General features: G+C 54.8%; 57 protein-coding genes, 1 tRNA gene and 1 pseudogene (2 of these 59 only partly in view). 24 read left to right on the top strand and 35 right to left on the bottom strand.

Annotation, left to right across the window (positions count from 1 at the left end; translation table 11 throughout):
- The 4 genes from F8R23_RS15100 to F8R23_RS15085 all read right to left on the bottom strand — a co-directional run.
- Positions 1-534, bottom strand: partial view of a proteasome-type protease gene (locus F8R23_RS15100; RefSeq protein ID WP_085119528.1) — the 5' portion only. Its footprint begins 195 nt before the window's first position; the window shows 534 of its 729 coding nt (coding positions 1-534); the start codon lies at positions 532-534; its stop codon lies off the left edge, out of view.
- Between the two features lie 75 nt (positions 535-609).
- On the bottom strand, positions 610-1404 hold the full coding sequence (locus F8R23_RS15095; protein ID WP_085119529.1) for a transglutaminase family protein: 795 nt from the start codon (positions 1402-1404) through the stop codon (positions 610-612).
- Positions 1401-2330, bottom strand: coding sequence for an alpha-E domain-containing protein (locus F8R23_RS15090; RefSeq protein ID WP_129934083.1), 930 nt, complete (start codon positions 2328-2330; stop codon positions 1401-1403). Before F8R23_RS15090 ends, F8R23_RS15095 begins: the two co-directional genes overlap by 4 nt.
- The gene (locus tag F8R23_RS15085; protein ID WP_085119621.1) at positions 2324-3760 is read right to left on the bottom strand and encodes a circularly permuted type 2 ATP-grasp protein; all 1437 of its coding nucleotides are present in this window, start codon (positions 3758-3760) and stop codon (positions 2324-2326) included. The genes F8R23_RS15090 and F8R23_RS15085 overlap by 7 nt, the downstream gene beginning before the upstream one ends.
- Positions 3761-4244: 484 nt before the next feature.
- On the opposite strand from F8R23_RS15085, the gene F8R23_RS24225 reads away from it, so the two are divergent.
- Both F8R23_RS24225 and F8R23_RS15075 read left to right on the top strand, forming a co-directional pair.
- On the top strand, positions 4245-4682 hold the full coding sequence (locus F8R23_RS24225) for a hypothetical protein (protein WP_211369077.1): 438 nt from the start codon (positions 4245-4247) through the stop codon (positions 4680-4682).
- 8 nt (positions 4683-4690) lie between these two features.
- Positions 4691-4957 carry a hypothetical protein gene (locus tag F8R23_RS15075; RefSeq protein ID WP_129934084.1) on the top strand — a complete coding sequence of 89 codons (267 nt, stop codon included), beginning with the start codon at positions 4691-4693 and terminating at the stop codon, positions 4955-4957.
- 77 nt (positions 4958-5034) lie between these two features.
- Here the strand turns inward: F8R23_RS15075 and F8R23_RS24420 are convergent.
- From F8R23_RS24420 to argF, 9 genes and pseudogenes are all read right to left on the bottom strand, one after another.
- A pseudogene (locus tag F8R23_RS24420) lies at positions 5035-5319 on the bottom strand (SDR family oxidoreductase); the annotation flags it as partial.
- A 124-nt stretch (positions 5320-5443) separates the two neighbouring features.
- The gene (gene ridA, locus F8R23_RS15065; protein WP_017891419.1) at positions 5444-5830 is read right to left on the bottom strand and encodes a 2-iminobutanoate/2-iminopropanoate deaminase; all 387 of its coding nucleotides are present in this window, start codon (positions 5828-5830) and stop codon (positions 5444-5446) included.
- A gap of 221 nt (positions 5831-6051) precedes the next feature.
- Positions 6052-6516 (bottom strand): aspartate carbamoyltransferase regulatory subunit, encoded by a 465-nt coding sequence (pyrI, locus tag F8R23_RS15060; RefSeq protein ID WP_020825003.1) that lies wholly within the window; start codon positions 6514-6516, stop codon positions 6052-6054.
- A gap of 12 nt (positions 6517-6528) precedes the next feature.
- Positions 6529-7464 carry an aspartate carbamoyltransferase gene (pyrB, locus tag F8R23_RS15055; RefSeq protein WP_112347954.1) on the bottom strand — a complete coding sequence of 312 codons (936 nt, stop codon included), beginning with the start codon at positions 7462-7464 and terminating at the stop codon, positions 6529-6531.
- A gap of 314 nt (positions 7465-7778) precedes the next feature.
- On the bottom strand, positions 7779-8783 hold the full coding sequence (locus F8R23_RS15050) for a FecCD family ABC transporter permease (protein WP_151415776.1): 1005 nt from the start codon (positions 8781-8783) through the stop codon (positions 7779-7781).
- Positions 8783-9739, bottom strand: coding sequence for an ABC transporter substrate-binding protein (locus F8R23_RS15045; RefSeq protein ID WP_151415775.1), 957 nt, complete (start codon positions 9737-9739; stop codon positions 8783-8785). The genes F8R23_RS15050 and F8R23_RS15045 overlap by 1 nt, the downstream gene beginning before the upstream one ends.
- 121 nt (positions 9740-9860) lie before the next feature.
- Positions 9861-10658 (bottom strand): ABC transporter ATP-binding protein, encoded by a 798-nt coding sequence (locus tag F8R23_RS15040; RefSeq protein WP_129937963.1) that lies wholly within the window; start codon positions 10656-10658, stop codon positions 9861-9863.
- 130 nt (positions 10659-10788) lie between these two features.
- Positions 10789-12357: an ABC transporter substrate-binding protein gene (locus tag F8R23_RS15035; protein WP_151415774.1), complete on the bottom strand. Its 1569-nt coding sequence runs from the start codon at positions 12355-12357 to the stop codon at positions 10789-10791.
- Positions 12358-12567: 210 nt separating this feature from the next.
- Positions 12568-13587 (bottom strand): ornithine carbamoyltransferase, encoded by a 1020-nt coding sequence (gene argF, locus F8R23_RS15030; RefSeq protein WP_112347966.1) that lies wholly within the window; start codon positions 13585-13587, stop codon positions 12568-12570.
- A 163-nt stretch (positions 13588-13750) separates the two neighbouring features.
- Between argF and rraB the strand changes: the two genes are divergently transcribed.
- Complete coding sequence (gene rraB, locus F8R23_RS15025) at positions 13751-14179, top strand: ribonuclease E inhibitor RraB (protein WP_099065051.1); 429 nt, start codon at positions 13751-13753, stop codon at positions 14177-14179.
- Positions 14180-14223: 44 nt separating this feature from the next.
- Positions 14224-14988, top strand: a complete 765-nt coding sequence (miaE, locus tag F8R23_RS15020) for a tRNA isopentenyl-2-thiomethyl-A-37 hydroxylase MiaE (RefSeq protein WP_151415773.1) — start codon at positions 14224-14226, stop codon at positions 14986-14988.
- Between the two features lie 26 nt (positions 14989-15014).
- On the opposite strand, the gene F8R23_RS15015 is transcribed toward miaE, so the two are convergent.
- A complete protein-coding gene (locus F8R23_RS15015) occupies positions 15015-16622 on the bottom strand; it encodes a GMC family oxidoreductase (RefSeq protein WP_129934092.1) in 1608 nt (535 codons plus the stop codon).
- Positions 16623-16974: 352 nt separating this feature from the next.
- Between F8R23_RS15015 and F8R23_RS15010 the strand changes: the two genes are divergently transcribed.
- Positions 16975-17979: an acyltransferase family protein gene (locus F8R23_RS15010; RefSeq protein WP_129937959.1), complete on the top strand. Its 1005-nt coding sequence runs from the start codon at positions 16975-16977 to the stop codon at positions 17977-17979.
- Between the two features lie 47 nt (positions 17980-18026).
- Here F8R23_RS15010 and F8R23_RS15005 read toward each other — a convergent pair whose 3' ends face one another.
- From F8R23_RS15005 to pepA, 4 genes are all read right to left on the bottom strand, one after another.
- Complete coding sequence (locus F8R23_RS15005) at positions 18027-18530, bottom strand: GNAT family N-acetyltransferase (protein WP_129934094.1); 504 nt, start codon at positions 18528-18530, stop codon at positions 18027-18029.
- A 191-nt stretch (positions 18531-18721) separates the two neighbouring features.
- Entirely contained in the window at positions 18722-21598 is a 2877-nt protein-coding gene (locus F8R23_RS15000; protein WP_151415772.1) for a valine--tRNA ligase, read from the bottom strand.
- Positions 21599-21611: 13 nt separating this feature from the next.
- Positions 21612-22061 (bottom strand): DNA polymerase III subunit chi, encoded by a 450-nt coding sequence (locus F8R23_RS14995; RefSeq protein ID WP_129934096.1) that lies wholly within the window; start codon positions 22059-22061, stop codon positions 21612-21614.
- A gap of 84 nt (positions 22062-22145) precedes the next feature.
- Positions 22146-23657, bottom strand: coding sequence for a leucyl aminopeptidase (gene pepA, locus F8R23_RS14990; protein WP_012005018.1), 1512 nt, complete (start codon positions 23655-23657; stop codon positions 22146-22148).
- 280 nt (positions 23658-23937) lie between these two features.
- Here pepA and lptF point away from each other — a divergent pair, with 280 nt between their 5' ends.
- The 3 genes from lptF to F8R23_RS14975 all read left to right on the top strand — a co-directional run bounded on the left by lptF (position 23938) and on the right by F8R23_RS14975 (position 26438).
- The gene (lptF, locus tag F8R23_RS14985; protein WP_151415771.1) at positions 23938-25032 is read left to right on the top strand and encodes an LPS export ABC transporter permease LptF; all 1095 of its coding nucleotides are present in this window, start codon (positions 23938-23940) and stop codon (positions 25030-25032) included.
- On the top strand, positions 25032-26102 hold the full coding sequence (gene lptG / locus F8R23_RS14980; RefSeq protein WP_112347973.1) for an LPS export ABC transporter permease LptG: 1071 nt from the start codon (positions 25032-25034) through the stop codon (positions 26100-26102). Before lptF ends, lptG begins: the two co-directional genes overlap by 1 nt.
- A 251-nt stretch (positions 26103-26353) precedes the next feature.
- Positions 26354-26438 (top strand) — tRNA-Leu (locus F8R23_RS14975).
- 182 nt (positions 26439-26620) lie between these two features.
- Here F8R23_RS14975 and F8R23_RS24295 read toward each other — a convergent pair.
- Together F8R23_RS24295 and F8R23_RS24290 are read right to left on the bottom strand one after the other, a co-directional pair.
- Entirely contained in the window at positions 26621-26944 is a 324-nt protein-coding gene (locus tag F8R23_RS24295; RefSeq protein ID WP_244953395.1) for a hypothetical protein, read from the bottom strand.
- Between the two features lie 95 nt (positions 26945-27039).
- Positions 27040-27321 (bottom strand): hypothetical protein, encoded by a 282-nt coding sequence (locus F8R23_RS24290; protein WP_244953394.1) that lies wholly within the window; start codon positions 27319-27321, stop codon positions 27040-27042.
- A 329-nt stretch (positions 27322-27650) separates the two neighbouring features.
- Between F8R23_RS24290 and F8R23_RS14960 the strand changes: the two genes are divergently transcribed.
- The 3 genes from F8R23_RS14960 (at position 27651) to F8R23_RS14950 (ending at position 30116) form a co-directional block, all read left to right on the top strand.
- Positions 27651-28286 carry a carbonic anhydrase gene (locus tag F8R23_RS14960; protein WP_151415770.1) on the top strand — a complete coding sequence of 212 codons (636 nt, stop codon included), beginning with the start codon at positions 27651-27653 and terminating at the stop codon, positions 28284-28286.
- A 206-nt stretch (positions 28287-28492) separates the two neighbouring features.
- Positions 28493-28789, top strand: coding sequence for a helix-turn-helix domain-containing protein (locus F8R23_RS14955; protein WP_151415769.1), 297 nt, complete (start codon positions 28493-28495; stop codon positions 28787-28789).
- 4 nt (positions 28790-28793) lie between these two features.
- On the top strand, positions 28794-30116 hold the full coding sequence (locus F8R23_RS14950; RefSeq protein WP_151415768.1) for a type II toxin-antitoxin system HipA family toxin: 1323 nt from the start codon (positions 28794-28796) through the stop codon (positions 30114-30116).
- Between the two features lie 278 nt (positions 30117-30394).
- Here the strand turns inward: F8R23_RS14950 and F8R23_RS14945 are convergent, their stop codons facing one another.
- Positions 30395-31477, bottom strand: a complete 1083-nt coding sequence (locus F8R23_RS14945) for a DNA cytosine methyltransferase (RefSeq protein WP_112349023.1) — start codon at positions 31475-31477, stop codon at positions 30395-30397.
- Positions 31478-31714: 237 nt separating this feature from the next.
- Here F8R23_RS14945 and F8R23_RS14940 point away from each other — a divergent pair, with 237 nt between their 5' ends.
- Positions 31715-32623, top strand: coding sequence for a NaeI family type II restriction endonuclease (locus tag F8R23_RS14940; protein WP_112349024.1), 909 nt, complete (start codon positions 31715-31717; stop codon positions 32621-32623).
- A gap of 73 nt (positions 32624-32696) precedes the next feature.
- Positions 32697-33158, top strand: a complete 462-nt coding sequence (locus F8R23_RS14935; RefSeq protein WP_151415767.1) for a very short patch repair endonuclease — start codon at positions 32697-32699, stop codon at positions 33156-33158.
- On the opposite strand, the gene F8R23_RS14930 is transcribed toward F8R23_RS14935, so the two are convergent.
- The 3 genes from F8R23_RS14930 to F8R23_RS14920 form a co-directional block, all read right to left on the bottom strand.
- Positions 33159-33851, bottom strand: a complete 693-nt coding sequence (locus F8R23_RS14930; RefSeq protein ID WP_112349026.1) for an HNH endonuclease — start codon at positions 33849-33851, stop codon at positions 33159-33161.
- A 266-nt stretch (positions 33852-34117) separates the two neighbouring features.
- Positions 34118-34435, bottom strand: a complete 318-nt coding sequence (locus F8R23_RS14925; RefSeq protein ID WP_151415766.1) for a hypothetical protein — start codon at positions 34433-34435, stop codon at positions 34118-34120.
- A gap of 13 nt (positions 34436-34448) precedes the next feature.
- Positions 34449-34607, bottom strand: coding sequence for an ash family protein (locus F8R23_RS14920; RefSeq protein ID WP_129934121.1), 159 nt, complete (start codon positions 34605-34607; stop codon positions 34449-34451).
- Positions 34608-34842: 235 nt separating this feature from the next.
- Between F8R23_RS14920 and F8R23_RS14915 the strand changes: the two genes are divergently transcribed.
- The 3 genes from F8R23_RS14915 to F8R23_RS14905 all read left to right on the top strand — a co-directional run bounded on the left by F8R23_RS14915 (position 34843) and on the right by F8R23_RS14905 (position 36307).
- Entirely contained in the window at positions 34843-35247 is a 405-nt protein-coding gene (locus F8R23_RS14915; RefSeq protein WP_129937942.1) for a putative T6SS immunity periplasmic lipoprotein, read from the top strand.
- Positions 35248-35327: 80 nt separating this feature from the next.
- Positions 35328-35885 carry a type IV secretion protein Rhs gene (locus F8R23_RS14910; protein ID WP_129934123.1) on the top strand — a complete coding sequence of 186 codons (558 nt, stop codon included), beginning with the start codon at positions 35328-35330 and terminating at the stop codon, positions 35883-35885.
- 2 nt (positions 35886-35887) lie between these two features.
- A complete protein-coding gene (locus F8R23_RS14905; protein WP_129934124.1) occupies positions 35888-36307 on the top strand; it encodes a putative T6SS immunity periplasmic lipoprotein in 420 nt (139 codons plus the stop codon).
- Between the two features lie 81 nt (positions 36308-36388).
- Here F8R23_RS14905 and F8R23_RS14900 read toward each other — a convergent pair whose 3' ends face one another.
- Both F8R23_RS14900 and ascF read right to left on the bottom strand, forming a co-directional pair.
- Positions 36389-37819 (bottom strand): 6-phospho-beta-glucosidase, encoded by a 1431-nt coding sequence (locus F8R23_RS14900; protein ID WP_151415765.1) that lies wholly within the window; start codon positions 37817-37819, stop codon positions 36389-36391.
- Positions 37820-37835: 16 nt separating this feature from the next.
- Positions 37836-39281 carry a PTS cellobiose/arbutin/salicin transporter subunit IIBC gene (ascF, locus tag F8R23_RS14895; protein ID WP_151415764.1) on the bottom strand — a complete coding sequence of 482 codons (1446 nt, stop codon included), beginning with the start codon at positions 39279-39281 and terminating at the stop codon, positions 37836-37838.
- Between the two features lie 286 nt (positions 39282-39567).
- On the opposite strand from ascF, the gene F8R23_RS14890 reads away from it, so the two are divergent.
- On the top strand, positions 39568-40590 hold the full coding sequence (locus F8R23_RS14890; RefSeq protein ID WP_129937939.1) for a LacI family DNA-binding transcriptional regulator: 1023 nt from the start codon (positions 39568-39570) through the stop codon (positions 40588-40590).
- Positions 40591-40634: 44 nt separating this feature from the next.
- Here the strand turns inward: F8R23_RS14890 and yjiA are convergent, their stop codons facing one another.
- The 5 genes from yjiA to F8R23_RS14865 all read right to left on the bottom strand — a co-directional run bounded on the left by yjiA (position 40635) and on the right by F8R23_RS14865 (position 46469).
- Positions 40635-41597: a GTPase gene (gene yjiA / locus F8R23_RS14885; protein ID WP_151415763.1), complete on the bottom strand. Its 963-nt coding sequence runs from the start codon at positions 41595-41597 to the stop codon at positions 40635-40637.
- 11 nt (positions 41598-41608) lie between these two features.
- A complete protein-coding gene (locus F8R23_RS14880; protein ID WP_004953088.1) occupies positions 41609-41812 on the bottom strand; it encodes a YbdD/YjiX family protein in 204 nt (67 codons plus the stop codon).
- A 66-nt stretch (positions 41813-41878) separates the two neighbouring features.
- Positions 41879-44059, bottom strand: a complete 2181-nt coding sequence (locus F8R23_RS14875; RefSeq protein WP_151415762.1) for a carbon starvation CstA family protein — start codon at positions 44057-44059, stop codon at positions 41879-41881.
- Positions 44060-44306: 247 nt separating this feature from the next.
- Complete coding sequence (locus F8R23_RS14870; RefSeq protein ID WP_151415761.1) at positions 44307-45017, bottom strand: trehalose-6-phosphate synthase; 711 nt, start codon at positions 45015-45017, stop codon at positions 44307-44309.
- A gap of 72 nt (positions 45018-45089) precedes the next feature.
- Complete coding sequence (locus F8R23_RS14865; RefSeq protein WP_151415760.1) at positions 45090-46469, bottom strand: glutamine synthetase family protein; 1380 nt, start codon at positions 46467-46469, stop codon at positions 45090-45092.
- Between the two features lie 194 nt (positions 46470-46663).
- On the opposite strand from F8R23_RS14865, the gene F8R23_RS14860 reads away from it, so the two are divergent.
- A complete protein-coding gene (locus F8R23_RS14860) occupies positions 46664-46999 on the top strand; it encodes a hypothetical protein (protein ID WP_151415759.1) in 336 nt (111 codons plus the stop codon).
- A gap of 168 nt (positions 47000-47167) precedes the next feature.
- On the opposite strand, the gene yncE is transcribed toward F8R23_RS14860, so the two are convergent.
- From yncE to F8R23_RS14840, 4 genes are all read right to left on the bottom strand, one after another.
- Positions 47168-48244, bottom strand: coding sequence for a 7-bladed beta-propeller protein YncE (gene yncE / locus F8R23_RS14855; protein WP_151415758.1), 1077 nt, complete (start codon positions 48242-48244; stop codon positions 47168-47170).
- Positions 48245-48528: 284 nt separating this feature from the next.
- The gene (locus F8R23_RS14850; RefSeq protein WP_314725595.1) at positions 48529-48927 is read right to left on the bottom strand and encodes a hypothetical protein; all 399 of its coding nucleotides are present in this window, start codon (positions 48925-48927) and stop codon (positions 48529-48531) included.
- Positions 48924-49928 carry a hypothetical protein gene (locus F8R23_RS14845; RefSeq protein WP_129937934.1) on the bottom strand — a complete coding sequence of 335 codons (1005 nt, stop codon included), beginning with the start codon at positions 49926-49928 and terminating at the stop codon, positions 48924-48926. The genes F8R23_RS14850 and F8R23_RS14845 overlap by 4 nt, the downstream gene beginning before the upstream one ends.
- A 119-nt stretch (positions 49929-50047) precedes the next feature.
- Positions 50048-50950 carry a LysR family transcriptional regulator gene (locus F8R23_RS14840; protein WP_151415757.1) on the bottom strand — a complete coding sequence of 301 codons (903 nt, stop codon included), beginning with the start codon at positions 50948-50950 and terminating at the stop codon, positions 50048-50050.
- A 169-nt stretch (positions 50951-51119) separates the two neighbouring features.
- Between F8R23_RS14840 and F8R23_RS14835 the strand changes: the two genes are divergently transcribed.
- The 6 genes from F8R23_RS14835 to F8R23_RS14810 all read left to right on the top strand — a co-directional run.
- Entirely contained in the window at positions 51120-51818 is a 699-nt protein-coding gene (locus F8R23_RS14835; protein ID WP_151415756.1) for a CoA transferase subunit A, read from the top strand.
- 10 nt (positions 51819-51828) lie between these two features.
- Positions 51829-52482, top strand: coding sequence for a CoA transferase subunit B (locus F8R23_RS14830; RefSeq protein WP_151415755.1), 654 nt, complete (start codon positions 51829-51831; stop codon positions 52480-52482).
- A gap of 23 nt (positions 52483-52505) precedes the next feature.
- A complete protein-coding gene (locus F8R23_RS14825) occupies positions 52506-53687 on the top strand; it encodes an acetyl-CoA C-acetyltransferase (protein ID WP_151415804.1) in 1182 nt (393 codons plus the stop codon).
- A 17-nt stretch (positions 53688-53704) separates the two neighbouring features.
- Positions 53705-54628 carry a 3-hydroxyacyl-CoA dehydrogenase family protein gene (locus tag F8R23_RS14820; protein ID WP_151415754.1) on the top strand — a complete coding sequence of 308 codons (924 nt, stop codon included), beginning with the start codon at positions 53705-53707 and terminating at the stop codon, positions 54626-54628.
- A gap of 72 nt (positions 54629-54700) precedes the next feature.
- Positions 54701-56095: a GntP family permease gene (locus F8R23_RS14815; RefSeq protein ID WP_211369076.1), complete on the top strand. Its 1395-nt coding sequence runs from the start codon at positions 54701-54703 to the stop codon at positions 56093-56095.
- A 12-nt stretch (positions 56096-56107) separates the two neighbouring features.
- On the top strand, positions 56108-56870 hold the 5' portion of the coding sequence (locus F8R23_RS14810) for a 3-hydroxybutyrate dehydrogenase (protein WP_112349045.1). Its footprint extends 8 nt past the window's final position; the window shows 763 of its 771 coding nt (coding positions 1-763); it begins with the start codon at positions 56108-56110; its stop codon lies beyond the right edge, outside the window.

The raw sequence follows: 56870 nt of genomic DNA, 5'->3' as shown, positions 1-56870 counted from the left end.
GATCAGCGCGCACTGCATCGCCTGTTCCAGCGGGGTGTGGTAATTCAGCACCCGATCGATAATCGGTTTGCCGTATTTGCTTTCGCCAATCTGGAAATAGGGAGTATCGCGGGTGGCTTCGATAAAGTTGCCCTGCGGGTAGATATGGAACAACTGCATCTCCTCGCCATGGATCTGGCCGCCGAGCAGCAGGCTGCAACTGAAGTCGGTGGTGCTGCCGCTCTGCTGGGCTTCGCTGTCGCGTTGGATCACTTCTCGCACCGTTTCGCCCACCAGCGTGGCGGCTTCGTACATGCTGGGGGCATTCAGCAGGTTGGGACGCTCGGCGTCTTTGCAGCGGCGCTGCAGCAGGCTGATGATGCTTTGGGTGGTCGCCAGATTGCCGGCGCTTTGCAGCACCAGCATGCGTTCGCCATCCTGCTGGAACACGTGCAGTTTGCGGAAGGTGGAAATATGGTCCACTCCGGCATTGGTACGCGAATCTGAAGCAAAGACCAGCCCGGATGCCAAGCGCATGGCCACACAATAGGTCATTCCACAATCCCTCAAAACAAGACTGGCACGCCGCCAAACGCCAGCGTGCCGTAAACCTTCACCTTCGGCAAGAGGCTATTGTCCGGTGGGCATCATCTGCACTTCGGCCATGGTCTGCATATTCTCGCAGCCGCCGCCGAGTCGCATGCCGCGTACCGGGCAGGCGTCCAGATAGTCGATGCCCACCGCCAGCTTAAGGTGTTGATTCGGCAGGCGAGTGTTATTGGTGACGTCAAAACTGTGCCAGCGTTCGTCTACCCAGGCTTCTGCCCAGGCGTGGGTAGCCACGTGCGTTGAGTCCTCGCTGTAGAGATAACCGCTGACATAGCGCGCCGGAATATTCAGGCTGCGGCAGCAGGCCAGGAACACGTGGGTATGATCCTGGCAGACGCCGGTACCGGTCGCAAACGCCTGGGCTGCGCTGTCGGTGACGCTGGTAGAGCCCGGGGTGTAAGGCATTTTCAGCAGCAGTTCGCCCATCAGATTTTCCAACCCTTCCAGCACCGCCTGCGGTTGATAGTAGCGCAGGGCGAATGCCTGGATCGCACTGTCGGGCTGGGTCAGCGGGCTGTGGCGCAGGAACACCAGCGGTGACAGATGCCCCATCACCTGATCCTCTACGCCATCTTCTATTTCCACCACGCCGTTGGCCTGAATGGTGATCGCCTGATGCGGATGATCCAGCGTCAGTACGTGCAGTACGTTGCCGAAGGCGTCGGTGGTACATACAGCATCTTCCGGCAGCGTCAGTTGCCAGGAGATGATGCGCTGGTGCTGTGAATTTTGTGGCGTCAGGCGCAGATACTGGGTGCTGCGCTGCACCTGCTGGGCGTAGGTATAATGGGTATTGTGCTCAATGTTGAGTTTCATTGTGCCTCCAGATAAGTGTGATGGATGCTCTCCGCAATGCCGCCAATCTGCCCGAGAAACGCGTCCAGCCAGTCGTTCAGACCGACCTGGTTCAGATCCTTCATGCTGCTGAAACGCAGTTCGGCGTGCAGCGTGTGTGCCAGCCGGCGTGGCTGATTCGAACGGTTGCCGCCAATCTGTTCCAGTTGCTGCACCATATCGCCGACGCAGGCCAGCAGGGAGCGCGGGATTTCGTTACGCAGGATCATCAGTTCGGCAATGGTGTCCCGGCTGAGCTGTTGCTTGTAGATGCTGTGATAGGCCTCGCGCGCGCTGACTGCCCGCAGCAGCGTGTCCATGCGGTAATACTCGCGCACCGGGTCGCCGTCGCTGTCCATTAGCGCGTTCTTCACCCCCAGCAGGCGGGCGGTGCTGTCGGCCCGCTCCAGCAGGGTGCCAAGGCGGATAAAGCACATCGCGTCGCTGCGCAGCAGGGTGCCGAACATCGCGCCGCGAAACAGGTGCGAACGTTCTTTCACCCAGTCGAAGAAGGCATCCGCCCCCACCGAGCCGATGCCCTGTCGGCGGATCAACTTCATCTCGATCCAGGTGGCGTTAATGCACTCCCAAACCTCGGAGGACAGGCTGCCGCGCACCGCATGGGCATTGTTCCAGCCCATCTGCAGACAGCTGTAAATGCTGCTGTGGTTGCGGCTGTCGAGCGCAAAAAAGCTCACCAGATTGGCCATGGTCAGGTCAGGATAGGCGGCGGCGTACAACTGGCCGGTACTGGTCAGATTGAGCGGCACCTGCAGATCATGATCTTCGCTGTCGCGGATCGGCATCATCGACAGCTTGTTGGTGACGTCGAGCACCCGGGCGATGCTTTCTGCCCGCTCCAGATAGCGGGCCATCCAATAGAGTTCACTGGCAGTTCGGCTCAGCATGCGTCGTCCTCCAACACCCAGGTATCCTTGGTTCCCCCGCCTTGCGACGAGTTGACCACCAGTGAGCCTTGCGCCAGCGCCACGCGCGTCAGGCCACCGGGCACCAGCCGAATTTCCGCGCCACTGAGAGCAAACGGCCGCAGATCGATATGCCGTGGTGCCAGGCCGTCGTTGACGAAGGTCGGGCAGGTCGACAGCGCCAGCGTGTTTTGCGCAATGTAGTTGTGCGGTTTGGCCAGCAGCAGAGTGCGGAAGTGGGCGATTTCGTCTTTGCTCGCCGCCGGGCCGATCAGCATGCCGTAACCACCGGCACCGTGGACTTCTTTCACTACCATCTGTTCCAGATTGGCCAGCACGTAAGACAGTTCATTTTTATGACGGCATTGCCAGGTCGGTACGTTATTGAGGATCGGCTCTTCCTGCAGATAGAAACGCACCATGTCCGGCACGTACGGATAGATCGACTTGTCGTCGGCCACGCCGGTACCGATGGCATTGGCCAGCACCACGTTGCCGGTGCGGTATACCGACAGCAGTCCCGGCACGCCGAGCATTGAGTCCGGGCGGAACGCCAGTGGATCGAGGAAGGCGTCATCGACCCGACGGTAGATCACGTCCACCTTGCAGGGCCCGGCGGTGGTACGCATAAAGACCGCGCCGTCCTTGACGAACAGATCGGCGCTTTCCACCAGCTCAACCCCCATCTGCTGCGCCAGGAAGCTGTGTTCGAAATAGGCGCTGTTAAAGCGGCCCGGCGTCAGCACCACCACGGTGGGATCGTTGATCGGCGAGCTTTCACGCAGGGTTTGCAGCAGGTGCGACGGGTAGCGCTCTACCGGTGCGATACGCTGCTGGGCGAACAGCTCCGGGTACAGGCGCATCATCATCTTGCGGTTTTCCAGCATGTAGGACACGCCGGACGGGGTGCGCAGATTGTCTTCCAGCACGTAATACTGGCCGTCGCCGCCGCGCACCATGTCTACACCCACGATATGCGCGTAAATATTACGGTGCAGGTCGACCCCTTGCATGCAGGGCTGGTACTGATCGTTGGCCAGCACCTGTTCTGCCGGAATGATCCCGGCTTTCAGAATATGCTGTTGATGGTAAATATCGTGCAGAAAGGCGTTGAGTGCCTGAACGCGCTGACGGATACCGCGATCGAGCATCGCCCATTCGTCGGCAGGAATGATGCGCGGCACGCTGTCGAACGGGATCAGCCGTTCTGCGCCATCATCCTCACCATAAACGTTAAAGGTAATACCCACCCGGTGAAACAGCAGCGCAGCCTCTTCCCTTTTGCGCTGAATAGCCTTTTGATCGGCCTGTTGCAGCCAATGCCAGTAAGCTTCGTAGTGGCCCCGGTGTTTACCCTCAGCCAGAAGCATCTCATCAAAAAACGGTGAAGCGGACAGATCGATATTCAGCATCGTCACCTCGTCGACATTGCAGGCTGTAAACCGATCCAGCATAAAATGTGCCAAGGTGATAAAGGGGCGTAAATGGCGCGAAAACGCCGGGTTGCGGCGTGAAACAGCCCGCTTTCGGTGCAGCCGATCTGGCCACTGCCTTAAAACGGAGCAAAACTGCGGCGCGTGCCTCAGACTCTAAACCCAGCAGTGGATGCCTCGAAGACAGAATGAAAAGTGCGTTATAAAATTGAAGCCGTATTTCTAACGCCTTAATTTATAAAAGCATTCAAGGGACTGATAATGCCGCATGATTTTAATGTTCAGGAACTGGGACAAAGGGTATTAGCAACAACCAATGAAATCTTTGCTGCCGGTGAACATAACATTCGGGTGCAAATGTTAACCGCAGAAGATTTGGAATGGTGCATTGTGCAGACGCGCCAACAGCCTGAAAATCAGCGTATCCCTTGGGCGTTGAGCGGAGCGGTGCTGGATAATCCCGATGTTTTCAGATTTAGCTTTAAAAATTCTGGATGCGGATCAAAGGCTGGCTGGTGCCTGTATATGTCAGTTTTGCCCCGCGACAGGCAATATGCCTGCGGTGCTCAATGTTGAAATGCTGCAAAATTTCCACATCCAAGACTCGTGTCTTGATGGCAATACCTTTCGCTTTGCTCTCTATGCAGCCGTGTTGTTCATGGTCGAAACCCAATGCGTAGGCTTGCGGCTAATATCACCGATCAATGCGAGAGTCGCTGATTACTACATCAATGAACATCACTTTATTGATATCACCTCAGGTGATAATGGCATTCTCTATCGTGATGCACAGGCTTTATTCCAATGGTTTATCGAAGACTCAATCCGTCCAGATTCATCGGCCTCGGTTGATGCTGCACAATATTTGAGCGATAATGATGACCTGCTGACGGGATTATAGGGGGTGATATGGTCATTAAAACTACAGGTCGGATTGTAGCGGAAACTGCTTCCTATGAGCTGGAAGTGTATAAAGCCGAAGGGGAAGGGCTGACAATGGTCAAAACCTATAGCTCTGAGGAGATTAACAGCCTGACGCCACGTGGGAGGGCAATTACCGCCTCACCTGAGGATGTGATAGCCGTTTTGAAACAAGCAGCCAAGCACATTAAACCTCAAACTGATCCGATCATCGAAGTTGCCGGCGGTATCCGTCGAAACCGAACCCATAAGTAATCAGCAATGGCCGCAATAGCGGCCATTAGATTATTCAGTTCAATAATCACCTTTCACATTTCCGGGCGCCCTGGTCTTTATACCTGCAATGATTGCTGCGAGGTGCCGATAGACTGCCGCAGATAATTAAGCAGCATTTGTCGGGTAAAGTGCGGTTCTTCGATCCCGCTGTGTTGCAGAAAATACTTCAGGTTGCTGCAATCCTATTGGTAGGTATTTTGGTAGAGCTGCACCGTCGATTGGCCATTCACCATATTGTCCCTGAACAGGCCCTGCACGTTGTCGCGTTTCATATAAGAATAGGGTTGGATAAAGTTCACCGCGCTTGCCGAATGATAAATGATATCGATCCGCTGGCTCAGCGTTGTGGGAATGAGACTCCATTGAGAATGGAGTTATCTTTATAAAATGACTGGAATAATAATTTTCCTAAAATAAAAACGGCCAGCCGATGGCTGACCGTTGGGCGCGTGCGCGATCGTGGAATTAACGACGAACGGCGATGGCTTCGATTTCGATCTTCACGTCTTTCGGCAGACGGGCGACTTCGACGCAAGAACGGGCCGGGAACGGCGCGCTGTGCTCGGTGAAGAAGCTTTCATAAGCGGCGTTAACGGTGGCGAAATCGTTCAGGTCTTTTACGAAGACCGTGGTTTTCACGATGTCGGCGACTTTCAGGCCGGCAGCTTCAACGATCGCTTTAACGTTTTCCAGTGACTGGCGTGCCTGTGCGGCTACGTCGTCGGCAACGGCGCCGGTTTTAGGATCGACCGGGATCTGGCCGGAAGTGATGATCATGCTACCCAGATCAACGCCCTGCACGTAAGGACCAATGGCTGCCGGGGCGAGTTCAGTGCTGATGTTACGTGACATTTTTTCTCCTGATTTACCCTTCGTCTTTCAAACCGCAGCGTTGTTGACTGCGTGTGCTCACCCCAGTCACTGACTTAAGTCAGCTCCTGGGGACTCCCACACTTGCCGCCTAACTGCGGCTCGAAATCCATTGGGTAATAAACGTGGGTATTTACTTCAGTGACTCATTATAGGGAGTGGCGAGCAGATTAACAGCGCCGTTCCCGGTCAATAGGCATATTTCAGTCTGCCTGCAACACCACCTGATGTTCGAACTCTTTTTCGCAGTAGCGGCACTTCAGGTGCACGTCGCCGTCGCGGGATTTCACGCTAAAGCTGGAAGACACCGGCTCACTGCGGCTGATGCAGTTGCTGTTCGGGCAGGTCAGCACGCCGTCGATATGATCCGGCAGGCTTAGGGTCAGCTTGCGTACCACTTCGTAATTGTCGATGCGATTGACGGTGGCTTTTGGTGCGTACATCGCCAGCTGGTTGGCTTGCTGTTCGGTCAGGAAGGTGTTCTCGATTTTGATCAGGTCTTTACGGCCCAGCTCGTTGGAAGGCAGGTTCAGGCCGATAGTGATGCGCTGGTCGGTGGCGGTCAGCTTGAACAGCGTCAGCAATTTAAAGCCTATCTGCGCCGGAATATGGTCAATCACCGTACCGCACTTGATCGCTTCAACCTGCAGTTTGTTATCGTGAGTCATGACGGTTCCCCCTTAAAGAGCCAAATCTGCGTTTAATACCAGCGCCAACAGCGCCTGACGGGCGAAAATACCGTTGCCCGCCTGCTGGAAGTAGTGGGCGTACGGCGTTTTATCCACGTCGGTGGTGATCTCATCAATGCGTGGCAGCGGGTGCAGCACCTTGAGGTTGTCGCGTGCCCCGGTCAGATCCGCCGCGCGCAGAACAAACTGTGCCTTCACATTGGCGTATTCGGAAGGATCCAGACGCTCTTTCTGCACCCGGGTCATGTAGAGAATATCCAGCTCCGGCACCACTTCTTCAATGCTGCTGTGCAGGCTGTACTGGATACCTTTCTCTTCCAGCATCTGCAGGATGTAGGCCGGCATCGCCAGCGCGTCCGGAGCGATGAAAAAGAAGCGGTTGCCTTCAAACTTGGCCAGCGCCTGCGCCAGTGAGTGCACGGTACGGCCGTATTTCAGGTCGCCGACCATGGCGATATTGATGTTGCTCAGGCGGCCCTGGGTTTCCTGAATGGTAAACAGGTCGAGCAACGTCTGGGTCGGGTGTTGGTTGGCCCCGTCACCGGCGTTAAGCACCGGAATGCCGCCGGAGAATTCGGCCGCCAACCGTGCAGCGCCTTCCTGTGGATGGCGCATCACGATGGCATCGACGTAGGTACCAATCACCGAAATGGTGTCGGCCAGGGTTTCGCCCTTCTTGCCGAGTGAGGTATTGCTGCCGTCGGCAAAGCCCACCACCGAGGCACCCAGGCGGTGCATCGAGGTTTCAAACGACAGGCGGGTACGGGTTGAGGCTTCAAAGAAGCAACTGGCGATCACCTTGTGCTTTAACAGCTCGGGCTGTGGATTGGCTTTCAGGCTGGCGGCGGTGCGCAGCACCAACTCCAGATCCTCGCGGCTGAGATCGTTAATAGAGATGATATGTTTGTGATACAGCGGGTTGGCCATTTTTCACTCTCCTCGACTCGTGCCCGTGGCGCGGGGCTTTGAACAGATTTTTCAGGCAAAAAAAAGCCCCTCAACGAGGGGCTTGAAACGATCGGTTTAGCAACAGGAGAAACAACGGCAGTGTGCTGCCGATTGGCAGTCGGTTTTGTCGATTGTGGCTAACAAAACAAACATCGTTTTTCATGCTTTCTCCTGGCAAATTGTCGCGCATTATACTCGCGCTTTTGATCACTGCAAGCGCTAAAACGCCGATTTTTGTCCTTTCGCAATCGATTGGCTGGTGGCTTTCAGAGACAGACCGCGTTAATCGACGATCATGGGGTTCGTCGTAGCAAAATAACCAGCACAAAAATACCGCCAAGACCGGCAGTAATAATCCCGATAGGCAGTTCCTGGGGTGCGGTAATGACCCGGCTTAGCAGATCCCCGGCTGAGAGTAATATGGCGCCCAATACGCCCACCAACGGCAGCAGGCGCCGGTGAAGAACGCCGGTAAAGGGGCGTGCCAGATGAGGGACCATTAAACCGACAAACCCAATCACGCCGGTTAATGCCACCAGTAACGCAGTCGCCAGCGAACAACACAGAAAGACTTCAGTGCGTAAGCGACGGGTGTCGATACCCAGGGAACCGGCGGTTTGTTCACCCGCCAGCAGGCCGTCCAGCGAGCGCCAGCGTACGGCAATCAATGCCACCAGTAACAGCAAAGCTATCAAGGCAAAAATCAAATTATCCCAACGCGCCAGCCCCAGCCCACCCAGGGTCCAAAAGAGCACGCTGCTGGCGGTGCGTTGATCGCCGGAAAACACCAGATAATTGGTGAAGGCGCCGAATAAAAAAGAGACCGCCAGGCCGCAGATAATCAGTTTCTCGGTGCCTTTCTGCGATTGAGTCATAAAAATAATCATCACCACCGCAGCCGAAAGTATGCCACCGACAAAAGAGGAAACCGGTAATGCCCAGGCTCCGAGGCTATTACCGAGCCGGGTGATCACCATGACCACACCGGCCGAGGCACCTGAGGAAAGGCCGAACAGGAAGGGATCGGCCAGGTCATTGCGGGTGGTGGTTTGTAATAGCGCGCCGACCAGTGCCAACCCGGCCCCGGCCAGTAACCCCAGCAGCGTTCGGGGCAGACGGAGTTCCAGCACAATGCTTTTGATCATCGGCGGCACTTCGCCAGAGGTGATACCCAGCGCGGTCATCACCTGCGAAAAGGAGAGCGACACGCTGCCTTGTGCCACATTGGCGAGGATCAGCCCTGCCAGCAATAGCGGGGCGATGACCCATACCAACCGGAAACGCATTTTTTCCGTCATCAGATGAAGACAGTGGGGTGAAGTGCGTGAGCCAGTTTATAGATGGCATCAATATTGACCGGCCCTGGCGTCAGTTCCTGATATTTTAATCTCAAATAACGATGATGGAGCACCGCCAGGGTGTGTTTCATCAAGGGATGTTGTTCCAGGAAACGTTGCCGTGCGTCGATATCGCCAGTTGCCTCTGACTGGTAATCCACCAGAATGATAAATTCAGGCTCCGTCGCTGCAACACTTTCCCAATTGGTGGTCGTCCAACTGGTATTCAGGGTATCCATCACATTCTTCGCTCCGGCGGCTTCAATAATCGCCGTCGGCATCGCGTAAGCCCCGCTGGTGTAGGGCTTATCCTCACCGGAATCATAAAGGAACACCTTTATCGGCTTTTGGGTCGCAACTTTGCTGTGGATATCGGCTACTTGCTGCTTCCAGCCATTGACCAGCGTTTGTGCATCTTCCTGTTTGCCGAAGACTTTACCGAGCCTGATGATGTCGTCGTATAACAAATCCAGACTGGCACGCGGGCGATGGCTGTCGACGTGAATGCAGCTTTCACTCAGCACCAGCGTTTTGATATTAAATTTTGCCAGCGCCTGTGGGGTTACATCACCACGAAGCCCATAGTTCCAGCCAGCGAAGAACAGGTCAGGCTCCACGGCGAGAAGATTTTCGATGGTCGGATATTTCGGTGCCAGCTCAGGGATAGTCCCTCGCTGCTGGGTGAATTCAGGGGTGTTTTTATACCAGCCGGAGATCCCGGTGACGCCAACCATGGACGGCTGTAGCTGCAGGGCAAACGCCATTTGCGACATATTGATGTCTTGAATCACGGCACGCTGTGGGGCCTGGCTAAAAGTCAGTGGCTGGCCACAGTTGTCTACCGTGACAGGGAAGCCAGAAGCAGCGGTGCTTGTTGAGGCTAATGCCAGTAATGCGGTGAGGAATAACTTTTTCACATCGACTCCAGGTTCATCAACCGGAGTCAGTCGCCCGGTTGGTTGGAAACCGGGGCAACATACCTGAATAATTTGTACGACAAATGTAGTTAGATCAAACAACCGTCGACTTGGGTGAATTTCAGCGGGATAAGGTCGGTAGCGCCTCGAAAAAGCGTAAGGCTGCGCCGGTGACCGGGTGGCGGGCTTGCAGCGATTTCATACCAAACACCTGTTGCAGATGCGCTGACTCCAGCACCGCATCGGGGGGGCCATAACAAAGGATTTCCCCTTGATTCATCATGATGACTTTGTCGGAAAAGGGTTGGACCAACTCAAGATCATGCAGCACTTTCAAGGTAGCGATGTTTTTTTCATGGATCAGCGACAGCAGTTGGTGTCGGGCCAGGGGATCGAGATGGTTGGTGGGCTCATCAAGTAATAGCAATGTCGGCTGCTGCGCCAGCACCCGGGCGAACCCGGCACGTTGACGTTCACCACCCGAAAGCTGGCCTAATGGCATATCTTGCAGATGGCGGATACCCACGTCATCCATCGCTTTTGCCACAATCAACGGGTGCTCGGATTGTCCCTTTTCAGCCTGCCAGGGCAATCGGCCCAGGGTCACATACTCGTTAACCTTAAGCCGTAAATCTGCATTGTCGTGCTGGCTAAGCAAGGCGATAGAGCGCGCGCGTTGCTGGGGCTTAATGGCGGATAAGGGCGTTCCCTGAAAGAGAATTTCACCTTCACTGGGCTTGAGTTCACCGGTTATCAGCCGCAATAGCGTGGATTTTCCACTGCCGTTTGGGCCGATAAGGGTAACGGACTCCCCTTGCAGCAGAGCAAAGGTGAGCCGGTTAATCCGTGGGGGTTTCCCTGGGCAGGCCAGGGAAATATTCTGCACCGATAAGAGACTGTCGGTGGGCAGGTTATTCATGAAATATCCTTAATTCCGCTCTTCATCCATTACGCCAGTATAACTAAACAGGGCGTGAAGCGGGTATCTCCTGAGTCTGCGGGGAATAGAAAAGGCGACAAAGAGCTCTGCCACCTTTTGGCCAATCTGCTTACTTGCTGACGCGATCGTAGTAGACCATGTCGGCATTCAGACCCTGCTGGTAGCCTTTGACGTTATCGCGCAGCACCACTTCGGTTTTGGCCTGATCGATAAACACATACGGTGAACTGCGCTGCAGTTCCTGCTGCATGGCGGTATACAGCGCGGTGCGCTTGGCCGGATCGGCTTCGGCCACCGCTGCCAATGTTTGTTGACTTAACTGTGGGATCTGCCAGCCATTGAGGCCAGCCACCGTGCTGGTTTTGCCGTCGTTATAGGCGAAGGCGCTGGCGTTGGAATGGGCGTCAAAGTAGTCCGGGATCCACAGACGGATCGCAGCCTGATGCTGGCGGGCGCGTACCCGCGAATAGACCTGGCTGCCGGCGGCCGGCAACAGCTCCAGCTTCACGCCGCCCTCGGCAAAGCTGGCCTGCAAGGCCTGAGCGATGGTGATAAACGGGGGTTTGTTCTCCACGTCCAGCGTCAGCGCAGCGTTGGTGATACCGGCCTTGGCCAGGATCGCCTTGGCCCTGGCGGGATCAAAGCTGAACGGGTTGTCTTTCAGCGCCCCCGGCAAGCCGACCGGCAGGAAGCTCTGGTGAACAAAGTACTGGCCTTTCAGCAGGTCTTTGGTGATGCCCTGATAGTCGATCAGATAGCGCGCCGCCTCCCAGAAGGCCGGATTTTTCAGCAGCGGATTGGCGGTATTGCCGGTGTTGAACACCAGATAGTTTTGCTCGGCGGATGGGATCTCCAGCACCTTCACACCCGGCTGAGTCTTCAGCGCCACGGTTTGGTCCGGGCCAAGCTCGCGTGCCACGTCAGCGTCGCCCTGCTGGATCAACAGGCGACGGGTGGCAGAGTCCGGCACGCTTTTAATGATGATGCTTTTCAGCAGCGGCTTACTACCCGGCGACGTCGGGTTGGCATCCAGCACAATCGCCTGATGCGGTTGGTAAACGCGCATTTTGAACGGCCCGCTACCGGCGGAGTGCATTTTCAGCCAGGCGTTGCCGTAGTCACCGTCTTTGATGTTGGCCTGCACCGCCTTGCCGTCGACGATCGAGGCGATCGGCGTAGAGAGAATATTCAGCGCCACTGCCGGGCTGACGTCTGCCGTCCAGCTCAGTTGCAGGCTATGGTCGTCGATTTTCTTCAGCTGTGCGTCGATGTTATCCGGCTGCCAGCCGAGCACGTTGAGGATAAATGCCGGTGACTTGTTCATCTTCACCGCGCGGCTGTAGGAAAAGATCACGTCATCGGCGGTCAGCGGGTTACCGGAGGCAAATACTGCCTGTGGACGCAATTTGATCGTCAGGGTTTTGGCGGCGGCGTTGCCCTGCCAGCTTTCCGCCAGCACCGGCACCACCTTCGCCGGATCGTCGCGATCCGCCTGCACCAGCCGCTGATACAGGCTTGGCACGGTCTGGATGCTGGACAGTTCGTTGGCTTCCGCCGGATCGAGACTGACGATGTCATCCAGCGATTGCACCACCACCAGCGTGTTGGGTGGAGTGGCAGCCAGCGTGGCTGTGGACAGTGCGGCAAGAATTAACAGCGGCAGGACTTTGGCTTTCATTGATATTTCCCCTGAATGCACCGCAGGCTCCGGTGCCGAGAAGTCGTTGTTATCGTTAGTTTTCGCGGCGTTTCGCCGTCAGCATGCACGGTAAAACCTTTGCCGGTGGCTGACAAAGGTTAATCGGCTATTTGATATGCTTTAAACATCTTAGACGTAATGCCTGGGATTGGCAGAAAGGAGGTGCGGGTCTGTAAACCCGCGCGGGTGTCAGAAGGTTTCGCTCAGGGTGGCGACCATCACCGCCTTGATGGTATGCAGGCGGTTTTCTGCCTGATCGAATACCACGCTGTGCGCCGATTCGAACACTTCATCGGTGACTTCCATGCCGCCATGCAGTCCGTATTGCTCTGCCATCTGCTTGCCAAGGGTGGTTTGGTCGTCGTGAAACGCCGGCAGGCAGTGCAGGAATTTAACGTTTGGGTTGCCGGTCAGCTTCACCATCGCCATATTGACCTGATAGGGTTTCAACAGCCCAATACGCTCGTGCCAGGTTTCTTTCGGCTCACCCATCGACACCCAGACGTCGGTGTACAGGAAGTCCGCGTCTTTCACCCCTTCGGCAATGTCTTCGGTCAGGGTGATCTTGGCACCGGTCTGTTTTGCCAGTGCCTGACACTCGGCGACCAGCTCCGGCTGTGGCCAACAGGCCTTCGGTGCTACCAGACGCAGATCCATACCGGCCAGCGCGGCGGCTTCCAGTAGAGTGTTGCCCATATTGTTGCGGGTGTCGCCGAGATAAGCGAATTTCACCTCGTTCAGCGGCTTGCCCGGCAGGTGTTCCTGCACCGTGAGCAGGTCCGCCAGCAACTGAGTCGGGTGGAACTCGTTGGTCAGCCCGTTCCACACTGGCACGCCGGCATGTTTGGCCAGGGTTTCCACCAGATGCTGGCCGTAACCCCGATACTGAATACCGTCATACATCCGACCCAGCACGCGGGCGGTGTCTTTCATCGACTCTTTATGGCCAATCTGGTTGCCGCTCGGGCCGAGATAGGTGACCTGAGCACCCTGATCGAATGCGGCAACTTCGAAAGAGCATCGGGTACGAGTCGAGTCTTTTTCGAAGATGAGCGCGATGTTTTTGCCCTGCAGGTGGCGGGTTTCCTTACCCTGCTGCTTGGCCAGCTTCAAATCGGCCGACAGTTTCAGCAACGCTTGCAGTTGTGCCGGGGTGAAATCCATTAATCTCAGGAAGTGACGTTTGTAGAACGGGTTTATGCTACTCATTGCCGTATATCCTTACCGTTTAAACTGAATTTAAATTCACTTTATATGTATGAATATTCAATTTCAACCCCGGAGTGGAAATCTTTCACGTTTATCGTGGAAGCAATGCCGACGGTGTGTGAAAATAGGCGCAATACAGGCCATTTGACTTGAGGATATAGGCATGGCAAACAGCGAACAGCTAGACGAACAACGTGAAGAGACCCGCCTGATCATCGAAGAACTGCTGGAAGACGGCAGCGATCCAGAGGCGCTCTACACCATCGAACACCATCTCTCTGCCGAGAAGTTTGAAGTGCTGGAGAAAGCCGCTGTCGAAGCCTTCAAGTTAGGCTTTGAAGTGACCGACGCCGAAGAACTGGAAGTGGAAGACGGTACTCTGGTGATGTGCTGTGACGTGATCAGCGAAGTGGGTCTGAACGCCGAAGTGATCGACGCTCAGGTTGAGCAACTGGTGGCGTTGGCGGCACGTTGTGGCGTTAACTACGACGGTTGGGGCACCTACTTTGAAGATCCGAACGGCGAAGAAGGCGACGATGAAGAAGAAGAAGGTGATTTCATCGACGAAGACGACGACGGTAAACGCCATTAATAAACGCTGTGGGCCGGCGCTAGCCGGCCCTCTGATAAGAGCCGATGAAATACCAATCCCTGTTAGCCCCGATTTTAAACTTCCTGCACTGTGAAACCCCAGACGCCTGGATTGACGCCGCGCGGCGCCCGGAAAACCTGCCGCTGTTGCTGACCGACCATATGGTGTGTGAGTTAAAAGCCGCGCAGACCGGCATGTGGTTGATCCGTCGTTACGTGGCGGACAAGGAGAGCGGCGATGCGCTGCTGGCCCTGCTCAGGCCTTACGAGGCGTTTCTGCATGAAGCGCAGGGCGTGCCGGAAGCGCTGTTCAAGCAAAACAATTTCACCCGTAAGATCCTGCCGAAAAACGGCTCGGCCTATGGTCAGGATCTGGCAGATAAAATGGTGCTGCTGATCAAAGAAGAACTGCATCATTTCTCGCAGGTACTAGAGATCATGCTGGCGCGGCAGATCCCGTATAAGAAAATCACTGCCAGCCGCTATGCCAAAGGCATGATCCGTGAGATCCGCACCCACGATCCTGTCACGCTAATTGATAAACTTATTTGCGGTGCTTATATCGAAGCGCGTTCCTGCGAACGTTTCGCCCGGCTGGCACCACACCTGGACGACGAATTAAACCGCTTCTATGTTTCGCTGCTGCGCTCCGAAGCGCGCCACTATCAGGACTACCTGACATTGGCCGAACAGATTGCCGGTGGCGATATCAGTGAGCGGGTGGCCCATTTTGGCCGTATCGAAGCGGCGTTGATCCAAAGCCCGGACAGCGAGTTCCGCTTCCACAGCGGCGTGCCCGTCACCGCCTGATTGCCGGGCACCCATGAATAATGATGTTATTCCGGCGCGCCCAGCAACAAATCCACCGCTTTCTCTGCCAGCATGATGGTCGGCGCATTGGTATTGCCGCTGGTCACCTGTGGCATCACCGAGCAGTCGATCACCCGCAGCCGTTCAAAACCGTGCACCCGCAGTTGTAAATCCGTCACCGAGTCCTGCGGAGATTGCCCCATGCGACAGCTGCCCACCGGGTGATATACCGTTTTGCAGAAGTTGCGCACGAACTCTTGCAATTGCGCCTCATCGTTCAGCCAAGCGGGTTGTGGCATCAGCAGATCTTTGATAATCGGTTTGAGAGCGGCGGTTTGCAGGAAACGCAGGCCGAACTTCACCGCACGCACGCTGCCGGCCAGATCTTCCGGGTGGCCGAGGTAGTTGGCATGCAGTTTCACCGGATCCTTGGGATCGCGACTGCGCAGCAACACTTCGCCACGTGCCTTCGGCTGCAGATAACCGACCTTGAGCGTGAAACCGTGGATATTGGGCAGCGGTTCACCGGGCACGTCATCCCAGCTGTCGAGCAGCGGCAGGAAGTGGATTTGTACGTCTGGCCTGCCGTCACCCAGGCTGTCGGTGAAGGCGGCTCCTTCCAGCACGTTTGAACTCAGTACGCCGCTGCGGAATGCCAGCCATTCGGTGCCGTGACGCAGCGCCTGCAGGCCGCGATCGGCGCCGTACAGGCTGATCGGCTCGCGGGTACTAACGTTGATCGACATATGCAGGTGATCGTGGAAGTTCTTGCCCACCGGCAGATCCGCCAGCGGTTCGATGCCCAACTGTTGCAGATGTTCACGTGGTCCGATGCCGGACAGCATCAGGATCTTCGGCGATCCTACTGCACCGGCGCTGAGGATCACTTCCTGCGTGGCATGAACGGTGACTTCGGCGCCGCCGTTTTGGCTATACACCACGCCGGTGGCGACGTTGTTATCGAACACCACCCGGTGCACCAGCGCATTCAGTTTCACCACCAGCCGCTGCTCGTTTCGCACCGCTTTCAGGTAAGTGCGTGCGGTGCTGGCGCGTTCGCCATTGTGGGTGGTGGTCTGGTAGAAACCGACGCCGTGCTGGCTGTCGCCGTTGAAATCGTTGCGGTAGGGGAGATCCAGCTCCTGGCCGGCGCGGATAAACGCCATGCTGAGCGGGTGACGATAGCGGTTCTCGCTGACCGGCAGCAGACCTTCGCCGCCGTGATAGGCATCCGACAGGCTTTCGTTGGCCTCGGCGCGTTTGAAGTAGGGCAGCACGTCCTGATAGCCCCAGCCGACGCAGCCATAACGATCGGCCCACTCGTCGTAATCCTGTCGCTGGCCGCGAATATAGATCATGCCGTTGACCGAGCTGCTGCCGCCCAGCACCTTACCCTGGGCTATCTGCATGCGGCGGTTATTGGCATGCGGCTCCGGCTCGGTTTCATACGGCCAGCTTTTTTTGGCGATGATCTTCGCCACGCCGGCTGGCATCTTGATGAACAGGTTATTGTCTTCGCCACCGGCTTCCAGCAGCAGCACTCGTGCCTGTGTGCGGCGGATCAACTGCGCCGCCAGTACGCAGCCGGCAGAGCCTGCGCCGACAATGATGTAATCAAAAGCGTTTTCCGACATGACTGCTCCCTGTGCGATTGCGGCATGAGCCTGTGCTGGCAGAGTATCGCAAGCGGGCGGCTGGTCAATTTGAATTCATTAATTTGTTAATGAATATCACAAAAAATATTTATGTTTTTTATTATCTGTATGATTTTTATCAATAAAAAATAACATGACTATATTAATATTTTGTTGGTTTTTCTGAGCGGTATGGATTAGAGAGGAAAACCTGGGGTTTTATAAATACCCGGCGCATTGTTTCTTAAAGGAATATTAAATATGAGACTTATCCGATCTGGAAAGAGGGTGTCAGAGCAAAATAGCTGCTATATGATGACGAAACCTGTTATTGGATAAGATATTAAGAAATATGGAAATTTCGATTAATAAATCTAATTATTTAAAAGGGATTGCCATCATTCTGATGTTAATCCACCACCTGTTTGCCTACCCGAGCCGTATTAGCCCGGACATCACGGTTTATCATATGGTTAACAGCGTCGATATTGAGATGTTTGTTGGTCTGTTCGGCAAGATTTGCGTGTCGATGTTTCTGTTTCTCTCCGGCTACGGGTTCTCGCTGAAAAAAGAAGTCTCGTTTAAATATATCTGGGGCAAGCTGAAGAACTTATATATCAGCTACTGGATAGTGCTGTTTATCTTTGTGCCGATTGGCATCATTTTCTTTCCGGGCGAAAGATATTCCCTGTCGCCGTCGCTGTTTCTCGAAAACCTGATGGGCATAAAATCCACTTATAACAGCGAGTGGTGGTTCTTTAAACTCTACGTGTTGTATGTGCTCTCTTTGCCGCTGTTGTCGCGCTTGAATATCGGCCCATTGCTGGGGCTGCTGTTTTTGGCGGCGCTGTGTGGCAAGGGGTTGCAGTATGTTGGCTGGGCGCCAGAAGTGTTGATCGAATATTGCACCTGGTTGCTGCCGTTTGGCTTTGGCATGGTGTTTGGCCGCAGCCAGAAAATGCCGCCGAACTCGTGGCTGGCGAAACTGATCACCACCCTGAACCGCACCCATCCGCTGATCTTGCTGATGGTGACGGTGGCGGTATTTATCGTCGCGCACAATCCTGGGCTGCTGCTGGTGACGCCGCTGTTTATTATTGCGCTGATGAATACGGCAGATGGGTTGGGCAGTTGGGTGAACCGGGTGGTAGGCGAGTTGGGCAAGCATTCGATGTATATGTGGCTGACCCACAGCTTCTATTGCTATTACTTCACCCAGAAGCTGATCTTTGCGCCGCGCTATACGCCGCTGATCCTGCTGCTGTTAATTGCGGTGTCGTACCTGACCAGCCTGGTGCTGAGCCGGATTGAGTTGGCTATCAAGGGCGGGGTGACGCAGAGGGTGCGATCCCAGTAGGGGCGCTGCATACTGCGCCCGTTATTACCGCGGGCGCAGTAGCAAGATTACAGCGTCTTCAGCATGGTGACTTCGCAGTCGATGTGGCCGGTGGTACCCATCGCCTGGTCGATATGCTCAAAGCCCAGATGCTCATACAGGCCGATGGCCTGCGTCAGACTGGCGGTGGTTTCTAAATAACAACAGCGGAAACCCTGTTGACGGGCGAACTCCAGTGCCTGCAGCGCCAGGCGTTTTGCCAGGCCCTGGCCGCGTAAAACCGGCAGGAAATACATTTTCTGTAATTCGCAAATATCCACTTCACCGCCCTGCAGCGGCGCAACACCGCCACCCCCGGCAATCTGACCGTCGACTTCTATCACCCAATAAGCGCTGCGAGGCAGGCTGTAGAGCTGATACAAGACGTCCAGATTGGGGTCGGAAACGGTATAGCCTTTGTCCGCTGTCAAACCGTGCTCGGCGGAGACTTCGCGAATGACATTAGCAATAGCGGCATTATCATCAGCCGTTATTGGGCGCACCAGAAGACGTACTGGGGTTGCTGTTGTCATGTTTACACTCGCCATTAAAGGGAACCACATTCGTTTTTATCGCAACATAAAGCGCACCGGGTTTATAGCCCGGCGGCGTCCATGCAGCATTAATACCTTGTAATAACATCTTAAGCGGGCCGGATGCAACGGCGATAAAAAAACAGCGGGGAAATCCCCGCTGTTTTCAGCTGTTGCAGCGAACCGACAGATTACAGCGCGGCGATGGTCGCCTGCTGTTCCTGCAGCTTCACTTTGCCTTCTTTGCAGGCCGTCAGACGTTCGCGCTCTTTAGCGACCACGGCTTCTGGCGCACGTGCCACAAACCCTTCGTTAGACAGCTTGCCTTCGATCGACGCGATTTCCGCATCCAGCTTGCCCATCTCTTTCGACAGACGCGCAATCTCGGCGTCCTTATCGATAAAGCCAGCCATAGGGATCAGCAGCTCGGCACCGTCCACCAGTTTGGTAACCGACAACGGGCCTTTGTCACCGGCAGGCAGCAGGGCGATCGACTCCAGACGCGCCAGACGCTGAATAAAGCTCTGGTTCTCCTGCACGCGGCGCTCAGCGTCGGGATTGCAGTTGCGCAGCAGCACTTCCAGCAGTTTGCTCGGTGCAATGTTCATCTCGGCGCGAATGTTACGTACCGCGGTGATCGCCTGCTTGATCCACTCCAGGTCGTTCAGCGCTTGCGTATCTTCCAGTGCGGCGTCGTACTCTGGGAACGGCTGCAGCATGATAGTGTCTGCGGTTTCGCCGGTCAGGGTTTTCACGCGCTGCCAGATGGTTTCGGTAATGAACGGGATCACCGGGTGCGCCAGGCGCAGCAGGGCTTCCAGCACGGTGATCAGCGTATGGCGAGTGCCGCGCTGTTCCGCTTCGCTGCCGTTGCTCACGACCGGCTTGGTCAGTTCCAGATACCAGTCACAGAACTGGTTCCAGGTGAATTCGTACAGGATATTGGCTGCCAGATCGAAACGGTAAGTGTCCAGCGCTTCGCGGTAAGCTTTCACCGTACGGTTGAATTCAGCCAGGATCCAGCGATCCGCCAGCGACAGCACTTTCTCGCCGCCGTTGAAGCCACAGTCCTGGCCTTCGGCGTTCATCAGCACAAAGCGGCTGGCGTTCCACAGTTTGTTACAGAAGTTGCGGTAGCCTTCCAGGCGCTTCATGTCCCAGTTAATGTCACGGCCGGTGGAAGCCAGTGCCGCCAGGGTGAAGCGCAGGGCGTCGGTGCCGTGCGGTTCGATGCCGTTCGGGAACTGCTTCTCGGTGCGTTTGCGAATTTTCTCCGCCAGCTGCGGCTGCATCATGTTACCGGTGCGTTTTTCCAGCAGGTCTTCCAGCGAGATGCCGTCAACCATGTCCAGCGGGTCGATCACGTTACCTTTCGACTTGGACATCTTCTGCCCTTCGTCGTCGCGGATCAGACCGGTCATGTAGACGGTCTTGAACGGAACCTGTGGCTTGCCGTTTTCATCCTTCATAAAGTGCATGGTCAGCATGATCATGCGCGCAATCCAGAAGAAGATGATGTCGAAGCCACTGACCATCACGCTGGTCGGGTGGAAGGTTTTCAGCGCGTCGGTCTGCTCTGGCCAGCCCAGGGTAGAGAAGGTCCACAGGCCGGAAGAGAACCAGGTGTCCAGCACGTCTTCGTCCTGGTTCAGCACCACGTCAGGGCCCAGGTTGTTCTCGCTGCGCACTTCTGCTTCGTTGCGGCCAACATAGACTTTGCCGTTCACGTCGTACCAGGCCGGGATACGGTGACCCCACCACAGCTGACGCGAGATGCACCAGTCCTGAATGTCACGCATCCAGCTGAAGTACATGTTTTCGTACTGCTTCGGCACGAACTGGATCTCGCCTTGCTCAACCGCTTCCACCGCCACTTTCGCCAGTGGGGCAGTACGCACGTACCATTGGTCGGTCAGCATAGGTTCGATCACCACGCCGCCGCGGTCGCCGTAAGGCACCGTCAGGTCGTGCGGTTTGATCTCTTCCAGCAGGCCCAACTCTTCAAAGGCGGCTACCACGGCTTTACGTGCGGCGAAACGCTCCAGGCCACGGAACTGGGCCGGGATTTCGTTGCAGTAGTCGGTGCAGATTTCGCCGAGGGTGTTGAACACTTCCGCTTCCTGACGGATATCGCCGTCGAAAGTCAGGATGTTGATCATCGTCAGGCCGTGACGTTTACCGACTTCGTAGTCGTTAAAGTCGTGCGCTGGGGTGATTTTCACGCAGCCGGTGCCTTTTTCCATATCGGCGTGTTCGTCACCGACGATGCGGATGCGGCGGCCAACCAGCGGCAGAACGATTTCTTTGCCGATTAAATCTTTGTAGCGCGGATCTTCCGGGTTCACGGCCACGCCGGTATCGCCGAGCACGGTTTCCGGACGGGTGGTGGCGACCACCAGGTAATCTTTGCCTTCGGCAGTTTTAGCACCGTCGGCCAGCGGGTAGCGCAGGTGCCACATGGAGCCTTTGGACTCGCGGTTTTCCACTTCCAGATCGGAGATGGCGGTGCGCAGTTTTGGATCCCAGTTAACCAGGCGCTTGCCACGGTAGATCAGATCTTCTTTGTGCAGGCGGACAAACACTTCGCGTACCGCGTTGGACAGGCCTTCGTCCATGGTGAAGCGCTCGCGCTCCCAGTCCACGGAGTTGCCCAGACGGCGCATCTGACGGGTAATGGTGCCGCCGGATTCTGCCTTCCACTGCCAGATTTTGTCGATGAACGCGTCGCGGCCATAGTCATGGCGGGTTTTATTTTCTTCTGCGGCGATCTTGCGCTCAACCACCATCTGGGTAGCAATACCGGCATGGTCGGTACCGGCCTGCCACAGGGTGTTTTTACCCTGCATGCGCTGGTAGCGGATCATGGTGTCCATGATGGTCTGCTGGAAGGCGTGCCCCATGTGCAGGCTGCCGGTGACGTTCGGCGGCGGGATCATGATGCAGAAGCTTTCCTGGCTGGTATCGCCATTGGGCTTGAAGTAACCCTGGTTTTCCCAGTGATCGTACAACTTCTGTTCGATCTCTTTCGGGTCGTAGGCGGTATCGAGGTGACTGTTTGTCTTTTCCATTTTATATCGTTGTTCAGTGAGTTGGCGGCGTGGCCGTGGTCAAATGGAAGCCGACGCTGCGATAAGCTTTATATCGGTCGCGCGCCAACTGTTTCAGGGTGTCTTCGTAAGGAACGAAGTCTACCACTTCATGGAAAGCAGTAGCAAAATCTGCAAACTGCGGCAGCAGGGCGATCAGCAGGTCACGCGGGGAGTTACCGCGTTTGCCGGGCCAGCACAGTTCGACCGGGGCACCGTAATGCGGGCCTTCACCGGCCAGGTTGTGTGGCACAAACTGGTGTGGATCGCGCTGCCACAGCGCTTCGTCCAACCGCTGGGCCTGTTCCTGGCTCTCGCAGGCGATCAACACCCGCTTGCCGGAACGGAAGCCGTTGGCGGCAACGGCGCAGGCCACGGCCTCATGCGCGCTGAGCGCACCTGCGGGTTCCGCGTGTTCAATTAGATAGAACGTTGCCTGTTTCATGGTCTGATTCACCGCTGCCTATAAAAAGTGTAGGGGCACAGCATGCTGTGCCCCTCGGGATTATACCTGAATTACCACTCAGATTTAATCGTCGCCGTTTAACCCGGCGCGGTTCAACAAGAACTGCGACAGCAAGGCGACCGGACGACCAGTGGCCCCTTTGGCCTTGCCGGAACGCCAGGCGGTACCGGCGATATCCAGGTGCGCCCAGCTGTACTTGCGGGTAAAGCGCGACAGGAAGCAGGCTGCGGTGATAGCCCCGCCCGGACGGCCACCAATGTTCGCCATATCGGCAAAATTGGAGTCCAGCTGCTCGTAGTACTCGTCGGACATCGGCAAGCGCCACGCACGGTCGCCGGCCTGTTCGGACGCGCCGATCAGTTCATGCGCCAGCGGGTTGTGGTTCGACATCAGGCCGGTGATGTGGTGGCCCAGCGCGATCACGCAGGCGCCGGTCAGGGTGGCAACGTCAATCACCAGCTCCGGATCGAAACGCTCAACGTAGGTCAGGGTGTCGCACAATACCAGGCGGCCTTCGGCGTCGGTGTTCAACACCTCGACGGTCTGGCCGGACATGGTGGTCAGCACGTCGCCCGGACGATAAGCACTGCCGCCCGGCATGTTTTCACAGCCGGCCAGCACGCCGATCACGTTCAGCGGCAGGTTCAGCTCCGCCACTACGCGCATCACGCCGTACACGGTGGCGGCGCCACACATGTCGTACTTCATCTCGTCCATGCCTTCGGCAGGTTTGATCGAGATGCCGCCGGCATCAAAGGTCAGCCCTTTACCGACGAGCACAATTGGCTTAGCGTCCGGGTTCGGGTTGCCCTTATATTCCATAACCGACATCAATGATTCGTTACGCGACCCTGCACCCACCGCCAGGTAGGCGTTCATCCCCAACTCTTTCATCTGCTGTTCGCCGATGACGCGGGTGGTGATGTTGGTGCTGAAGGCGTCCGCCAGTTGGCGAGCCTGTGAGGCCAGGTAACCGGCGTTACAGATGTTCGGTGGCATATTGCCGAGATCTTTCGCCGCTTTGATGCCGGAAGACACCGCCAGCCCGTGCTGGATCGCACGTTCGCCGCTGGTGAGTTCACGACGGGTTGGCACGTTGAACACCATCTTGCGCAGCGGACGGCGTGGCTCCACTTTGTTGCTTTTCAGCTGATCGAAGGTGTAGAGCGTTTCTTTTGCGGTTTCCACCGCCTGACGCACCTTCCAGTAAGTGTTGCGGCCTTTCACGTGCAGCTCGGTCAGGAAGCAGACCGCCTCCATGGAGCCGGTATCGTTAAGGGTATTGATGGTTTTTTGAATCACCTGTTTGTACTGGCGTTCATCGAGCTCGCGCTCTTTGCCACAGCCAATTAACAGGATGCGTTCGGAGAGAATGTTAGGTACATGGTGCAGCAGTAACGTCTGCCCGACTTTACCTTCCAGTTCGCCACGGCGCAGCAAAGCGCTGATATAACCATCACTGATTTTGTCGAGTTGTTCTGCGATAGGGGACAAGCGGCGCGGTTCAAAAACGCCGACTACAATACAGGCACTGCGCTGTTTTTCCGGGCTACCGCTTTTTACACTGAACTCCATGCACTCTCCTGAATCTTAAAGACAAAGGCAGGCGCTACGGCTAGAATGACGCACTCCGTAACGATCTCCCGCCATTGAGTTAACGAGTTATGTTAACCTGAACGGCGTAAATTGCTCTGTTTTGGCGACTATAGGCAAGTTCCTATAGGACACCCAAATGCTAGATGTTGTAATACTATTTTAGCTGTGTCGGTTGCCATATGATGAGAATAAATGGCGGATTAGCGATGAAACTATCGATTTTCCTGCAAAAAGACAAGTTTTCACAGGCGTAATAAGCGTGATCATCATAAGATATCTGGTACGGGAAACGCTAAAGAGCCAAATCGCGATCTTGTTCATCCTGCTTCTGATCTTCTTTTGTCAGAACCTGGTCAGGGTGTTAGGCGATGCGGTGGACGGCGATGTCCCGACAAATTTAGTTCTTTCTTTGCTCGCATTGGGTGTGCCGAAGATGGCGCAGCTAATCCTGCCATTAAGCCTGTTTCTCGGCCTATTGATGACGCTTGGGCGGCTGTATACCGACAGCGAAATCACCGTCATGCATGCCTGCGGACTGGGTAAACGAACCCTGATTATCTCGGCTATGGTGCTGGCGTTGATCACCTCCGTTGTGGCGGCGGTCAACGTGTTCTGGGCAGGCCCCATGGCCTCGCGCTATCAGGACGTAGTGCTCAGCGAAGCCAAAGCCAACCCCAGTATTGCCGGGCTGGCGGAAGGGCAGTTCAAAACCTCGCAAGACGGCAACGCGGTGTTGTTTATCGGCAACGTTAAAGGCAGCACCTTCAACAACGTGTTCCTGGCGCAACTGCGGCCGAACGGCAACCAACGCCCTTCCGTGGTGGTGGCCGAGCACGGTCAGATCAACCAGATTAAAGACGGTTCGCAGGTAGTAACGCTGGACAAGGGCACCCGCTTTGAGGGCACCGCACTGCTGCGTGACTTCCGCATTACCGATTTCAACGACTATAAAGCTGTAGTAGGCCACCGTGCGGTCGCCGTGGACGGTAACCAGGCCGAGCAGATGTCAATGACGACGCTGCTGGCGTCTGACGACCCGGACGCGCGCGCCGAGTTCCACTGGCGCCTGACGCTGGTGTTGTCGGTGGTGATTATGGCGTTGCTGGTGGTGCCGCTCAGCGTGGTGAACCCGCGCCAGGGCCGTGTGCTGAGCATGCTGCCGGCCATCCTGCTGTATTTGATATTCTTCCTGCTGCAGACCTCGCTGCGCTCTAACGGCGGCAAGGGCAAGCTGGATCCGATGATATGGCTGTGGGTGGTCAACGCGGCGTACTTCGCGCTGGCGCTGGCGCTGAACCTGTGGGATACCGTGCCGATGCGTAAACTGCGTGCACGCCTGAGAGGAGCGGCCTGATGTTTGGTGTTTTAGACCGATATATCGGTAAGACAATTTTCAACACCATCATCATGACGCTGTTCATGCTGGTGTCGCTTTCCGGCATCATCAAGTTCGTCGACCAGTTGCGTAAAGTGGGCCAGGGCGAGTATACGGCGTTGAGCGCCGGGATGTTTACCCTGCTGAGCGTGCCGAAAGACATCGAGATTTTCTTCCCGATGGCGGCCCTGTTGGGCGCATTGCTCGGCCTGGGGCAACTGGCAACGCGCAGTGAACTGGTGGTGATGCAGGCTTCTGGCTTTACCCGCATGCAAATCGCCGGTTCGGTGATGAAAACCGCCATCCCGCTGGTGCTGTTGACCATGGCGATTGGCGAGTGGGTGGCACCGCAGGGCGACCAGATGGCGCGCAACTACCGTGCACAGCAGATGTACGGCGGTTCACTGCTTTCCACCAAGAACGGCCTGTGGGCGAAAGACGGCACCGACTTTATCTACATTGAACGCGTAGCGGGCGAGAAAGAGCTTTCCGGCGTGAACATCTACCACTTCAACGACCAGCGCAGGCTGGAGACGGTGCGTTATGCCGCGACCGCCAGCTTTGAAGACGGCGTGTGGAAGCTTTCGCAGGTAGATACCTCTGATCTGACCGACCCAAAACAAGTTACCGGCACCCAAACCTTGACCGGCGAATGGAAAACCAACCTGACCCCGGACAAACTGGGCGTGGTGGCGCTGGATCCAACCTCACTCTCCATCAGTGGCCTGCACAACTACGTGAAGTACCTGAAGCAGAGCGGCCAGGAAGCCAGCCGTTACCAGCTGAACATGTGGAGCAAGGTGTTCTCGCCGCTCTCCGTTGCGGTGATGATGCTGATGGCGCTGTCGTTCATCTTCGGGCCGCTACGTAGCGTGCCGATGGGCGTGCGTGTAGTGACCGGTATCAGCTTCGGGTTCCTGTTCTACGTGCTGGACCAGATATTCGGCCCGCTAAGCCTGGTGTACAACATGCCGCCGGTGTTGGGCGCGTTGCTGCCAAGCATGCTGTTCTTGTTGATCAGTATTTATATGTTGCTAAAACGCAAGTAGCGGTACTGCAGGCAGTTTAAGAGGGCGTAGCCATTGGGTTACGCCTTTTTTGTTTGTGGCGCCTGGTGGGGCGCAGTGCGGGATTGCTGTGGGTTTGGACGTCGGGGCGCCGCATGCGGCGCCCACAAAACGGGCCAAATGTGACCCCGGCGACGATTTTTTCAGCACTTAACTCATTGAACAACGGATAAGTGTTGCACGCGGATCGCTGAAAGGTATAATGCCCACGTTTTCCGCATACTACTTGCAGTGCCGAAGTGGCGAAATCGGTAGACGCAGTTGATTCAAAATCAACCGTAGAGATACGTGCCGGTTCGAGTCCGGCCTTCGGCACCATTAGTACAGCGCGAACAAGAAGCCACCGAAAGGTGGTTTTTTTGTGCCTGGAATTCGTGGCTTGATGTGGATGAAGGCCGTGTCCTCAGTTGTGCTGATATGCTCGATTTCATCGCCAGATTAAAAACAGAGTAGACAGAAATTCGTTGAGTGCTTAAAGCTCAGGCTGAGCTGGACCCTGTTTATGGAAAGACAATGGCTTCAGTCTCTACACTGTAGCGGCCGTCTTTTTCAGGTTTCAGCAGGAAATAACGCGTACTGCGATAGGTCGCATTTTGCACGCTGTAGCTTTGTTCCACGACATACACTTTTTCCCCATTAGTCATCGCACGGCCCACCCCTAAGAAATCAATCGCATAGTTGCCGGCAATGTTATCAGCCAGGTTAAAGACACCGTCTTTTCTATCTACAAAATGGATGGACGTATCGACTGCTTTCAGGGATTTGCCTGCGCTAACCTTTTGATCTCTTAATTTGACGCTTTCGTTGCTAATCGCCTGGTACATCAAAGCGGGTAACCGCTCCGGCAAGCTGGCTGGCGTGCCAATAACCAACCCTTTTTGGCCAGCAGTGAATGAGCCAGCCCGTAAACTGTGATTGATCAGGCAGGCCCCAGATTTTGCCGAAGCGTATTAAAATCCATCGCATTCCTGGATTGCTCAACAGGTGGCCCGAACTGTTGATATTTTTGGTAAAAGTCGGCGCAGGATGTGGCTTGCAGCTGCTTGTTTCCCGGCCCTTCGAAATAAAACTGATCTGAAAAATCGCTGTCTTTGGCGAAAATAGACCGATCAATCTCTGCAGGGGACAACAAGTCAGCTTCCGCGCTGGAGAACCCGAATATAAAGGGGACAATCAACCATAACTTCTTCACTTGAGTCATTCCCTGTGCTTCCTTTTCAATGAGATATGTTGATGTGGGGATGATGGTTTGTGTCAGGAAGTAAAGATGCTGTTTTTAACCGTGGTGATAATATTTTATCTTTCAGAGTTGAATATGAACATAATATTAGCACTTTTAGTCTTGGGGTTAGACTGCCGTAGGCAGAGGTTCAAGACTTGAATACGGTTTCCAATGATATCAGGGAAGTGGTTAAGAAAACGCCCTCGTCATTGCAGCCCCTTGAACGTTCATTTCCTTCTAAGAGGTGCTGGACTAACCGGGAGTGATGATTATCATGTTATCGATACTACCGATCCAGAGAGCGTGTTATGCAACATATCATTGAAGGTTTCCTCAGCTTCCAGAAAGAGATTTTCCCACAGCGTAAGGAACTCTTCCGCAGCCTTGCCTCCAGCCAGAACCCAAAAGCGCTTTTTATTTCGTGTTCTGACAGCCGCCTGGTGCCCGAGCTTGTGACTCAGCAAGACCCGGGACAGCTTTTCGTTATCCGTAACGCAGGCAATATCGTTCCTTCCTTTGGCCCGGAACCGGGTGGGGTGTCGGCGAGCATTGAATATGCGGTTGTTGCACTGGGCGTTACGGATATCGTGATTTGCGGCCACTCGAACTGCGGTGCCATGAAGGCGATAGCTTCTTGCCAGTGCCTTGACCCGATGCCTGCTGTGGCCCACTGGCTGCACTATGCTGACGCGGCAAAAGCGGTGGTAGAGAAGAAAACGTGGGATAACGAAATCGACAAAATTAACGCTATGGTTGAAGAGAACGTCATCGCCCAGCTAAATAATATTAAGACTCACCCGTCCGTTGCCGTGGGTCTGCGCAACAACGGCCTTCGCCTGCACGGCTGGGTTTACGACATCGAAAGTGGCGAGATCCGTACGCTGGATAAAAATACGAAGAATTTTGTTTCGCTGGCGGATAACCCCGACGTTTGTTTCGAATAACGTGATGCTTGGCCTTGGCGATGAAATTGAATCCACGTTCCGGCGTGGATTTTTTATGGATAAATTTAGCCAAACTAACAGCCTTTAGGCTGTATTTATATTAAAACACTCCATAAGCTGTATTTTGCATTTACAGCCTGTGGGGTGTAATGTGAATAATACAGCCTATAATCTGTACACAGCGATGAGGCAGCGAGCCGCTATCTATGAATACCGTCTATCCGTTAAAAACACTGAGCCAGCTACGCCCTTTACTGGTGGGTTTTCGTAAAGCGAAAGGTCTGACGCAAAAAGAGGTCTCTGAAAGGTTGGGCGTCACCCAGCAGACCTATGCGCGCCTGGAGTCAAACCCTGCTTCAGCCAGCCTGGAACGCCTGTTTCGGGTGTTTAATGTGCTGGGCATTGAAGTGGTGCTTTCCTCAGAGCATACCTCTCCGGGATGTGAAACGGAGGAAACCTCTACAACTCATATAGACTCGCCCGCCAGACGGGAACAGTGGTGATGAGATGCGTCGTTCGCAACAACGGTTAGCTATTTGGATGAATGGTATTCCGGTGGGGTACTGGGAAAAGCGCAAAGGTGAAGATCGGCTGGAATATCTGCCTGACTGGATTGCAGATAGCCAGGGGCGACCCTTGTCGCTTTCTTTGCCTTTCACGCCGGGGAATCAGCCTTATCGTGGTAGCGTGGTGCGCGATTATTTCGATAACCTGCTGCCGGATAGCGAGGGGATCCGCCGACGTCTGGCAATGCGTTATCATGCCGAAAGTCTGGATCCCTTTGATTTACTGGCTGAGCTTGGCCGTGATTGCGTTGGCGCTATACAGCTTCTTGATATTGATGAGCAACCCGCCCATATCTTTTCCATCAGGCAACGCCCGCTTTCAGAGGCGCAAATTGCCGAGATGCTTCGCAATACTGCCACGGTGTTACCGGGGCAACACGGCCAGGATGACGACCTACGTTTATCTATTGCCGGCGCTCAGGAAAAAACAGCGCTGTTGTGGCATGACAATCAGTGGTGTTTGCCTGAGGGAAATACGCCGACCACGCATATTTTCAAATTAGCGCTGGGGCTGGTGGGCAATATGCGAGCTGATATGAGCACATCCATCGAGAATGAGTGGCTCTGCTCTCTCATACTTGAGCACTATGGAGTGCCTGTCGCAAGAACGGCTATTGCGCAGTTTGAAGATCAAAAAGCGCTGATCGTGGAGCGTTTTGACAGGAAGCTATCGAGTGATAGGCAGTGGTGGATCCGTCTGCCACAAGAGGATATGTGCCAGGCTCTGGGCTTTTCACCGCTGAAGAAGTATCAGTCAGATGGTGGCCCCGGTATTACCGATATTATGGGAATACTGAGTCGTTCCGATCAGGCTGAAACAGATCGCAGACACTTTTTTAAGGCGCAGATTATCTTTTGGCTACTGGCTGCGACCGATGGTCACGCAAAGAATTTCAGTCTTGCGCATTTACCGCAAAATCGTTACCACATGACGCCACTGTACGATGTGTTATCCGCGTGGCCAGTGATTGGCCCGGGGAATAGCCAGATAGCCTGGCAGAAGTGCAAACTAGCGATGGCCGTTCGCGGTAGCAGTAACCATTACCTCATTAGCCAGATCCGACGCCGCCACTGGATAAAACACGGTGAAATGACCGGGTTAGGCCAGCATGAGGTTGAATCCATTATTGAAGAGCTGCTGGCGGCAACCCCGGGAGTTATTGAACGTGTCGCTGGACTGCTGCCTGAGCTGTTCCCATCTGAATTAGCGGCATGCATTTTTGATGGTATCAGGCAGCAGTGCGCGCGGTTGGTCGGGCGATAGTGCGTGGTGCGGGTAGGGAACTGATTGCTTATGAAGATTATGCTGCCATAGATGTTAAACTTAGCCATGGATTATTACTGTGATTTTTTAACCAAACAACTATCACGGGTCCATAATTTGGCAGAAAGAATCTTAGAGGTATTATTCGTTGAATAAATAACTTTATTGGTTTTTAAATTAATTAATGCTGTTGGATGAGGTTAATGCAATGAGGATAGATATATTTTATAAGAAATCCTCATCATGAGTTCACTCACAGTGAGGATCTATATCTATATCTATAATTTAATCAAAATGTTATATACATGGTTGGCGATTTTTCGTGCAAACTCAACAGGTACGGCATTACCGATTTGTTTTGCCACTTCAATTTTTGTACCACAAAATTTGAAGTTATCAGGGAAAGTCATGATTCTTGCTGCTTCTCTATGGGTAATTGGGCGGTGTTTTTCAGGGTGTAAATAACGCCCTTTTTCCGGTTTAAAAAACTCAGTTCGAATTGTTACAGATGGACGATCCCACCATAAACGGCCAAAGAGATCAGTGCCACCACTTGGTTTATTGATCCAACATTGTGGTGTGATTTCAGGGGCATTTCTCATCAGATCAAATCGGTTACCACCAGGTGGCACGGATTTATACCTACGTAAGCTGACTTCTGTTGGTGTTCGCCCAAAATGCAAGTTATAAGGTGCCGGAATATCCCTTATTTCTATGCCTTGAGGATCCTCAAGGTCACCTATTACAGATTTCACATCCCGCCAAACGGGTAAATCTGCACTTTGTGCGGCTTGTTGTGGATTAATATGTGTCTTCGCAGGAGGGAAATCAGGTAATGCATCCGCGGAAAAATATTTTAGGTTGTAACCAATGACGATAGCTCTACGTCTTGTCTGGGGCACACCATAGTCGGCAGTGTTTAAAACATCGTAGACGAGCTGAAAACCCATCTTCTTTGCGCGGGTTTGAATGTCTAAAAATTCATCACTTTTCAACAGGCCTGGCACGTTTTCCATGATAAACATCTTTGCACCAGAGGAAGCTACGATATCCATGTAGGGTTCCCATAGCGCACGACGGAGATCACCTTCTCTATTTTTATTCAGAAGGCTGAAACCTTGACATGGGGGGCCGCCAATAACGATATCTGCCTGTGGTATGGATTCTTGCTGAGATAACCATTCTTCGATGTTCACTGCGATGCAATGATTACCTGGAAAATTAGCGTTATAGGTATCGCAGGCGTGCTGATTGTTATCAATGGCTAATATCCCTTCAAAATCAGGGTGTTCATTGCCGAACATGAAGCCGGCACTTAGGCCGCCAGCCCCGCAAAATAGGTCGATAACTTTATAAGTCATGTTAGAAGCAACCTGCCAACTTGTTGATGAGGAAAGTAACATTCTAACGTTTAGATGAAGAGATCTAAAGCACTTTGTACTGTTTAAATATACATGTCATTTCGCACAATAGAAGGTTGAGATAGGTATTCATTTGGATGGGTAATTCGAGCTGACATCTAATAATCAATAATGCTTTATTTTTATAGTAGTTAGAGGGATAATTCACGCATCTAATGTTTTATGATGTAGGGTTGTATGAATAATTCAATCAATGAATTAATATCCGATAAAGATATAGATAATGTTATATTGTATTTTTCAAACATGAAAAATATCAAAGGGAAGTTTTCAGAAGCAATTAGGCGTTCATTCGATGAGGTTATCGATGGTCCTCGAACTGGGCGTTTTATTTACAGGCAGTTGGAGAAAACCGAGAAAACCTATTTGGGAACTAAAGTTGAAATACTACTTCGTTCAGCGTTTGAGCTTGAGCACGGTAGCGTAATGGATTATACGATAAATGGTGTTGAGGTTGACTGTAAATATACAGGTAGCGGTTGGGGATGGTCTATACCTAGAGAGGCGGTTGGACATATTTGCCTTTTGGTAAAAGCTGATGATGAGAAAGGGACGGCTAGTTTTGGTATTATACGTATAAGTAATAATATTTTAAACGAAGGGAAGAACCAAGATGGAAAACGAACGATTTCTGCGGCTTCAAGGGAGAAAATAAATTGGATATTGAAGGATGTAAAAATACCCATTAGTCAGTTGTTTTTAATGGATCCTATTATCAGAACGGAAATAATGAGAAGAGTCTCCGGTCAACAAAGGCTTAATGAGTTATTTAGAACATTTACAGGAAAAGTCATTGAGCGGGAGACTATTGCTATTGTTGCCTCTGCGAAAGATGACCCAATGAAAAGAGTCCGGGCAAATGGAGGTGCTAGAACTTATTTGGCGAGTGAGGGGATAATTATTCTTGGCCACCAAAATGAGCATCCAAGAATTTGTAGCGAACTCGGATTGCCAAAAGTTGAGAAAGGGCAAGTGATTTCGATAAGAATAGTGAAAGATAAAGATGGAGTATGTAAAATAGGTAATGATTTTTGGAGAGTGGCGAATGAAGGTGACGGTGTGTATCCTGCTCCGGATTTTTATTAAATAGGGAAAATCTGGCAATTATTTTAGATGTAACTTATACGCTACAGGAGTTATGTAAATTTGGAGTCGATTAATGATATTAGGCACCAGCAAGGATCCTCACAAAAAAACCAGATCTCTGATCAAGGTTAAGGGAACTGGTATCGAAATGTGGTTAAGGCTTCGTCTTCATGCCCGAGGATTCCGCTATCGAGTTAACGTGAAAGAACTTCCGGGGAAACCAGATATTGTATTATCAAAGTACAAATGCGTAATATTCGTCAACGGCTGTTTTTGGCACCTACACAATTGTCATTTTTTCCAATGGCCGAAGAAAAATCAAGATTGGTGGCGAGTAAAAATTTCTACCAATCGGAAGAGAGATCTGGAGGTTCAAGATAAACTCAGAGAGTTGGGGTGGCGAGTAATGATTGTATGGAAATGTGCAATACAGGGGAAAACAAAACTTGATGAAGAATTCTTGCTCGATTTAGTTAGCTCTTGGATAAAGAATGGTGGTCCTCTACTGGAAATTACCGGCAAAGAACCTGTCTAATTAATTCTCTTTAACTAATCGCATTACTTTTTTGTAAATATCGTCGATTAATACATTTTTATTTTTAGAATAATGTAATGCACGGTGACAGTTTGGACATATAGCAACTGTGTTTTCAACTGTATCTGAACCGCCATCAGCCAAATGTTTAAGATGGTGCACTTCAAGATAGGGCTTGTTTTTACTATCTGAAAATGGTGCATGACTCCCGCACGACTCGCAAATCCCTTTAGCTTCCTGAAGTACATAAGCCTTTATCATTGGGTCTCGGATGATAGTAATGGTTTGGCGAATAGTTTTAGCTGGTGAGCTGTTACCTGTCGGTTTATTAGAAATGCCTTTCTCTAAGTAATTCTCAACCTGATTATCAAAATTTTTACTTTCTTCATCTAACGAAGGTTTATCATGAATAGAAATGAGCTCTATGATATTTTTTAATTTATTGGAACCAACATGCGATGCCGGTTTTAGCCCTTTTAGCCAGGTCCGGTTCAGCTCAGAATACGCATAGGAGATATTTTGCATTCTGTATTCAAAGGATTTAGGTGAGCGGCCAAATCTTTCACCCAATTTTTTATAGTAGGATGTTTTTGAAAACGCCTCACCGGCATCATGCTTTTTCTTCATTTCAATGTATGCCAGTACTGAAGCCTCTAAATCTTCGTCGCCCCAGGCATCTCTATCATTAATCATTGTCAGCTAATCATATCGTCAAATGATATCAATTTTATGAATATGATCATGAATTGCAATTTGTTTCATGTAAAATATTTGATATTCATATCAAACATGCCGCATTTTATGATTTTTTGTACCCCAAGACGCTGATATTTCAAACCACTATAATCAAATGATTTTAGATAACCTATTGTTTTTATTATGCATATACTAATGTGCGTGATTTTGGAAACGAGGACAGTACCACTTGTGTGCCGTCCTCATACAACTATCCACTCAAATTAGCCAACCAACTCTTTCCCTTCCATCTCACGCAGTGCACAGCCATAAAGATTGCAAAGCGCAGGTACCAAGTGAGCCATCGCATTGAGGTAATGATTCAGTTGTTCCCACTGGGTGTCGTCGGCTTGCGGGTTCTTTTGCATGATATCGCTGAACAGCATCAGGCCGTGGCAGAGCCCTTCGGCCTGCTCGGCGGAGAGGGCGGCAAGGTCTAGGAGTTGTGTTGAATCTAGGGTGCTGAGATCGAGCTGATTGAACAGTTGGCGATAGAGGGTGAGGGTGCTTGGGATAGGTTGTGAGGCGGAAGTGTTTTCCATGTGGCCATTCTCCTTAGTGTGGTGTGCAGCTACCACCATGAGACGCTAAACCCATGGTGGTAGCCCAAACGGAGTTAGCGTTACCGGACACTAAGGAAACCGGCGCTTCTTCCGAAGCCTCCGCTTGGGCCACCATAATTCTGGATGTTCTAGGCCCCAGCATTATATACATAATGCTGCTCAGTGTATGTTCGGAACGCTAACTCCGGCTGCGTATTTTGACGCAGCCCGAAAACTATAACGCTATCGCCAAAATGAAAGAATAACCTGTACAGAAATACAGTTAAATTACTCTTTGGATTGGAATGCAGATCGCAGTTATTCGTAGTAACCTTGGGTGCTAAATTATTATCTATATATTTATTGATAATATATTCAATGTCCCAGCTTATGATTAAGGGAATAATATGAAGGGTAAATTATTGTTCACAGCCGTCGGCGTAATTTTGCTAAGTGCTTGCGTAGGTGACCGTCTAGACCGGCGTTATGCACCTGATATCCCCATAACAGCCCATGCTAAAGATAATGGCGATATCTGCATTTATCCGTTACCTAAAGAAAACGAAAAAACAGATACGGTCTATATCAGCAGTGATGCAGGTGAGAAGCTGATCGAAGTCGCTAATCAGGATCCGAAAAAGGGGATTTGCATAACTCAAGGGGATTACTCGTTTCAGGAAAGCCATCTGTACAGTATGAGATTGAATTTTATTCCCATAGATAAACGAGAAAACCTGCAGGATGCATCAGGCAGAGCTTTTATTGCCAACTTCAAAGTGAAAAAGCGCAATGGTAGCTACGATTTGTTGTGAATGGGTAAATATCTAATCTATACCCTGATTAAAGTAATCGTTAATATGCCATTTCCATATGGTCATAGGGAGTTTGACTCATGTTAACGAAAGAGCAGAAAAACCAGCAGGTGGAAGAAGTAACGCTACGTTTAATAACGCTTGGTGAGATGTCTATGGCTCGCCAAATTTTTGGTAAATCAATAGTCTACAACCGTGTATGGATCCATTGCGATAGTTACTTACCCTTTGGTCTACAAGGTAAACATGTTGGCATGTCACCCAATGGCGAAATCTATTTCCGCCAAGAGGAGTATTTAGCAGATTTCTCTCAGATAAATAACTATGCTAAACAGCACTTTTTTATCCATGAGCTTGCCCATGTGTGGCAGCATCAACATGGGCAATGGGTGCGGCTGAGAGGTGCTTTTAGCTGGGCGGCTGATTACAACTATAAATTGGATGTGAATAAGACACTCACTAACTACTCTTTAGAGCAACAAGCTTGTATTATCGCAGATTATTGGCTGCTAATACGCTATGGTCATGGTGCTTGGGAATACGGTATCGGGCGTTTTGTTAGGTATATTGGCCCCAAAACCAATGAAATTCGCTCACAGTACGAGCAGGTTTTAGCTAAGTTTTTACGTCAGAGGTAATTATGAAACGGATTTTTATACTTTCGTTACCTTTCTTGCTCGCAGGCTGTCCTTCTATGGGGGATCGGATTCCCGTCGACTACCCCGCAACCGTCACTTTGCGCGATGGTGCAGTGTGTGTGACGGTGATGCCTGAAGGTGATGAGAAGTTAGAAGGCATCTCGATTAATCGGTTGGATGAGGCGCAAAATCGTGACTTCAAATTCTTCGACCCGCTGCGTGAAATCACGCCCAACCAATGTGCCCCCGATGAAGGCTACGTATTTGCTCCAGGGCAGAAATATCATTTTTCGGTAAAACTGATATCCCCTAAAAAACAACAGGCGGGTGATTTTCCCTTTGCTCGCGAGTTCGTAACCGAATTCTCGGTCAATCAATCGAACGGGATTTTGCAGGTCGAAGCATTGCCTACCTCGCGTTAAGTTCACCGCTGGAGCCTGAGAAACCCAGGCTCCGAAAGCTCAGAAGTGAAAGTCAGAGTCAGCTCACTGCACCCAACCCCATCACCCCAAATCGGCCCCATTACTGGCAATCACTCGTTTGTACCACCAGAAGGATTTCTTGCGCGTGCGGGCGAGGGTGCCGTTGCCGTGGTCGTCGCGGTCGACGTAAACCAAGCCGTAGCGTTTGCTCATTTCCCCGGTCGAAGCCGCCACCAGGTCAATGCAGCCCCAGGTGGTGTAGCCCATCACCGGCACGCCGTCGGCGATGGCGTCGGCCATGGCGCGGATGTGCTCCCGCAGGTAGCTGATGCGGTAATCGTCCTCTATCTCGCCGTCGGCATTGAACTCGTCGTGCGCGCCCAGGCCGTTTTCCACCAGGAACAGCGGTTTTTGGTAACGGTCGTACATCATGTTCATGGTGATGCGCAAACCCAGCGGATCGATGCCCCAGCCCCAGTCGCTGCGCGGAATATGCGGGTTGGTCAGGGATTTCACCACGTTGGCGGCGCTGCTGTTGTTGTCGTTCATATCGGCAGAGGCGCAGCGCGAGGCGTAATAGCTGAAGGAAACAAAATCGACGGTGTTCTTCAGGATTTCGCTGTCGCCTTCTTCCATCGCGATGCTCACACCTTTCTCGCGGAATACCCGGGCAGAGTAGGAAGGGTAGGCGCCGCGGGCCTGCACATCGATAAAGAACAGGTTCTCGCGGTCTTTCTCCAGCGCGGCCCACACGTCTTCCGGCTTGCTGGACCAGGGGTAAAAATTGCCGCCGGCCAGCATGCAGCCCACCTGGTTGGCGGGGTTCACTTCATGCGCAATGCGGGTCGCCAGGGCGCTGGCCACCAGCTCGTGGTGCACGGCCTGGTATTTTACCTGCTCGGGGTTCTCGCCTGCTTCAAACACGAGTCCTGCGCCGGAGAACGGGCTGTGCAGCACAATGTTGATCTCGTTGAAGGTGAGCCAGTATTTCACCAGCCCGTCGAAGGCTTCAAAACAGGTGCGGGCATAGCGGGTGAAAAACTCCACCATTTTGCGGCTGCGCCAGGAGCCGTATTCGGTCACCAGGTGCATCGGCACGTCGAAATGGCACAGGGTCACCAGCGGCTCGATGCCGTATTTGCGGCATTCTTCAAACAGGCTGCGGTAGAAGGCGATGCCTTCCGGGTTGGGCGTCAGTTCGTCGCCGTTCGGGTAAATCCGGCTCCAGGCGATGGAGGTGCGGAATACGCTAAAGCCCATCTCCGCCATCAGCGCAATGTCGTCGCGGTAGCGGTGGTAAAAATCAATGGCGTCGTGGCTCGGGTAAAACTCGTCTTCGCGCAGGCTAAAGCGTTTCTCCAGGCCCAGTTTTACCGGCATGCGGTTGGGGCCATGCGGGATCATGTCGACCGTGGTCAGCCCTTTCCCGCCCTCCAGATAACCACCTTCAGACTGGTTGGCGGCCAGGGCGCCGCCCCATAAAAACCCTTGCGGGAATGTTGAATCAGGCATGCAATCCTCAATTTTCTCAATGGGTCGCGTTAGCGGTATTCGCCGCGGGGGCAGCAGTCGCGGTTTGGGCCTCTTCGCTTTCCGGGATGTCTTCAAAGCCCAAAAGTAGCGTGAGCACGAACGACAGCACCACGGCAAGCACCATCACGCCGCCGACCCAGACAATGCTCATCGGGTTGGTCGGGTCGAAGAACTGCACGCTGGTGAACAGGCCGGGCGAAGCCATCGAATGGCTGGCCAATCCGCCGATACCGGCGACGGCACCGCAGATAAAGCCGCTGATCAAACTGGCGATCAACGGGCGTTTGAGCCGCACCGCCACGCCGTACAGCGCCGGTTCGGAAATGCCCGCCACAATGGCGGAAGCGGCGGCGGCCAGTGCGGTCTGACGCAGTTCGCGGTTCTTGGTTTTGAACGCCACCGCCAGCGAAGAGCCGCCGAGCGACAGGTTGGCACCGATCTCTGAAGGCATCACCATGCCCTCTTTGCCGGTTTCGGCGATGGTCTGAATGATGGTCGGGGTGAATACGCGGTGCATGCCGGTCATCACCAGCAGCGGCCAAATGGCTCCCATAATGGCGACGGAAAGCCAGCCCAAATAACCATGCACGGTGTACACCAGCGCCGAAATCCCGCTGCCGATCCAGATGCCGAGCGGGCCGATAAACACTATCGCGATCGGCGCGGCAATCAGCACAATCAGCATCGGCTTAAGGAAGTTCTTGGTCACCGCCGGGGTGATGCGGTCAACCCAGCGCTCGATGTACGACAAAATCCAGGTCATCACCAGCGCGGGGATCACCGTGTAGGTGTATTTCACCGCCGTCACCGGGATGTAGGCGAACTCCACCGCCTGGCCCTGCGCCGCCTTGGCCATCAGGTCGATAAAGTTGGGGTGCAGCAGCACCCCGGCAATGGCGATTGCCAGCGACATGTTGGTTTTGAATTTCAGCGCCGCAGAGGCGGCCACCATCACCGGCAGGAAGAAGAACGCGCCGTCGCCAATCACGTTCAGTATCACCAGGGTCGACGAGCCTTTTTCGAACACGCCGAACATATCCAGGATCATCGCCAGCAGTTTCACCATCGAACCGCCGATGATGGCCGGGATCAACGGCGACATGGTGCCGATCAGGGCGTCGAGAATGCCGGCACCAATGCCTTTCAGGGTGATTTTGCGTTTTGCCGGAGTGGCGGTGGGGGGGTTACCCGGCATGCCGAGCGCCAGCACCGCCTGATAAGCCTTCGACACTTCATTGCCGATGATCACCTGGCATTGCTCACCGCTGTGCACCACGCCCAATACGCCATCAATGGCCTTTAGCGTCGGGGTGTCGATCAGCGCCTTGTCTTTCACCACGAACCGCAGGCGGGTCATGCAGTGGGTAACGGCTTCGATATTGTTGAGGCCACCCAGCGCCTTCACGATAGCGGGGGAGATCTCTGCGTAATTCTTCGGCATGGAATTATCGTCTCTCTAGATAGAAATTCGGATTGCCCAAAGGCGAACTTTTACTGCCTGGGCGATCCGCCGTTCCATCTGAATGAAACGCCCACAAGAAACCGGTTTCACAAAATCATGATGCGATATCTTATTGGTGGCAAGAATTATGATTTTTTTGTTTTTCGTTTCGTGATGACTCTCACTTTTAGTTCAGGGGTGGCGGCAGAAGCGGGCGTGAAAACATTCCAAACCGGGGGCGTCTTGGGTAGACTGCGCTGACTCAATCGACTTTGACGGCGCAGAGATGGCAACAATACTTGAGGTAGCTAACAGGGCGGGCGTGTCGAAAGCGACGGTGTCCCGCGTGTTGTCCGGCAGCGGCTATGTCAGCCCGGAAAAACGTGAGCTGGTGGACAAAGCTATCGCCGAAACGGGTTACCGGCCCAATCTGCTGGCGCGCAATCTGGCGACTAAAACCACCCAGACCATCGGGCTGGTGGTGACCAACACGCTGTACAGCGGTAACTACTTCAGCGAGCTGATGTTTCAGTCGGCCCGCATCATGGAAGAGCACGGCCGCCAACTGATTTTGGCGGACGGCAAGCACACTGCCGCAGAAGAAAAAGCCGCCATTGAATACCTGCTGGATATGCGCTGCGACGGCGTGATCATCTACCCGCGTTTTCTGTCGATTAGCGAAATGGACGAGATCATATCCCGGCACAAGCAGCCGATCCTGGTCATCAACCGTCGGCTCAGGCTCAACGACAGCTACTGCATTTTCAGCGATCAACACGCCGCCAGCGTGACGGCGGTGCAGCAGTTGATCGACCGGGGGCATCGCGATATCGCTTTCATCACCGGCTCGCTGGATTCCCCCACCGGGCTGGAGCGGCTCTCCGGCTACAAATCCGCGCTGGCGGAACATGATATTGACGTAAAAGACGCGCTGATTGTCGAAGGGAAGTGGAACGCGCAAAGCGGCATGGCGGCGGTCGATACGCTGTTGGCCAGCGGCCACACCTTTAGCGCGATTGTTGCCAGCAACGACGAGATGGCCATCGGCGCGATCAAGCGGCTGGCGGAATGCCAAATCCCGGTGCCGTCCGCCGTGTCAGTGATAGGGTTCGATGATATTCCGTTGGCGCCTTATACCATTCCCTCGCTGTCCAGCATGAAAATGCCGGTGACCGAAATGATTAAGGAAACCATCCATCGGCTGGTGTCGATGCTGGACGGCGGCGAACTGAGCAAGCGCCCAACCTTCCCGGCCAGCCTGATGCTGCGGGATTCGGTAGCCGCGGGGCCTTATTTACAGGTTAAATGAGGGGCTGGGCTGCAAGGTGAAGGTGCAGCCCAGTGGATTCAGGCTTACGCCAATTCGGCAAACCGCTGGCGAATGATCTCCTCAGGCAAATTCAGCCCAATAAACACCAAAGTACTGCGGCGTTCCTCGTCGGGCAGCCATTCGCGGTCCCAGTCGGCGTTATACAGCCGTTGCACGCCCTGGAATAGCAGGCGACGTGGCTCGTTCTGGATCGACAAAATCCCCTTATAGCGCAGCAGGCTGTCGGCGTACTCCAGCAGCAGGCCTTCCATCACTTCTGAAACCTGCATCAGCTCCAGCGGCTGGTCGTGGTACACCACGATCGACTGAATGTTGTTCTGCGCCTGTGGAATGCGGCGGAACAGCGGGGTGGGTGGCGTCAGGTTCAGCTTGTCGTTCAGCACAAAGCCTTCGATGTCGAACAACAGACTTAGATCGATATCGCCGTGCGTCACTGGGTAAACCGGTGCGCGGGCGTTCATCTGTTGCAGCCGTTGGATCAGCGCTTCACAGTCCGGTGCCACGTCGGTTTTGGTCAGCAGAATACGGTCGGCGTAGCCCACCTGCGCCTGTGCGATGCTGAACTGGTTGAGTTGTTGATCGGCGTGTGCGGCGTCCACCAGCGTGATAATACCGTCCAGCAGGAAGCGTTCGCAAAGGGTCTCGTGCGAGAAAAAGGTCTGGGTGATCGGGCCGGGGTCGGCCATGCCGGTGCATTCAATGATTAGCCGATCGAACTCCAGTTGGCCCTGGTCCACGCCGTCCAGCAAGTCCAGTAACGCGTCTGCCAGCTCGTTGGATTTGCTGCAGCAGATGCAGCCGTTGCTCAGGGTGGTGATGCGGCTGGCGCGATCGCCAATCAGTGCGTTGTCGATCGGCACTTCGCCGAACTCATTTTCAATCACGGCAATTTTGTAGCCGTGTTCAGCGTTCAGAATATGGCGTAGCAGGGTGGTTTTACCGGCACCCAAAAAGCCGGTCAGAATGGTGACTGCGATGGGTTTCATTCAGGATCCTTTTAACAACAGCGCATGCCGCCTTTGCCGTCCCCACCGTAGCGGGCCTGCTGGCGTTCGCGGAAAAACTCTTTATAGGTCATCACCGGCTTGTCCGGGTGGTTGTCTTTCATGTGCTGGACGTAGGTATCGTAATCGGGCACGCCCACCAGCATGCGCGCCGCCTGCCCGAGATATTTACCCGCCTGGCCGAGATTACCGAACATAGCCTTCTCCCAAAAAATGACCCTGCATAATAGATTTCATTATGCAGGGTATCCGTTAAATCACCATCAGTGCTGCGGTGAAACTTTGACGTCTCCCTCAGTTACGCCGTTGGAAGGCGCTTCTTCAGGCACCGGCACGTAAGGCGTTTCCTGGTCGCTGCGGTTCGGGTTTTTGTGTGCCGCCATGGCGGTTTTCACCCCGTAGAAGATGATGCTGTACACCACCAGCAGGAACAGAATGCTCAGCCCGGCGTTGGTGTAGTTGTTCACCACGATATGGTTCATGTTGGCCACCTGCTGGGTGGTCAGCTCGGCGCCGCCTTCGGCGATTTTGCGTTTGTACTCGCCGGCCTGGAAGAAGAAGCCTTCCAACTGCGGATTGTCGCTGAACAGCTTCAGGCCCAGGGCGTAGGTGGTACAAATCAGCAGCCACACCGCCGGTAGCACGGTGACCCAAATGTACTTGGCGCGCTTCATCTTAATCAGTACCACGGTACCCAGCACCAGCGCCACGGCGGCCAGCATCTGGTTGGAGATGCCGAACAGCGGCCACAGGCTTTTCACGCCGCCGAGCGGATCGACCACCCCTTGATACAGCAGGTAGCCCCACAGACCCACACAACCAGCAGTGCCGACAATACCGGCCACCAGCGAGTCGGTTTTTTTCAGGAACGGCGCAAAGTTGCCCAGCAAGTCCTGCAGCATAAAGCGGCCGGAGCGGGTACCTGCGTCCAGTGCGGTCAGGATGAACAGTGCTTCAAACAGAATACCGAAGTGGTACCAGAAGCCCATATTGGCGCCAGGAATGATCTGGTGGAACACGTGGGCGATACCCACCGCCAGCGTAGGCGCACCACCGGCACGGTTCAGCACGGAAGGTTCGCCGATGTCTGTGGCGGTCTGCAGGATCTGTTCCGGGCTGATGACAAAGCCCCAGGAGCTGACGGTCGCCGCCGCATGGGCGGTCACATCACGCAGTGAAGCCATGATCATCGGCGCATCTTCGGTGCCCAAACGGTGCAGATCCGGCATGGTGATGCCCAGTGCCGCCGGTGGGGTGTTCATGGCGAAGTACAGGCCCGGTTCGATGATCGATGCCGCGACCAGCGCCATAATGGCGACGAAGGACTCCATCAGCATCGCGCCGTAACCGATAAAGCGAGCGTCTTTCTCATTGGCCAACAGCTTCGGCGTGGTGCCGGAGGCAATCAGCGCATGGAAGCCGGACACCGCGCCACAGGCGATGGTAATGAACAGGAATGGGAACACCGAGCCTTTCCACACCGGGCCGGTACCGTCGATAAACTGGGTGACCGCCGGCATTTTCAGCTCAGGGTTGAGGATTACGATGCCAATCGCCAGCCCGACAATGACACCAATTTTCAGGAAGGTCGCCAGATAGTCACGCGGTGCCAGGATCAACCACACCGGCAGCAGAGCGGAAACAAACGCATAGCCAATCAGCGTATAGGTGATGGTGGTGTCTTTGAAGGTCAGCGCCGGGCCCCAGTACGGGTCGTGGGCGATCACGCCGCCGAACCAGATGGATGCCACCAGCAGCACGATGCCAATCACCGACACTTCACCGACCCGGCCAGGGCGCAGGAAGCGCATGTAGACGCCCATAAACAGGGCAATCGGCACGGTGGCACAGACGGTGAACACGCCCCACGGGCTTTCTGCCAGCGCTTTTACTACGATCAGGGCCAGCACCGCCAGGATGATGATCATAATCAGGAAGCAGCCAAACAGTGCGATGGTGCCCGGTACCGGACCCATTTCCTTTTTGATGATCTCACCGAGCGATGCGCCGTTGCGGCGTGAGGAGATGAACAGCACCATAAAGTCCTGCACTGCCCCCGCCAGCACCACGCCGCCCAGTAACCACAGCGTGCCAGGCAGGTAACCGACCTGCGCAGCCAGCACCGGACCGACCAGCGGGCCTGCACCGGCAATGGCGGCGAAGTGGTGGCCGAACAGCACGTTCTTGTTGGTCGGCACGTAGTTCAGGCCATCGTTGTTGACCACCGCTGGGGTGGCGCGGAAGGTATCCAGCTTCATCACCTTGGTGGCGATGTACAGGCTGTAGTAGCGGTAGGCCACCAGATACACCGCCACCGAGGCGACGATGATCCACAGGGCGCTGATATTCTCGCCACGGCGCAGTGCTACCACGCCCAGGCAGGAAGCGCCGAGTATCCCCAGCAGCATCCAGGGTATGTGTTTTAAAATCCCCTCTCGGTTCATCGAGATATCCTTAGTTCAAATCTGCAAAAATGAGTGAGTTAATCCGCTTATAAGATGTTTCAGGCACGGGGCCCGGGTGCGGATAACGGTCGGGTATAGGTTTAGGAACAGCTCATCATTGCGGCTTGGGGCAGGGGAAGACATCTGAATTTCAGTCAGCGGTGCCATAGGGGCGCTAAGCGGTCAAAAAACCGGGGTGAGCGGTTGGGCGCTGCGCGGCAACGCCAACCGGGTGGGCAGTTCTGAGTCAGTAAATCTTGCGGGCGTTGATCCCGGCGGGGAAGATGCCGGTGGCGAAGATATGGCCGTTAACCTGTAGCTGGTCGTCGGGCAGTATCTCGACCGGGTATTCGCTAGCCAGATAATTGAGGAAGTTATTGCGGTCGTCGAGCGACTGAAAGCCGATCAGGTCGTAGAAAAACAGCGACCCGATTAAGCCGTGGTGCTCGGGGATCTGCCTGAGCAGCGCCGCCGACGGAAACGGCAAATGGAAGAAGAACGCGCAGGGGTTCAACAGCCCCTGTTCCTTCAACGCCTGGCCGCAGGGCAGCAACTGATAATCATCAATGCAGATGATGTCGTTCGGGCACACATACTCGCAGGCGATATCGGCGAAGTGCTGGTTGAGTTGCCGATAAGCGCGGTAGTTCTCGGGCGTGAAATGTGCCTTCTCCGGGTGGTTATGGAATACCGGCCACAGGCCATCGTGATAGTAACCCTGATAGTGGAAGTGAAACTCTTCGGTGGACAGCGGAAAGGTCACTTGCTGATAGCCGCTACGATGCTGATGGCTGACCGGGCGCAGCGGTGCGGCGCCAAAGTTCTGCACGTCACCGTTCCAGCCCAGCCACAGCCCTTGCTCATTATCACTGGCCTCAACGGCCGAGAGCGCCTGCGTAGCGCAGGCCAAATCTTTGCTGTCACACTGCTTATTTGAGATCAAAACCAAACGAGACATGGTGCTCACCTTGTTCAATCATGGGGTGTAGGGGGCGAAGATATTCGCCCTATGAATGCAGAGTCCGGCGCGTTACAGCATCCAGCTGATTTCCGCGGCGGTGACCTGCCCTTCAAAGCGGTGCAGTTCGGCGGTCTTGCAGGTGTGCCACAGCGCGGTAAACGCCGGGCCGAGGTTTTCGCGCAGCGCCGGGCATTGGCGAAACAACGTTAACGCCTGCTGCTGGCTGAGCGGCAGCACCGCCGCATCGTCATTTTCATAACCGTTGCCGCAGGCTGCCGGGGGGAGGGGGAGCGAGTGCTCCAGCCCATACAGCATGCCGCTCAGCATCGCTGCCACCGCCAGATAAGGATTGGCATCGGCACCGGCCAGCCGGTATTCGATGCGCTGGTTGGCACTGTCGGCGCAGGGCAGGCGTAGCGCCACCGTGCGGTTGTTGTGCCCCCAGGAGGCACGCAGCGGTACGTGCATGCCAGGGCGGAAACGGCGGAAGGCGTTGATGTTCGGAGCGAGTATCGCCATCGAGGCCGGCATCAGTGCCAGCATGCCGGCCATCACCTGCGTCATGACGGGGCTCAGTTCACCCGGTGTGCTGGCCAGCAGATTGTTGCCCTGCTCATCCTGCAGGCTGATATGGAAATGCAAACCGCTGCCGGCCGCCTGTGCACAGGGTTTGGCCATAAAGCAGGCATGCTGGTGGTGTTTCTCCGCAACCTGACGCGTGAGCCGCTTCAGGGCCAGCACCTGGTCACAGGCTTCCACCACCCGGGCGCTGTGGTGCAGGTTCAGCTCATACTGGCCGGAGGCCGCTTCGGCCACCACGCCGGTCAGCGGCAGCGTTTGCAGCCTGGCCTGATGTTCGATGTCATTGAGCAGTGCATGGTGGCGTTCCGGGGCATCGACAGAAAAACTTTGCGTTGGGCACTGGCTGGCGTCGGCAGGTTGTTGCCGCGGATCGTGCAGATAAAACTCCAGCTCTGCTGCGATCACCGGGTAGAAACCCTTGGCCTGCAGGCGTTTGAGCACCTGTTGCAGCACCACGCGCGGCTCCAGTTCACAGGCGTCGCCTTCGGTGTTGGTCATTGTCAGCAGCAGTTGGGCATGGTGCTGTGGGTCACGGGCGCAGGGGCGCAATGTGCCGGGAACCGGCAGGCACAACCTGTCCGGCTCCCCGGCCTGCTGACCCAACCCACTTTCTTCAATCACCTGCCCCCCGAGATCCATGGCGTAGATCGACAGCGGGAAATAGCAACCCTTGTCCAGTGTGAACAACTCGGCGATAGGCAGGCGTTTACCGCGAAACTGGCCGTTCAAATCGTTGAGATAAATATCGACGTGTTCGGTGTTGGGGTAGCGCTGTAAATATTGCTCAACTTCTTTGCGCAATGAACGCGCCTGCGTGGCGGGAATATCCGCCAGCATCGGGTTGAAGCCAATAATATTAGAATACATGAAACATCCGTCTCGTGAGGCCATATTGGCGATGTAATGATGTTATCTGTGGCCCTAAAAACTGTCTGTAAAAACGCCGTAACTTTAATTCCGCCCGGAATAAAAAAGCTGTAAATAATGCGTCGCCGTCTGATGGCTGAATAATAAATAGCCGCATATACTGCGAATCATTGGGTTATTCAGGAGAGAAGTTTATGATCAGAGCCTTAATCGTATTTATCGCCGCCATCACGGCGTTCAACGTCGCGGCGTCGTCGGAGGCTGCCTGGGCCAGTGGCGATAAAGCGCTGCAAGCGGCCTGTCTGAAAGCCAGCGGACTGAAAGGGGCCAAAGCCGCCGGAAGCATTATTCATTATGGCGACGACGTCGGTTACTCGGCGCTGCTGCTGAGCGGCCGTTACCCGCAGGCGTTTATGCACAACAAGCCGGGCAAAGAGCTGTGCCTTTACCAACGTGCGACCAAAAAAGTGGTGATCCAGGATGCCGACGGGCTGGTGGGTAAGCACGTCGACTCATTTAATGGCAGTTAGTGAAGCAAAGCTCTGAATAACTATGTGCAACACTGCTTAGGTGAACATCCCCCTCTCCAGGGGGAGAGGGCCGGGGTGAGGGGCTTTGTGTCGATGTGTATCCCCTCACCCTAACCCTCTCACCAGGGAGAGGGGACAAAATAACTGACGATAGCGCCCCTGTCGGTGTTATTTCAAAGCGATACGGATCACGTCATCCGGCGCCGTGGCCTCTTTCTCACGGCTGGAAGCCTGCTTGACGCTGACGTACAGCGTTTGGCCATCCGGTGACAGCGCCAGGCTGTTCGGGTGGGTCGGCGTCTTGATGGTTTGCAGCAGCTTGTAGCTCTTGGCGTCAATCACGCTCACTTCACCGGCCTGGCGATGGGTCACATAGACTTCATTACGCGCCGGGTTGAACAGCACCGCCAGCGATTCCGGCACGTCGATCTTGCTCAGAATTTTGCCGTCGCGGGTATCGACAACCAGCACCTGCGCTTGCTTGGAGTCAGTGATAAAGGCGCGGTGAGTGGCCGGATCCAGGCTGATGTTCAGGAAGAAGTGCTCTTTGGACTCATCGAGCTTCTTGCGGCTGACGACCTTGTTGGTTTTGGTGTCGATAGTCACCAGTTCGCCATCGGCGTTGGTGACATACAGACGGCCGGCAGCAGCGTCCAGCGCCAGGCCGGTGCCGTATTTGCCGGTCTCGGTGATGGTGGTGCGCAGGGTCAGATCCTTGCCGTCGACCACCCAAACCACGCTGGATTCACCCAGCCCGGTGATATACAGGGTATCGGTGGTGGCATCGGCGACCAGCTCACGCGGAGCCAGGGGTTTTACCGTCTCGGAACGCTTGCGCGCATCCAGCACCAGGCGGCCTTTCACCTCACCGGTTTTGCCGTCGATGGCGGTCACCGAATTGTTGGTGGTGTTACCGAAGAACAGCGTGTCGGTTTTGCTGTTAATGGCTGCGCCGAAAGGTTTGATGTCGTTGTGAATGATCTGGGTGATATCCAGCGTTTGTGGATCCAAACGATAGACTACGCCACCTTTATCCAGCTTGCGGCTTTGCGAAGTGGCCAGGTACAGCGCGTTCTCGCCCTGACTGTAGACCATCTCATAAGCACCTTTGCCGACCGGTTTACGCAGCAGTTCTGGCTCGCCCTGGGCCAGCAGCGGGGCAGAAAACAGCATTGAAGTGAGCAGCAGCAATGGGAAAGCGGTGCGCGTGCCGAAACGGCGGTTGCGAGTTGTTGCAGAGTTCATAACCTCTCCATGGAGTTAAAGAGCCTGTCGCCGCAGAGCCGTTGCCCTGAGGTCAAGAAAGCTCAACATTGAATTGAAGGTAAAGTCCTGCCGGTTGCGTCGTGGCGCACCGGATCCTGTTCTTGAGAATAGTAATCATTATTTATTGAGAATGGGAGTTATTTCAATGGAGGCTGGGGTGAAAATCACAGTGTGGAGGATTGGCTGGCGGCCATTTCCCGTTCTATAGCGGTGCTAGCCCAGTTCGCAGGGGCTGACTGGGCGATGGTGGTTGAATATCATTGTTAAATACTGTTCTTAATGAGAAAAATAAAAATACAACCAACGACGATAATAAAAGCTTCCACAAGCAAAAATATAAAGTCTAACGCCAACCATTTTTGTAACGCCGGGGACGTCGTCTTTTGCACGAAAGCGTAAGTTTTTGCATCAAGCCAAACCTGATCTCTTATCTTTATTTTTTTATTCTTCAGGATCCAGAGAAACCACTGAGCTTTCAGGGAGGTACCGAGCATGCCAAGGCTATCTGCGAAGGCAACATAGGGAGGGATAAAGTATCCCTTGGTTACATAGTCTTGATAAAAAACGTCAAATTCTTTTTTATGACGGTGATAGCAGAGATACTGAATGAGGGCTCCTAAAGCCAGCAGCAACAAACACAGTATGACGATAATTTTCATCATTCACCTACCACCAGGGTAGTCAAATAATCGGAACCCATGCTGCCTAGAGTGGAGCCTGCCGCACCTCCGATAGCTGCTCCCGCAACACCACAAACGATCACACCTGCTCCTGCTGTTGCGGCACCAAGAACAATTGAACAAGCTGTAATAGCAAGGCCTGCACCTACATTACCCCCCCAAATTCCGGCAGCGGTACTCGCAGCAAAATTACTGTACCCCTTAACCGCGATTTTGGTGCATTCCTGCTCCCTGCCGCTGGTGCAGGCGTTATAAACGTCATTGGTGGTATTCAACCCACTGAGGCCGATGCCAACCCAACCGCCGGCTTTCATAAATTTCGCAGCGCGGCTGGCGCTGTCGATATAGTTGGAATAGCCCTTAATCGCGCCGACTCCGGCGGTACTCCATTCATGCACCAGTGATTTGCTGGAAAGCCCCAGAGCATGCTTAATCTGGCTATATTCTTTCATATTGAGCTGGGCGCGGGTCAGGCGATTGAGTAACGGTTTTAATGTACCAAACAGCCGCGCTCGCTCCACCTGAAACTGGGTGCCGATCAGCGCACCGCTCATGCGGAATTGATTCTGATAGGTTTTTTCAATGTCGATCAGGATATTTTTGATCTGGCCAAAGTAACGTTCACCGGCATCAGAAGCCAGTCCGATGACGGTATCACCGTAGCTGGTGAAAGCGGCGATGGCGGCATAGTTGCGGTGTAAAAAAGCGGGAAAATCGCCGCCACCGGCTTGCACTGCCTTGCTGGTGCGAGTCTTGGCCTGCATCAACATGGCGAGCTGCACCGCCTGGTTAGGGTTACGCGGGTCGGCAACGATCAACATTTGCCCCGGCTGCACTATTGGCGTGTCGGCATTGAGTTGCAGAAAATAGTCGGCTGCTTTTGAGGGCTTGCCGCCAAACAGATAGTGGGCTTGATAGGCCAAAGGGCCAGCCTGCTGAGCGATGCAATAGCCTGGCGCAATACTGCTGGGCTTCTGTTCCATGTCGAATGAATTCCCTATTTTTACGGAAACTTAACATTTTCTGTAGAATGAGAACAGGTTCGGGTTCAGGCTACGGGGGCAGAATTCTCTGAAAAACCTGAATTATCCCGTCAAACCCCTCATTCCATCCCACTCATCGCCATTTCCCGTTCAATTACCCCGGCCAGCGCCTGGGCCGCCGAAGACAGACGGTGCTGGGCGAGGCGGATCAGTCCGACGCGTCGTTCAATCACCGGGCCGAATAACGGCACGCAGGTTGCACCTAACTCGCCCATCTGTTGTTCACACAGCGCCGGTACCGCGCTGGCGCCCAGCCCGTTGGCCACCATGCGCCCGACCGTCACCAACTGGTGGCTTTCAAACGCCACCTCCAGCGTTCTGCCACTTTTGGCCAGCGTCTGTTCCAGCAGCAAACGCACTGCAGAAGGGCGCTGCAGGGTAATAAAGTCCAGCGTCAGCAGCTCTTTCCAACTCACCTGCGCCCGGCCTGCCAGCGGCGAATCCTTCGGCACTACCGCCACAAAACGATCGTTGCACAACGGGGTGAAGTGCAGGGTATCGCTGGGCTCCGGCTCGAAGGCAATGCCCATTTCCACCCGGCCTTCACGGATCATCTCGAATACCTGCTCGTTAATCACGTCGTGCACCGCCACGTTGATCCCGGCGTAGTGATCGCGAAACACTTTCAGGATCGGCGGCAGCGGATTAGCGGCGAACGAAGGCATGGCAGCGATGGCCACCTTACCCATTTGCAAAGTAAAGCGCTGGTGCATCGCCTCTTCCGCATTGTCCCAGTCCGCCAGCAGTTGGCGTGCCATCGGGAAGAAGCTCTCACCTTCCGGCGTCAGCGCCACGCGGCGCGTGGTACGCAGCAACAACTGTCCCCCCAACGCGTCTTCCAGCCCGCGAATGGCCAGACTCAGCGCCGGCTGCGAAATATTCAGCCGTTCGCTCGCCTGGGCGAAGTTAAGAGTGTGAGCTACCGCTAAAAACGCGCGTAACTGTTTGATGCTCATTTTCATTTTTGAATTATTTAACTCTTTTGAAAACAGCCATTAACAATTGATTAATAAAAATTCTAAATGAATGGGGCACAAAAACAAAATTAACAAATCATTTTTGTGACCTGATGATGCCTTTACAGCAGCAGGGGTATACCGCCCATTGCTACAGAACACTCAGAGGCAGCGAATGGCAGGGCTCGATAAACGCGTCGGAAGCTACCAGGAAGCGCTGGCAGGCCTGACGGACAATATGACGGTGCTGGCGGGCGGTTTCGGCCTGTGCGGCATCCCGGAAAACCTGATTAATGAGATCCGTCGTTTGGGAGTGACCGGCCTGACGGTGGTATCAAACAACTGCGGCATCGACGGCTTTGGTCTCAGCCTGCTGCTGGAAAATAGACAGATCAGCAAGGTGGTGGCCTCCTACGTTGGGGAGAACGCACTGTTCGAGCAACAGGCGATCAGCGGCGAGCTGGAGGTGGAGCTGACGCCGCAAGGATCGCTGGCGGAAAAAATCCGCGCCGGGGGAGCCGGTATTCCGGCGTTCTTCACCGCCACCGGCTACGGCACCCCGGTAGCCGAAGGCAAGGAAATGCGCGAATTCAACGGCCGCCCCTACATCATGGAGCAGGCAATCACCGGCGACTTCGCCATTATCAAGGGCTGGAAAGCCGATCACTTCGGCAATGTCATCTATCGCCACACCGCGCAGAACTTTAACCCGCTGATGGCCACCGCCGGACGGATCACCGTGGTGGAGGTGGAAGAGATCGTCGCACCGGGTGAACTGGATCCGGCGGCGATCCACACCCCCGGTATCTACGTTGACCGCCTGATCCAGGGCAGTTTCGAAAAGCGCATTGAACAGCGCACTCTGCGTACCTGAGGAGAACCCCATGCTTACCCGTGAACAAATGGCGCAGCGCGTGGCACAAGAACTGCGTGACGGTGACTACGTCAATCTGGGGATCGGCATTCCGACGCTGGTGGCCAACTATGTGCCGCCGGGCATGGACGTGATGCTGCAATCCGAAAACGGCCTGCTGGGCATGGGCGGCTTCCCGACCGAAGCTGAGCTGGATGCCGACATGATCAACGCCGGTAAGCAGACGGTCACCGCCCGTATCGGCGCCTCGATTTTCGACTCGGCACAGTCGTTCGCCATGATCCGCGGCGGCCATGTTGATCTCACCGTGTTGGGTGCTTTTGAGGTGGACGTTGAGGGCAATATTGCCTCGTGGATGATCCCCGGCAAGTTGGTGAAGGGCATGGGCGGCGCGATGGATCTGGTGGCCGGTGCGGAGAACATCATTGTGGTGATGACCCACGCGTCAAAGAGTGGCGAGTCCAAGCTGTTACCGCGCTGCACGTTGCCGTTGACCGGTGCCAGTTGCATTCGCAAGGTTCTGACCGATCTGGCCTATCTGGAAATTGAAAACGGTGCCTTTGTGCTGCGCGAACGTGCGCCCGGCGTCAGCGTGGAGGAGATTGTCGCCAAAACCGCCGGTCGGCTGATAGTGCCGACTCAGGTGCCGGAGATGCGCTTCTGATGATGTTATCCAGGGAGAAAACCATGCAACAGGTAGTGATTGTGGCGGCCACGCGCACGCCGATTGGCAGTTTTCAGGGGGCGCTGGCTATGTTGTCGGCGGTGGATCTGGGCACGGTGGTGGTGAAAGCCTTACTGGCGCGCAGCGGTGTTTCAGCGGATCAGGTGGATGAAGTGATCCTCGGGCAGGTGCTGACGGCCGGTTGTGGCCAGAACCCGGCACGTCAGACCGCGTTGAACGCCGGGCTGCCCTATAGCGTACCGGCGCTGACCATCAATAAGGTCTGCGGTTCTGGGTTGAAGGCGATCCATCTGGCGGTGCAGGCGATCCGCTGTGGTGACGCCGAAGTGATTATCGCCGGGGGCCAGGAAAGCATGAGTCAGTCACCATACCTGATCAACGGGGCGCGTGCCGGGTTGCGTCTCGGCCACGGTCAGTTGATCGACAGCGTGATCCAGGACGGCCTGTGGGATGCCTTCAACGATTATCACATGGGCATCACCGCCGAAAATCTGGCTGAAAAATATGCCATCAGCCGCAGTGAGCAGGATGAGTTTGCGCTGCGGTCACAGCAGAAAACCCAGGCCGCGCAGCAGGCCGGACGTTTTGTGGCGGAAATCACCCCGGTAGAGGTGCCTAAACCCAGGGGCGAACCGCTGCGGGTGGCCAGTGACGAGCAACCCCGCGGCGACGCCACGCTGGAAAGTCTGGCCCGGCTGCGTCCGGCGTTCCGCAAAGACGGTACGGTGACCGCCGGTAACGCTTCCTCAATTAACGACGGTGCGGCGGCGGTGCTGTTGATGAGCGCGGCGAAGGCGGCCGAGCTGAAGCTGCCGGTGCTGGCGCACATTGCCGGCTATGCGGCATCGGGTGTTGATCCGGCGATCATGGGGATTGGTCCGGTACCGGCGGCGCGTCGCTGTCTGGCCAACGCCGGTTGGTCGCTGAGCGAAGTCGATTTGATCGAGGCCAATGAAGCCTTTGCCGCACAGGCGCTGGCCGTCGGCCGCGAACTGGAGTGGGACAGCGCCAGGGTCAATGTTAACGGCGGGGCGATAGCGCTCGGGCATCCGATCGGGGCTTCCGGTTGCCGTATTTTGGTCACGCTGTTGTATGAGATGCAGCGCCGTGAGGTCAACAAGGGGCTGGCGATGCTGTGCATCGGCGGCGGGCAGGGCGTGGCGCTGGCGGTCGAGCGCGGCTGATTATCTGGGAGGAAGCTATGCATTCACCTGACTATGCAGTGCTTGGCGCCGGGCTGATGGGGATTGGCATCGCCACCCACTTCGCTCGCCATGGTCATGACATTCTGCTGTACGACCCGGATCCGCAACGGCTGGCGGAAGTCCCGGCGGTCGCGGGCAGTATTCTGGCGGAGCTGATCGAGGTTGGGCAGTTAGCGGCGGCAGAGCAGGCGACGGTGCTGGCACGTCTGAGCGTGACCGACGATCTGAACGATGTGGCCCGCGCCCGGCTGTTGATCGAGGCGATCCCCGAGCGCCTGGCGCTCAAGCACGCCTTGTACGAACAGCTGGAAGGGCTGATTGCCGACGATGCGGTGATCGCCAGCAACACCAGCGGTCTGCCGCCGGATGAGTTAGCGGTCAGAATGATCCATCCGCAGCGCCTGTTGATCGCCCATTTTTGGAACCCGCCCCACCTGATCCCGCTGGTGGAAATTGTGCCCGGCAGCGCCACCGATCCCCGCCATCTGGCCGCGGTGCAGGAATTGCTCAGTGGCATGGCGCTGGAGGCGGTGCTGTTGGATCGCGCCGCACCGGGTTTTGTCGGCAACCGGCTGCAGTTTGCGCTACTGCGCGAGGCGCTGTACATCGTGCAAAGCGGCATCGCCAGCCCGCAGGTGGTGGATCAGGTGATGCGAGCTTCGCTTGGGCGGCGCTACGCGATGGTTGGGCCACTGGAGGCTGCCGACATGACCGGACTGGAGACGGTGGCGGATATTGCCCACCACCTGCTGCCGGAGCTGGCGACCGATGACAGCATGATGGCGCTGGTGGAAAGCCGGCTCCGCCAGGGCAACACTGGCCAACGCAGCGGCCAGGGATTTTATCACTGGGATGAAGCACGCAGGGAACGCATTCAACAGCGGCGGGCGCACCAACTGCGTTTTGCTCTGAAACCTTAACCGCACCCAACAACAATAATGAGTTGCTCAATATGGCTGGCGTGGTTCAGACATCAAGGGCAATAGGGAGTGATGATGAGCGTTCTGATTGCCCTGGCAGCACTGGGAGTCCTGATGCTGGCCGCCTATCGCGGCTACAGCGTTATTTTGTTTGCCCCGATCGCCGCGCTGGGCGCGGTGTTATTGACCGATCCCGGCGCGGTCGCCCCGACCTTCACCGGGCTGTTTATGGAAAAGATGGTCGGCTTCGTCAAACTCTACTTCCCGGTGTTTCTGCTGGGGGCGGTGTTTGGCAAACTGATTGAGCTGTCCGGGTTTTCCCGTTCGATAGTGGCCGCGGCGATTAATATTCTTGGCCGTCGCCATGCCATTCCGGTGATTGTGCTGGTCTGCGCGCTGCTGACCTACGGCGGCGTCTCGCTGTTTGTGGTGGCGTTTGCGGTTTACCCCTTCGCCGCCGAGCTGTTCCGCCAGAGCGGTATCCCCAAACGACTGATCCCGGCGACGGTGGCGCTCGGCGCGTTTTCCTTCACCATGGATGCGCTGCCCGGCACGCCACAGATCCAGAACATCATTCCGACCAGCTTTTTCGGCACCAATGCCTGGGCCGCGCCCTGGCTGGGGTTGATTGGCTCGCTGTTTATTATCGCGGTCGGCCTGTTTTATCTTGAACGCCAGCGCCGCAAGGCACAGGCACGGGGTGAAGGCTACGGTACCGAGTTGCTGAATGAGCCTGAAACCCCGGACAATATCAACTTGCCCAACCCGCTGATCGCCATTATGCCGTTGATCCTGGTCGGGCTGTTGAACCTGGGGTTTACCCACTGGATCCCGCAGTGGTATGGCGTTAGCCACGAGCTGACATTGCCGGGGTTGGCCAAACCGATCACCACAGAGATCGGCAAGATCACCGCCATCTGGGCGGTGGAGGCGGCGCTGGTTTCGGGTATTCTGCTGGTGCTGGTTTTTGGTTTCCGTAACGTTCGCGGGCGGCTGGCGGAGGGCAGTAAAACGGCGGTCGGCGGGGCGATTTTGGCGGCGATGAACACCGCTTCGGAATACGGCTTTGGCGCGGTGATCGCGGCGCTGCCGGGGTTTCTGGTGCTGTCGAAGGCGCTGGCAACCATTCCCAATCCGCTGGTGAACGAGGCGGTCAGCGTCACGCTGCTGGCGGGCATCACCGGTTCGGCTTCCGGCGGTATGAGCATCGCGCTGGCGGCCATGTCCGAATCCTTTATCGCTGCCGCCCACGCCGCGCAGATCCCGCTGGAAGTGTTGCACCGGGTGGCTTCCATGGCCAGCGGCGGTATGGACACCTTGCCGCATAACGGCGCGGTGATCACCCTGCTGGCGATCACCGGCCTTAGCCATCGACAAGCCTATGGCGGCATCTTCGCCATCACCCTGATTAAGAGCGCCGCAGTGCTGTTTGTGATCGGCGTGTTCTACCTGACCGGCATTGTTTAAAGGAGCAATAACATGAATTTACAAGGTAAAACCGCACTGGTGACCGGCTCGACCAGCGGTATCGGTCTTGGGCTGGCCTCCAGCCTGGCGGCTGCGGGCGCCCAGGTGATCCTCAACGGGTTTGGCGAGGTGGAGCAGGCGAAGACACATATCGCGGGTTTGGGCGCAGCGCCCGGCTACCACGACGCGGATCTCAGTGACCCGCAGCAGATTGCCGACCTGATGCGCTATGTCGAGCTGGAGTTCGGCGGCACCGATATTCTGGTCAATAACGCCGGTATTCAGCACGTTTCTCCGCTGGAATCCTTTCCGGTCGACAAGTGGAATGCGATTATCGCGATTAACCTGTCGTCAGTGTTTCACACCAGCCGTCTGGCGTTGCCGGGCATGCGAGAGCGCGGCTGGGGGCGCATTATCAATGTTGCCTCGGTGCACGGGCTGGTGGCGTCCAAAGACAAGGCCGCTTATGTGGCGGCCAAGCACGGCGTGGTGGGGCTGACCAAGACCATTGCGCTGGAAACTGCCCGCAGCGCGATTACCTGTAATGCCATCTGCCCCGGCTGGGTGCTGACGCCGCTGGTGCAGCAACAGATCGACAAGCGGGTTGCCGCCGGGGTGGATCCGCAGCAGGCGCGTGATGACCTGCTGGCGGAAAAACAGCCTTCTCAAGAGTTTGTGACACCGGAACAGCTGGGCGAACTGGCGTTATTCCTGTGCAGTGACGCGGCGGTGCAGGTGCGCGGGGCCGCCTGGAATATGGATGGCGGTTGGTTGG

This window comes from Serratia proteamaculans (genome assembly GCF_008830365.1).
GTDB lineage: Bacteria > Pseudomonadota > Gammaproteobacteria > Enterobacterales > Enterobacteriaceae > Serratia > Serratia proteamaculans.
This window is presented reverse-complemented; position numbering and strand designations above follow the sequence as displayed.

Coding starts and splice junctions, on each gene's coding strand:
- F8R23_RS15095 (WP_085119529.1), bottom strand. CDS start 1,404: ATGAAACTCAACATTGAGCACAATACCCATTATACCTACGCCCAGCAG.
- F8R23_RS15090 (WP_129934083.1), bottom strand. CDS start 2,330: ATGCTGAGCCGAACTGCCAGTGAACTCTATTGGATGGCCCGCTATCTG.
- F8R23_RS15085 (WP_085119621.1), bottom strand. CDS start 3,760: ATGCTGAATATCGATCTGTCCGCTTCACCGTTTTTTGATGAGATGCTT.
- F8R23_RS24225 (WP_211369077.1), top strand. CDS start 4,245: ATGTTTTCAGATTTAGCTTTAAAAATTCTGGATGCGGATCAAAGGCTG.
- F8R23_RS15075 (WP_129934084.1), top strand. CDS start 4,691: ATGGTCATTAAAACTACAGGTCGGATTGTAGCGGAAACTGCTTCCTAT.
- ridA (WP_017891419.1), bottom strand. CDS start 5,830: ATGTCACGTAACATCAGCACTGAACTCGCCCCGGCAGCCATTGGTCCT.
- pyrI (WP_020825003.1), bottom strand. CDS start 6,516: ATGACTCACGATAACAAACTGCAGGTTGAAGCGATCAAGTGCGGTACG.
- pyrB (WP_112347954.1), bottom strand. CDS start 7,464: ATGGCCAACCCGCTGTATCACAAACATATCATCTCTATTAACGATCTC.
- F8R23_RS15050 (WP_151415776.1), bottom strand. CDS start 8,783: ATGACGGAAAAAATGCGTTTCCGGTTGGTATGGGTCATCGCCCCGCTA.
- F8R23_RS15040 (WP_129937963.1), bottom strand. CDS start 10,658: ATGAATAACCTGCCCACCGACAGTCTCTTATCGGTGCAGAATATTTCC.
- F8R23_RS15035 (WP_151415774.1), bottom strand. CDS start 12,357: ATGAAAGCCAAAGTCCTGCCGCTGTTAATTCTTGCCGCACTGTCCACA.
- argF (WP_112347966.1), bottom strand. CDS start 13,587: ATGAGTAGCATAAACCCGTTCTACAAACGTCACTTCCTGAGATTAATG.
- rraB (WP_099065051.1), top strand. CDS start 13,751: ATGGCAAACAGCGAACAGCTAGACGAACAACGTGAAGAGACCCGCCTG.
- miaE (WP_151415773.1), top strand. CDS start 14,224: ATGAAATACCAATCCCTGTTAGCCCCGATTTTAAACTTCCTGCACTGT.
- F8R23_RS15015 (WP_129934092.1), bottom strand. CDS start 16,622: ATGTCGGAAAACGCTTTTGATTACATCATTGTCGGCGCAGGCTCTGCC.
- F8R23_RS15010 (WP_129937959.1), top strand. CDS start 16,975: ATGGAAATTTCGATTAATAAATCTAATTATTTAAAAGGGATTGCCATC.
- F8R23_RS15005 (WP_129934094.1), bottom strand. CDS start 18,530: ATGACAACAGCAACCCCAGTACGTCTTCTGGTGCGCCCAATAACGGCT.
- F8R23_RS15000 (WP_151415772.1), bottom strand. CDS start 21,598: ATGGAAAAGACAAACAGTCACCTCGATACCGCCTACGACCCGAAAGAG.
- F8R23_RS14995 (WP_129934096.1), bottom strand. CDS start 22,061: ATGAAACAGGCAACGTTCTATCTAATTGAACACGCGGAACCCGCAGGT.
- pepA (WP_012005018.1), bottom strand. CDS start 23,657: ATGGAGTTCAGTGTAAAAAGCGGTAGCCCGGAAAAACAGCGCAGTGCC.
- lptG (WP_112347973.1), top strand. CDS start 25,032: ATGTTTGGTGTTTTAGACCGATATATCGGTAAGACAATTTTCAACACC.
- F8R23_RS24295 (WP_244953395.1), bottom strand. CDS start 26,944: ATGTACCAGGCGATTAGCAACGAAAGCGTCAAATTAAGAGATCAAAAG.
- F8R23_RS24290 (WP_244953394.1), bottom strand. CDS start 27,321: ATGACTCAAGTGAAGAAGTTATGGTTGATTGTCCCCTTTATATTCGGG.
- F8R23_RS14960 (WP_151415770.1), top strand. CDS start 27,651: ATGCAACATATCATTGAAGGTTTCCTCAGCTTCCAGAAAGAGATTTTC.
- F8R23_RS14955 (WP_151415769.1), top strand. CDS start 28,493: ATGAATACCGTCTATCCGTTAAAAACACTGAGCCAGCTACGCCCTTTA.
- F8R23_RS14950 (WP_151415768.1), top strand. CDS start 28,794: ATGCGTCGTTCGCAACAACGGTTAGCTATTTGGATGAATGGTATTCCG.
- F8R23_RS14945 (WP_112349023.1), bottom strand. CDS start 31,477: ATGACTTATAAAGTTATCGACCTATTTTGCGGGGCTGGCGGCCTAAGT.
- F8R23_RS14940 (WP_112349024.1), top strand. CDS start 31,715: ATGAATAATTCAATCAATGAATTAATATCCGATAAAGATATAGATAAT.
- F8R23_RS14935 (WP_151415767.1), top strand. CDS start 32,697: ATGATATTAGGCACCAGCAAGGATCCTCACAAAAAAACCAGATCTCTG.
- F8R23_RS14930 (WP_112349026.1), bottom strand. CDS start 33,851: ATGATTAATGATAGAGATGCCTGGGGCGACGAAGATTTAGAGGCTTCA.
- F8R23_RS14925 (WP_151415766.1), bottom strand. CDS start 34,435: ATGGAAAACACTTCCGCCTCACAACCTATCCCAAGCACCCTCACCCTC.
- F8R23_RS14920 (WP_129934121.1), bottom strand. CDS start 34,607: ATGTATATAATGCTGGGGCCTAGAACATCCAGAATTATGGTGGCCCAA.
- F8R23_RS14915 (WP_129937942.1), top strand. CDS start 34,843: ATGAAGGGTAAATTATTGTTCACAGCCGTCGGCGTAATTTTGCTAAGT.
- F8R23_RS14910 (WP_129934123.1), top strand. CDS start 35,328: ATGTTAACGAAAGAGCAGAAAAACCAGCAGGTGGAAGAAGTAACGCTA.
- F8R23_RS14905 (WP_129934124.1), top strand. CDS start 35,888: ATGAAACGGATTTTTATACTTTCGTTACCTTTCTTGCTCGCAGGCTGT.
- F8R23_RS14900 (WP_151415765.1), bottom strand. CDS start 37,819: ATGCCTGATTCAACATTCCCGCAAGGGTTTTTATGGGGCGGCGCCCTG.
- ascF (WP_151415764.1), bottom strand. CDS start 39,281: ATGCCGAAGAATTACGCAGAGATCTCCCCCGCTATCGTGAAGGCGCTG.
- F8R23_RS14890 (WP_129937939.1), top strand. CDS start 39,568: ATGGCAACAATACTTGAGGTAGCTAACAGGGCGGGCGTGTCGAAAGCG.
- yjiA (WP_151415763.1), bottom strand. CDS start 41,597: ATGAAACCCATCGCAGTCACCATTCTGACCGGCTTTTTGGGTGCCGGT.
- F8R23_RS14880 (WP_004953088.1), bottom strand. CDS start 41,812: ATGTTCGGTAATCTCGGCCAGGCGGGTAAATATCTCGGGCAGGCGGCG.
- F8R23_RS14875 (WP_151415762.1), bottom strand. CDS start 44,059: ATGAACCGAGAGGGGATTTTAAAACACATACCCTGGATGCTGCTGGGG.
- F8R23_RS14870 (WP_151415761.1), bottom strand. CDS start 45,017: ATGTCTCGTTTGGTTTTGATCTCAAATAAGCAGTGTGACAGCAAAGAT.
- F8R23_RS14865 (WP_151415760.1), bottom strand. CDS start 46,469: ATGTATTCTAATATTATTGGCTTCAACCCGATGCTGGCGGATATTCCC.
- F8R23_RS14860 (WP_151415759.1), top strand. CDS start 46,664: ATGATCAGAGCCTTAATCGTATTTATCGCCGCCATCACGGCGTTCAAC.
- yncE (WP_151415758.1), bottom strand. CDS start 48,244: ATGAACTCTGCAACAACTCGCAACCGCCGTTTCGGCACGCGCACCGCT.
- F8R23_RS14850 (WP_314725595.1), bottom strand. CDS start 48,927: ATGATGAAAATTATCGTCATACTGTGTTTGTTGCTGCTGGCTTTAGGA.
- F8R23_RS14845 (WP_129937934.1), bottom strand. CDS start 49,928: ATGGAACAGAAGCCCAGCAGTATTGCGCCAGGCTATTGCATCGCTCAG.
- F8R23_RS14840 (WP_151415757.1), bottom strand. CDS start 50,950: ATGAAAATGAGCATCAAACAGTTACGCGCGTTTTTAGCGGTAGCTCAC.
- F8R23_RS14835 (WP_151415756.1), top strand. CDS start 51,120: ATGGCAGGGCTCGATAAACGCGTCGGAAGCTACCAGGAAGCGCTGGCA.
- F8R23_RS14830 (WP_151415755.1), top strand. CDS start 51,829: ATGCTTACCCGTGAACAAATGGCGCAGCGCGTGGCACAAGAACTGCGT.
- F8R23_RS14825 (WP_151415804.1), top strand. CDS start 52,506: ATGCAACAGGTAGTGATTGTGGCGGCCACGCGCACGCCGATTGGCAGT.
- F8R23_RS14820 (WP_151415754.1), top strand. CDS start 53,705: ATGCATTCACCTGACTATGCAGTGCTTGGCGCCGGGCTGATGGGGATT.
- F8R23_RS14815 (WP_211369076.1), top strand. CDS start 54,701: ATGATGAGCGTTCTGATTGCCCTGGCAGCACTGGGAGTCCTGATGCTG.